This window comes from Methylobacterium aquaticum, assembly GCF_001043915.1.
In the GTDB taxonomy this organism is placed as follows: domain Bacteria; phylum Pseudomonadota; class Alphaproteobacteria; order Rhizobiales; family Beijerinckiaceae; genus Methylobacterium; species Methylobacterium aquaticum.
The window spans coordinates 1-40659 of record NZ_LABX01000201.1 but is presented as its reverse complement, the minus strand read 5'-3'; the positions used below and the strand labels follow the sequence as shown (position 1 = coordinate 40659).

General features: G+C 71.0%; 29 protein-coding genes and 2 pseudogenes. 16 read left to right on the top strand and 15 right to left on the bottom strand.

Going from position 1 to position 40659, the window contains the following annotated elements:
• Both VP06_RS24285 and VP06_RS24280 read right to left on the bottom strand, forming a co-directional pair.
• Positions 1-338, bottom strand: a pseudogene (locus VP06_RS24285) (IS4-like element ISMmg3 family transposase); the annotation flags it as partial.
• 415 nt (positions 339-753) lie between these two features.
• Complete coding sequence (locus VP06_RS24280) at positions 754-1233, bottom strand: MarR family winged helix-turn-helix transcriptional regulator (protein ID WP_048466371.1); 480 nt, start codon at positions 1231-1233, stop codon at positions 754-756.
• A gap of 181 nt (positions 1234-1414) precedes the next feature.
• Between VP06_RS24280 and VP06_RS24275 the strand changes: the two genes are divergently transcribed.
• Positions 1415-3850: a hybrid sensor histidine kinase/response regulator gene (locus VP06_RS24275; protein ID WP_048466370.1), complete on the top strand. Its 2436-nt coding sequence runs from the start codon at positions 1415-1417 to the stop codon at positions 3848-3850.
• 65 nt (positions 3851-3915) lie between these two features.
• On the opposite strand, the pseudogene ftrA reads toward VP06_RS24275, so the two are convergent.
• Positions 3916-4890: pseudogene (gene ftrA / locus VP06_RS24270) on the bottom strand (transcriptional regulator FtrA); the annotation flags it as partial.
• A gap of 140 nt (positions 4891-5030) precedes the next feature.
• Here ftrA and VP06_RS24265 point away from each other — a divergent pair.
• Positions 5031-5444 (top strand): rhodanese-like domain-containing protein, encoded by a 414-nt coding sequence (locus VP06_RS24265; protein ID WP_048466368.1) that lies wholly within the window; start codon positions 5031-5033, stop codon positions 5442-5444.
• Positions 5445-5483: 39 nt separating this feature from the next.
• Here the strand turns inward: VP06_RS24265 and VP06_RS24260 are convergent, their stop codons facing one another.
• Entirely contained in the window at positions 5484-6569 is a 1086-nt protein-coding gene (locus VP06_RS24260; protein WP_048466367.1) for a tartrate dehydrogenase, read from the bottom strand.
• 14 nt (positions 6570-6583) lie between these two features.
• Positions 6584-7963: an aspartate aminotransferase family protein gene (locus VP06_RS24255; RefSeq protein ID WP_048466366.1), complete on the bottom strand. Its 1380-nt coding sequence runs from the start codon at positions 7961-7963 to the stop codon at positions 6584-6586.
• A 331-nt stretch (positions 7964-8294) separates the two neighbouring features.
• Here VP06_RS24255 and argE point away from each other — a divergent pair, with 331 nt between their 5' ends.
• The 6 genes from argE (at position 8295) to VP06_RS24225 (ending at position 16639) form a co-directional block, all read left to right on the top strand.
• Positions 8295-9434, top strand: coding sequence for an acetylornithine deacetylase (argE, locus tag VP06_RS24250; protein WP_048466365.1), 1140 nt, complete (start codon positions 8295-8297; stop codon positions 9432-9434).
• Positions 9435-9512: 78 nt separating this feature from the next.
• A complete protein-coding gene (locus VP06_RS24245; RefSeq protein WP_048466364.1) occupies positions 9513-9812 on the top strand; it encodes a hypothetical protein in 300 nt (99 codons plus the stop codon).
• Positions 9813-10253: 441 nt separating this feature from the next.
• Positions 10254-12128 carry a hypothetical protein gene (locus VP06_RS24240; RefSeq protein ID WP_048466363.1) on the top strand — a complete coding sequence of 625 codons (1875 nt, stop codon included), beginning with the start codon at positions 10254-10256 and terminating at the stop codon, positions 12126-12128.
• Positions 12129-12280: 152 nt separating this feature from the next.
• Positions 12281-13717, top strand: a complete 1437-nt coding sequence (locus VP06_RS24235; protein WP_048466362.1) for an aldehyde dehydrogenase family protein — start codon at positions 12281-12283, stop codon at positions 13715-13717.
• A 4-nt stretch (positions 13718-13721) separates the two neighbouring features.
• Complete coding sequence (locus VP06_RS24230) at positions 13722-14861, top strand: CaiB/BaiF CoA transferase family protein (protein ID WP_048466361.1); 1140 nt, start codon at positions 13722-13724, stop codon at positions 14859-14861.
• A gap of 266 nt (positions 14862-15127) precedes the next feature.
• Positions 15128-16639 (top strand): fumarate hydratase, encoded by a 1512-nt coding sequence (locus tag VP06_RS24225; protein ID WP_048466360.1) that lies wholly within the window; start codon positions 15128-15130, stop codon positions 16637-16639.
• Positions 16640-16783: 144 nt separating this feature from the next.
• On the opposite strand, the gene VP06_RS24220 is transcribed toward VP06_RS24225, so the two are convergent.
• From VP06_RS24220 to VP06_RS24210, 3 genes are read right to left on the bottom strand one after another with little or no spacing between them, the layout of a single operon-like run.
• The gene (locus tag VP06_RS24220; protein WP_048466359.1) at positions 16784-17935 is read right to left on the bottom strand and encodes a glycosyltransferase family 4 protein; all 1152 of its coding nucleotides are present in this window, start codon (positions 17933-17935) and stop codon (positions 16784-16786) included.
• A gap of 5 nt (positions 17936-17940) precedes the next feature.
• Entirely contained in the window at positions 17941-18957 is a 1017-nt protein-coding gene (locus VP06_RS24215) for a glycoside hydrolase family 5 protein (protein ID WP_048466358.1), read from the bottom strand.
• A 1-nt stretch (position 18958) separates the two neighbouring features.
• Positions 18959-20317 (bottom strand): lipopolysaccharide biosynthesis protein, encoded by a 1359-nt coding sequence (locus tag VP06_RS24210; protein WP_053082018.1) that lies wholly within the window; start codon positions 20315-20317, stop codon positions 18959-18961.
• Positions 20318-20670: 353 nt separating this feature from the next.
• Here VP06_RS24210 and VP06_RS24205 point away from each other — a divergent pair, with 353 nt between their 5' ends.
• From VP06_RS24205 to VP06_RS24195, 3 genes are all read left to right on the top strand, one after another.
• Positions 20671-21477 (top strand): WecB/TagA/CpsF family glycosyltransferase, encoded by an 807-nt coding sequence (locus tag VP06_RS24205; protein WP_053082017.1) that lies wholly within the window; start codon positions 20671-20673, stop codon positions 21475-21477.
• 244 nt (positions 21478-21721) lie between these two features.
• Positions 21722-23542, top strand: a complete 1821-nt coding sequence (locus tag VP06_RS24200) for an alpha/beta hydrolase (RefSeq protein WP_245291294.1) — start codon at positions 21722-21724, stop codon at positions 23540-23542.
• A 14-nt stretch (positions 23543-23556) separates the two neighbouring features.
• The gene (locus VP06_RS24195) at positions 23557-24474 is read left to right on the top strand and encodes a glycosyltransferase family 2 protein (protein ID WP_053082016.1); all 918 of its coding nucleotides are present in this window, start codon (positions 23557-23559) and stop codon (positions 24472-24474) included.
• On the opposite strand, the gene VP06_RS24190 is transcribed toward VP06_RS24195, so the two are convergent.
• The 3 genes from VP06_RS24190 to VP06_RS24180 all read right to left on the bottom strand — a co-directional run bounded on the left by VP06_RS24190 (position 24468) and on the right by VP06_RS24180 (position 27045).
• Positions 24468-24764: a hypothetical protein gene (locus tag VP06_RS24190; RefSeq protein WP_048466357.1), complete on the bottom strand. Its 297-nt coding sequence runs from the start codon at positions 24762-24764 to the stop codon at positions 24468-24470. The genes VP06_RS24195 and VP06_RS24190 overlap by 7 nt on opposite strands.
• Before the next feature lie 36 nt (positions 24765-24800).
• A complete protein-coding gene (locus VP06_RS24185; protein ID WP_048466356.1) occupies positions 24801-25940 on the bottom strand; it encodes an HD domain-containing phosphohydrolase in 1140 nt (379 codons plus the stop codon).
• Between the two features lie 769 nt (positions 25941-26709).
• A complete protein-coding gene (locus VP06_RS24180; protein WP_245291293.1) occupies positions 26710-27045 on the bottom strand; it encodes a hypothetical protein in 336 nt (111 codons plus the stop codon).
• 412 nt (positions 27046-27457) lie between these two features.
• On the opposite strand from VP06_RS24180, the gene VP06_RS24175 reads away from it, so the two are divergent.
• Complete coding sequence (locus VP06_RS24175) at positions 27458-28321, top strand: S49 family peptidase (RefSeq protein ID WP_048466355.1); 864 nt, start codon at positions 27458-27460, stop codon at positions 28319-28321.
• Between the two features lie 47 nt (positions 28322-28368).
• Here the strand turns inward: VP06_RS24175 and VP06_RS24170 are convergent, their stop codons facing one another.
• The 3 genes from VP06_RS24170 to VP06_RS24160 all read right to left on the bottom strand — a co-directional run bounded on the left by VP06_RS24170 (position 28369) and on the right by VP06_RS24160 (position 31832).
• Positions 28369-28746 (bottom strand): hypothetical protein, encoded by a 378-nt coding sequence (locus VP06_RS24170; RefSeq protein WP_048466354.1) that lies wholly within the window; start codon positions 28744-28746, stop codon positions 28369-28371.
• 259 nt (positions 28747-29005) lie between these two features.
• Positions 29006-29635 carry a L,D-transpeptidase gene (locus tag VP06_RS24165; RefSeq protein WP_048466353.1) on the bottom strand — a complete coding sequence of 210 codons (630 nt, stop codon included), beginning with the start codon at positions 29633-29635 and terminating at the stop codon, positions 29006-29008.
• 109 nt (positions 29636-29744) lie between these two features.
• Positions 29745-31832, bottom strand: a complete 2088-nt coding sequence (locus VP06_RS24160; RefSeq protein WP_048466352.1) for a prolyl oligopeptidase family serine peptidase — start codon at positions 31830-31832, stop codon at positions 29745-29747.
• 176 nt (positions 31833-32008) lie between these two features.
• On the opposite strand from VP06_RS24160, the gene VP06_RS24155 reads away from it, so the two are divergent.
• Entirely contained in the window at positions 32009-33160 is a 1152-nt protein-coding gene (locus VP06_RS24155) for a ceramide glucosyltransferase (RefSeq protein WP_048466351.1), read from the top strand.
• Between the two features lie 324 nt (positions 33161-33484).
• On the opposite strand, the gene VP06_RS24150 is transcribed toward VP06_RS24155, so the two are convergent.
• Complete coding sequence (locus tag VP06_RS24150) at positions 33485-33820, bottom strand: PilZ domain-containing protein (RefSeq protein ID WP_197093277.1); 336 nt, start codon at positions 33818-33820, stop codon at positions 33485-33487.
• Positions 33821-34272: 452 nt separating this feature from the next.
• Here VP06_RS24150 and VP06_RS24145 point away from each other — a divergent pair, with 452 nt between their 5' ends.
• From VP06_RS24145 to bcsA, 3 genes are all read left to right on the top strand, one after another.
• Positions 34273-36906 (top strand): PAS domain-containing hybrid sensor histidine kinase/response regulator, encoded by a 2634-nt coding sequence (locus VP06_RS24145; protein ID WP_053082015.1) that lies wholly within the window; start codon positions 34273-34275, stop codon positions 36904-36906.
• 499 nt (positions 36907-37405) lie between these two features.
• Positions 37406-38164, top strand: coding sequence for a cellulose biosynthesis protein BcsS (bcsS, locus tag VP06_RS24140; protein ID WP_048466349.1), 759 nt, complete (start codon positions 37406-37408; stop codon positions 38162-38164).
• A gap of 2 nt (positions 38165-38166) precedes the next feature.
• On the top strand, positions 38167-40659 hold a 2493-nt coding region (gene bcsA / locus VP06_RS24135), incomplete at its 3' end, for a UDP-forming cellulose synthase catalytic subunit (protein ID WP_053082014.1).

Here is a 40659-nt window from a genome sequence, read left to right as displayed (position 1 = left end):
TGGTGGCGCTGGTTGATCTTGATTTGATCCAGGATCAGAACCAGCGGCTCGCCCTGCTCGACCATCAAAGCCATGCGTTCCGTCGCAAACGGTGCGATGACGTCGTCAGGCTTGATCAGCGGGTTCATCACAACCCGCCAGATCCACTGAAAGCGCATGTCGATGCGCTCGACGGGCCGGGGCAATCTGGCGGCCAGATCCATCAAGTTGGCGCTGCGCACGTCGAGCATGGTGGCGACCAACAGGGCGAGATTGACGCGCTGGGTCTTGGGCTGGGTCGGGAGGAGACGCTGGAGTTCTCGGCCGACGCTGTCGGCCAGGACGAGGAGACCGGACACCGGACGAGACCTTGGCAGCTACAGGATGATCCCGCGAATCACGCCCGCAATCGCCCGTCAACCCCGCCCCAAAAACTGATGGATAGTGAGGAAAGTGGCGCAATTATTGTTTATCCGTTCGTTAATCTGTATGAATTTATTGCGCTAACAGACGATTTTTGGCATAAATCCGACAGGCTACTAGTGTCCTGGTGCTGAACTCCGACGACGAACCCGCCTGCTGGGCAGTTGCGGCCCCGCTCGTCTGTGCGCTCACCGATGCGAGCGATGGTTCATGGGCGAACTTCGCTACCGGGACACTAAAGCGCTTCACGATTGCGTTGCCATCGCGAAGCTTCTGTAGCTCTTTGATCTTGCCGCATTTTCTATGACGAACCGGTATCGACTTCGTCGGAAAATGCTCCAAGGCGGACGATCAGCGGGCCGGAAGCGTCGTCCCGTCGTCCGGCGCAGGGATTGCCAGGGCGGTGCGGAACTCCGGCAAGGTCAGCCGGTGCAGGAGGTCGCGCAGCAGGTCGGATTGCTCGAGTCCGAAGACATCCTCGAACCGGTCCTGGGCCGCCCGCCACAGCGGCGTCGCCGCCGCGACCCTGGCGGCGCCGGCCGGCGTCAGGGCGATGCGCCGGGCCCGGCGGTCCCGCGGGTCGGGCACCACGCTGACATACCCGTCGCGGGCCAGGGGCTTGAGGGTGTGGGCGAGCCCCGACAGGTCCATCACCATTGCCTCGGCCAGTTCGCCCATGGTCGGGCTGCCGAGACGCCGGATCATGGCGAGCAGGCCGTACTGCGTCGCGCGCAGGCCGCTCGGCGCCAGGGCGTCGTCGTAGAGCTGCCCGACGCTGCGCGTCGCCCGGCGCAGGGCCGCGTAGCTGCAACGGGTCGGTGGGATCGTCACGCCGGCCTCCGTGCCCCGCCGTCGCGGAGCCGCGCCCAACTATGCGGCCTTCCCCGCCCTGCCGCAATCCGGGCCGTCCGTGGCGGGAGGGTACAGACGGGCTGCCCGCCTCCGCTATATGGCGGTGGGGACGAGGCGGATGCGCGCGGCGACGCGGCGCTACCAGGCGGGTGGGAGAGGTATGGCGGATCCCGGACACGTCCCGGACCTCCTCGCGGAGAACGAGCGGTTGCGCGCCGCCCTGGCGGAGGCCGCGCGCCCCTTGGAGCGCCCCTTGGAGCGGCCCTTCGGCGAGGGGGGCGGCGTCCTGGTCGATCCGCGCCTGCGCGCCGTGCTCGACATCGAGACCGTCGGGGCGATCGTCTTCGACATGGCCGGCCGGGTGCGCGAGGCGAACGACACCTTCCTGGCGATGAGCGGCTACAGCCGCCAGGATCTGACCCATGGCCTTCTCACGGCCGCCACCCTGGTGCCGCCGGAATGGCAGGCGACGTCCCGGCGCGTCATCGCCGACCTCCAGGCGCAGGGCCGCTCGAACTCGACCGAGCGCGAATACCTGCGCCGGGACGGCTCGCGGTTCTGGGCCTTGTGCGCGGCGACGCGCCTTGAGGACGGCACCGGCTTCGAGTTCATCATCGACATCACCGGCCGGCGGCAGGCCGAGGAGGCGTTGCGGTGCAGCGAGGCGCGCTACCGCACCCTGTTCGCGGCGATCGATGCCGGCTTCTGCGTCATCGCCCTGCGCTTTGCCGAGGACGGCCGGGCCGAGGATTACCGCTTCCTCGAGGTGAACCCCGCCTTCGCGCGCCATACCGGCCTCGAGGGCGCGGCTGGCCGCTGGATGCGCGACATCGCTCCCGGCCACGAGCAGCACTGGTACGATCTCTACGGCCGGGTGGCGCGCACGGGCGAGCCGATCCGCTTCATCCAGCCGGCCCATGCCCTCGGCGAGCGCTGGTACGAGGTCCACGCCTTCCGGGTCGATGCGCCGGAGGCCCACCACGTCGCGGTCCTGTTCAACGACGTCACTGCCCAGCGCCGGCTGGAGGAGGCATTGCGTGGCCTCAACGAGACCCTGGAGCGCCAGGTCGCGGCCCGCACCGCCGAGCGCGACCGGATCTGGCAGGTGAGCCGCGACATGCTGGGCGTCGCCGATGCCGATGGCGTCTGGCGCAGCGTCAACCCGGCCTGGACCGCGACCCTCGGCTGGCGGCCCGACGAGGTGGTCGGGCGCAGCTCCGCCTGGCTCGAACACCCGGACGACCACGACCGGACCCGCGAGGAGATCCGGCGCCTCGGCTCCGGCGAGCCAACCCTGTCGTTCGAGAACCGGTTCCGCACCCGCGACGGCGGCTACCGCACCCTGTCGTGGCGGGCGGTGCCGTTCGAAGGCAACCTGTACTGCGTCGCCCGCGACGTCACCGAGCAGCGCGAGCGGGCCCAGCGCCTCGTCCAGGCCGAGGAGGCGCTGCGGCAATCGCAGAAGATGGAGGCGGTGGGCCAGCTCACCGGCGGCGTCGCCCACGACTTCAACAACCTGCTGACCATTATCCGTTCCTCGGTCGATTTCCTGCGCCGGCCCGACCTGCCGGAGGCCCGCAAGGCGCGCTATCTCGACGCGGTCTCCGACACGGTCGACCGGGCCGCCAAGCTCACCGGCCAGCTCCTCGCCTTCGCCCGCCGCCAGGCCCTCGCGCCGGAGGTGTTCGACGTCGTCGCCCGCCTCCAGGGCGTGGCCGACATGCTCGACACGGTGACGGGCGCGCGCATCCGCGTGGTGACGGAAGGACCTGGCTGGCCCTGCTTCGTGCGGGCCGATCTCAGCCAGTTCGAGACGGCGCTCATCAACATGGCGGTCAATGCCCGTGACGCCATGGAGGGGGAGGGCACGCTGACCCTGCGCATCGCCTGCGGGGCGCAGAAGCCCGAGATCCGGGGCCATGCCGCCGCCAGGGGCCCGTTCGCGGCGATCTCGCTCACCGATACCGGCATCGGCATGACGCCGGCGGTGATCGACAAGATCTTCGAGCCGTTCTTCACCACCAAGGAGGTCGGCAAGGGCACCGGCCTGGGGCTCAGCCAGGTCTTCGGCTTCGCCAAGCAATCGGGCGGCGACGTCGACGTGACGAGCCGGGTGGGGCAGGGCTCCACCTTCATCCTCTACCTGCCCGAGGTGCCGGCCCCCGACGAGCCGGGCCGGCCGGTGCCGGCGGAGGAGGGCCTGGCCCCGGCCCGGGCCGGGCAGCGGGTGCTTCTCGTCGAGGACAATGTCGGGGTCGGCCGCTTCGCCGCGCAGATCCTCAACGATCTCGGCTACGTCGCCACCTGGGTCACCCATGCCGAGGCGGCCCTCGACGTGCTGGGGCAGGATGCGGCTTACGACGCGGTGTTCTCCGACGTGGTGATGCCCGGCATGGGCGGCATCGAGCTCGGCAAGATCGTGCGCCAGCGCCATCCCGGCCTGCCGGTGCTGCTCACCTCGGGCTACAGCCACGTGCTGGCGCAGGAAGGGTCCCACGGTTTCCCGTTGCTGCACAAGCCGTACTCGGCCGAGCAGCTCTCGCAGCAGCTGGCGAGCGCGATCGGGCCGCGGCGGGCCCCTGGTTCATCGGCTTAGATCTAGACTCTCGGTCGACCGTCGATTTTCGCCGCCGAACCGGCGGCCGCCGTTGCGAGATCGGCTCAGGGCCGGCGCCCGGAAAAGCTCCGCCGATAGGCGGCCGGACTGGTGCCGAGGCGGCTGCGGAAATGGTGGCGCAGGCCGGCCGGATTGCGAAAGCCGCACGCCGCGGCGATCTCGGCGAGCGGGACGGTGGCCGGCCGCTCCAGCATCTCCCGGGCGAGGCGCAGCCGCTCGGCGACGACCCATTCGCCTGGCGGCAGGCCGGTCGCCGCGGTGAAGCGGCGCTGGAAGGTGCGCAGGCTCATCCCGGCGAGGCGGGCCATCGCGGCGAGCGGCCGGTCCTCGTGGAGCCCCGCCCGCATCGCGTCGATCACCGGCCCGAGGCGTGCCGCCTCGTGGGCGCGCAGGACCGGCGCCTCGATGAACTGGGCCTGGCCGCCCTCCCGATGCGGCGGCACGACGAGGCGGCGCGCCACCGCGTTGGCGAGATCCGGCCCGAAATCGCCCCGCACGACATGCAGGCACAGGTCGATGCCGGCGGCGCTGCCGGCGGCGGTGAGGATCCGGCCCTCGTCGACGTAGAGCACGCCCGGATCGAGGGCGATGGCGGGATGGCGCGCCGCGATCGCCGCCGCGTAGCGCCAGTGGGTCGTCGCCGTATGTCCGTCGAGGAGCCCGGTCGCCGCCAGGACCGCGAGCCCTGAGCACAGCGACATCAGCCGGGCGCCGCCGGCATGGGCATCGCGCAGGGCCAGGACGAGATCCGGCGGGACCGGCGCGTCGATCGCCCGCCAGCCCGGCACGACGATCAGGTCGGCCTCCGCCAGGACCTCCAGCCCGCCCTCGACCGCGACCGTGAGGCCGCCCCCGGCCCTGAGCGGCCCGGGCTCCGCCGCGCAGACCGCATAGCGGTACCAGAGCGGGCCGGCTTCCGGCCGCGGCAGCCCGAACACCTCATAGGCGACACCGAACTCGAAGGTGCACAGGCCGTCATAGGCCAGCACCGCGACGCGGGGGCCGGACGGGGTGCTCGGGAAGGCGGAGGCTTTTTTGGCACGATCTCGACGCGGAACGGCAGGCGGCCCGGTCTCGGGCGGAGGGGGGAGGGCGCAGGATAGGCCGGCTCGACCCGCCGCTCAAAGCGCGGGGTCGACGCAAGGAGAACCAAGCCGTCATGCCGAACCCCGTCACCGCCGTCCCGCCCGCCCCCGCCGCCGAGGTCGCGGCGCATTACGCGCGGCGCCTCGCCTTCGAGACCGATTGCGCCGACGTGCACGCCGCCTTCGGGCCGGCGGATGGGACGACAGGAGACCCTGGCTTCGTGCTTCTCGACGTGCGCGGGCCGGCCCTCTACGCGCGGAGCCACGTCCCCGGCGCCCTCAACCTGCCGCGGGGCAAGATGACGCCCCGCCGCATGGCCGAGTGGCCCGCAGGCACCCTGTTCGTGGTCTATTGCGCCGGCCCGCATTGCAACGGCGCCGACAAAGCCGCGCTGCACCTCGCCGAACTCGGGCTGCCGGTGAAGGTGATGATCGGCGGGATGACCGGATGGATGGACGAGGGGTTCGCGCTGGCAGAGGACGCCTGAGGGGCACGGCCGGACACCCTCGAGCGTCCGGCCCAAACGTCACGCCGCTGCGAAGGCCCGCAGCACCGCCTCCGCCGCCTCGCGGGTCGTCGCCGTTCCCTTGAGGTCGCGGGTGCGGGAGGCAGGCTCGCGGAGCGCCGTCTCGATCGCCGCCACGATGGCGTTGGCCGCCTCCACCTCGCCGAGATGCTCCAGCATCATGGCGGCGGTCCAGATCTGGCCGACCGGGTTGGCGATGCCCTTCCCCGCAATGTCCGGGGCCGAGCCGTGGACGGGCTCGAACAGCGAGGGGAAGCGCCCCTCCGGGTTGATGTTGGCGGACGGCGCGATGCCGATCGTGCCGGTGCAGGCCGGGCCGAGATCCGACAGGATGTCGCCGAACAGGTTCGAGCCCACCACCACGTCGAACCGGTCCGGGTTCAGCACGAAATGCGCGGTCAGGATGTCGATGTGGTACTTGTCGCGGCGCACGTCCCGATAGTGCTCGCCCATCGCCTCGACCCGCTGGTCCCAGTACGGCATCGTGATGGCGATGCCGTTCGACTTGGTGGCCGAGGTCAGGTGCTTCTTCGGCCGCGATTGCGCGAGGTCGAAGGCGAATTTGAGGATCCGGTCGACGCCGTGACGGCTCATCACCGTCTCCTGGATCACGATCTCCCGCTCGGTGCCCGGATACATCGTGCCGCCGACCGACGAATACTCGCCCTCGGTGTTCTCCCGCACGACGTAGAAGTCGATGTCGCCGGGCTCGCGGCCGGCGAGCGGGCAGGGCACGCCCGGCATCAGCCGGACGGGACGCAGGTTGACGTATTGGTCGAACTCGCGCCGGAATTGCAGCAGTGAGCCCCAGAGCGAGATGTGGTCCGGCACGGTGGCCGGCCAGCCGACCGCGCCGAAGAAGATCGCGTCGGTCGGGGTCAAAAGCTCCTTCCAGTTCGCCGGCAGCATCGTCCCGTGCTCGGCGTAGTAGTCGCAGGAGCCGAAGGCGTGGTGCTGCAAGTCGAGGCGGAAGCCGAACTTATCCGCGGCGGCTTCGAGGATGCGGACGCCCTCCGGCACCACTTCCTTGCCGATACCGTCGCCGGGGATGACGGCGATGCGGTAGCGGCGGTTCTTGGTCGTCATGGTGAAACGCCTTCTCATGCCAGCGCGGCGCGCACGTCGGCAAGGTCGAGCACATCGTTCAGCGTCTGCTCGAAGCGGGCGAGCAGGGTGTCGATGTCCTCGTCGGTGCAGCAGAGCGGCGGCGCGAAGCCGACGATGTCGTCGGCGAAGGCGCGGAAGATCACGCCGTTCTTGTAGCCGAAGCGCGCGAGATGGCCGGAAATGCCGAGATCCGGCGAGGGCTTGGTCCGCTTCGCCTTGTCGGTGACCAGCTCGACCCCCGCGAGCAGGCCGCGCACCCGCACGTCGCCGACGAGAGGATGGTCGGCCAGGCGCTCGAGGCCCGCGGTGAAGCGCGCGCCGGCCCGGCGGCCGTTCTCCAGGATGCCGCCCTCGGTGTAGAGCCGCAGCACTTCGAGGCCGACCGCGGCGCTGACCGGATGCGCCGAGTAGGTGAAGCCGTGGCCGATCGGCTTGCCGGCCGGGGCGTGATCGGCGATGGCGCGGTAGATCCGGTCCGACATCAGCACCGCGCCCATCGGGCTGTAGCCCGAGGTCAGGCCTTTGGCGGTGGTCATCAGGTCCGGCACCACGCCGTCATGCTCGCAGCCGAAGAGCGGGCCGGTGCGGCCGAAGCCGGTGATGACCTCGTCGGCGACGAACAGGATGTCGAGGTCGCGCGCCGCCTCCCGCATCGCCGTCAGCCAGCCGTCCGGCGGCACGATCACGCCGCCCGAGCCCTGGATCGGCTCGGCGAAGAACGCTGCGACGTTGTCCGCGCCCAGTTCCTCGACCTTGGCCTTCAGCGCCGCCACCGAGGCGGCGATCACCACCGCGTCGTCGTCCCCGGCCGGGTTGCGGTAGGGGTAGGGCGAGGGGATGTGGTGCTGGAGGGGGGTCGGCGCGTCGAAGCCGTCGTGGAAGGCGGGAATCGCGGTCAGCCCGGCGCCGACGGTCGAGGAGCCGTGATAGCCCCGCTCCAGGGCGATCATGTGCTTCTTCGTCGGCCGGCCGGTGACGTTGTAGTAGTAGCGGATGAACCGCACCGCCGAATCGACCGCATCCGAGCCGCCCAGGGTGAAGTAGACGTGATTGAGGTCGCCGGGTGCCAGCTCGGCGAGACGGGCGGCCAGCCGGATCGCCGGCTCGCTGGAGAAGTGGAAATAGCCGGTGGCGTAGGGCAGGCGCCGCATCTGCTCGGCCGCCGCCTCGACGATCGACTCGTGGCCGTAGCCGACATTGACGCACCACAGGCCCGAGAACCCGTCGAGCAGGGTGTGGCCCTCGGCATCGGTGAGGGTGGCGCCCTGCGCCGATTGCAGCACCGTGGCGCCGCGCGCCTCGTGTCCCTTCCACGAGATCACCGGGTGGATGAGGTGGTCGCGGTCGAGCTCGATCAGGGAATTGGGGCGCATGGCTCAAGGCTCCGGGGCGGCAACGCCCGGACAATGCGCGGGTCCCCGCGGGATTTTTCGCCGATCTGGCCCCGCCGCGCCGCGCGCGGTGCGTCTTTGAAGGGGGTGGGACGGCAGATATGATGGTGGGCCTGCCCGGCGCGTCGCCGGAATCCTCGCCCGGCAACTCGCTGAGGCTCCCGCGCGCCAGAATCCCGCTCCCGAAGAGGCGCCTCATTCCTGCCGTGCCGCATGCCGCCGGCCGCAGCTTGTGCCGCGGCAGGCGGCTTTCCGCCCGAGAGCACCGGTCGTCCCGGGCTATGATTCCGGGACAATCAGCCCGAGAGTCCCGATGACCGCTGCCGCCCTCCTCTCCGACCTCGTCGCGATTCCGTCCGTCTGCCGCACGCCGAACGGCGCGATCGTGGACCTGGTGCGCGCCCATCTCGCCCGTCACGGGGTCGAGGCGCAGGTCCTGCCGGGCCCGGAAGGCGACCGCGCCAACCTGTTCGCCACGATCGGCCCGCGCGACGTGCCGGGCCTCGTCCTGTCGGGCCATCTCGACGTCGTGCCGGCCGGCGAGGGCTGGAGCGGCGACCCCTTCTCCTTGCGCCGGATGGGGGACCGGCTGATCGGGCGCGGCGCCGTCGACATGAAGGGCTTTGTCGCCTGCCTGCTGGCGCTCGTGCCCGAGATGGTGCGGGCCCCGCTCACCCGGCCGATCCACCTCGCCCTGTCCTACGACGAGGAGGTCGGCTGCGTGGGCGTGCGCCACATGATCGCGCGGCTGCCCGAACTCTGCGCCCCGCCCGTGGGGTGCCTCGTCGGCGAGCCCTCGGAGATGCGGCCGGTCCTGCGCCACAAGGGCAAGGTGGCGGGGCGCCTGACGGTGCGCGGCCGGGCCGGCCATTCCTCGCGGCCGGACCTCGCCGAGAACGCCGTGCATCTCGCCGCCGACATCGTCGGGCTGGTGCGCCGCCTGCACGAAGGCTTTTCCCGCCAGGGGCCGTTCCACCCGCTGTTCGAGCCGGCCTCCTCGACGCTCCAGGTCGGGGTGATCGCCGGTGGCACCGGCGTCAACGTCGTGCCCGATACCTGCCGGGTCGAGTGGGAGGCCCGCGCGGTGCCGGGCACCGATCCAATGACGATCCACGACGTGCTCCAGGCCGGCATCGCCGATCTCGTGGCGCCCCTGCGGCAGGCCGGGCGCGCGGTCGCGGTCGAGAGCGAGATCCTGTCGCTCTATCCGGCCCTCGACCTGCCGGACGATGCCCCCTTGCGCGGCCTCGCCGAGGCGTGGTCCGGCCGGCCGGCCCTCGGCGCGGTGAGCTACGGCACCGAGGCCGGGCTGTTCCAGGCCGCCGGCATCCCGTCGCTCATCTGCGGGCCCGGCCGCATCGCCGAGGCGCACCGGCCCGACGAGTCGATCGGCCTGTCCGATCTGGAACAATGCTGCGCGATGCTGCGCCGCGTCATCGCCCATCACAAATAAATAAAGTCGAACCGGACCAGCTCGCGCACGTTGTCGGGTCCAGGATCTCACAAACCCAGGATCCGACAGGAGAGCAGCATGCGTTCGATTTTCGCGGGACTCGCCGCCGGTCTTCTCGTCGCCGGCGCGGCCTCGGCCCAGACCGCCGCCCCCTCGGCCGCCCCCGGCAGCATGGGCAACGGAACCATGGGCACGGGCCCGGCGGCCACCGGCACCGTCGCGCCGATGCCGAACAACACCGGCGGCAGCGCCGGCGGCGTTGTGGCGCCCGGACCGACCGGAGCCTCGACCATCACCGGCAACTCGGCCGCCGGCGGCAATGCCGGCCAGCCGTCCCGGGCGGTGCCGCAGGGCAGCAGCGGCAGCGGCAGCCAGTAATATCAACGGCCGAAGAGGCTGACGCATCGATTCGATCTCGGGCAGGTCCGAGATCGACGCGGCCGTTGACTCCATCTCGCATTGTCGATGCCAAGCGCAGATGTCCGGGACCTAGAGCGCTTCACGATCGCGTTGCCATCGCGAAGCTTCTCTAGATCTTTGATTTTTCCGCATTTTCTATGACGAACCGGTATCCACTTCGTCGGAAAATGCTCTTGGGCTTGGCGAGAATGCCAGACCGGCACCAACGGCCGTTTTCAATGACCGTTGGTATCACGCGGAGCCGAAGAAACAGAGCCAGGAGACGGTTGCGAGGAAATGAAATGGTGAACGGAGCGCGCCGCGCCCCGTCCGCGTCTTGGCAACCGGCTGCGGCCTCGGCAGTTTGAAGGCGACGATCCCCGGAGAGGTCCGGGGGCCTTCCAACGCCGAGGTCGTCCCATGGCCAGGACTGTCAGCAAGTCGGCCGGCAAACCGGCCAGCCCCAAGACCAGCTCCAAGACCAGCTCCAAGACCGCCGCCGATACCGGTTCCAAGACCGGCAAGGCAAAGACCGGCAAGGCGAAGGCTGACGCGCCGACCAAGACCAAGGCATCGGCCACCAAGGCCGTCGCGCCGAAGAAGGCCGGGCAATCGTCCGGGAAGCGCTTTCCCGCGGGGGTGATCATCGCCCGTCAGGCCGTGTCCGCCGTCGTCGACCAGGTCGCGGCCGACATACGGGCCGGCGAGACCCCCCACACCATCCCGGATCTGGGCCTTCGGCTGATCAGCCTTCCGCATTCCGTCGAGTTCCTGTTCGAACTTCTGGTGACCGAGGGGCAGGCGACGCCGCGGGACGACGACCGCTGCTCCGCCCTCCTGCTGATCCTCGGCGCCGCTCTCGGCCAGCTCCGGATGGCCATGGAATCCCAGGTCGGAGGCGCGGCGGAGATCGCCATGGCCCTGCTCGGGAACCTCCTCACCGCGGCCGAGGAGGGCGACCTGCCGCCCGACCTGATCTTCGGGCTTGCCCAGCAATTCACCGCGGCGCGGCTGCCGATCCCCGACGAGGTGCGCGACCTGATCGTCTCGGCGACCCGGGAGCCGATGGAGGGACAGCCGATTCCCGGCCCCGACGAGATGGCGACCCGCTTTGCGGAAGCGGCGGAGTCACTGGATCACGACCCGTTCCTGATCCACGAGCAGCTGGCCGAGCAATTCGCGATCCTCCCCAACGAGGCCCGCATCGTCGCGGTCGGCGTCATGGCGGAGGCGACCGTGCCGGCGATCCGCGAGGCCGCCCTCGGCTGGCTCCTCGATCCGAACCCCGATGTGGCCCGCGCGGTGGCGGAGCGCCTCGCCGCCGCGGCCGAGCGCGGCCTCGTCTCGGCCGAGACGGCGCAACGCCTGATCTGGATGCGGCCCTGGCTGCCCGGCCCGGTCGAGGCGGCGGTTGGATCGGCCATCGCGGCCTGCCGGGCGCGGGGGATTGTCCTGCCCCCCGTGGAGGCCGCTGCGCCGGCCCGCTCCGTCCGGTTCGTCGCCTCGGGCATCGACGGCAGTGGCGCCCAGAGCGTGTTTGCGATGATCGACGAGATGGGCCGGCACAGCCTCGTGGCGCTGCTGATGAAGCACGGGCACGGCCTGCGCGAGACCGTGTTGCAGGAGGATATCGCCCCGGCGGAGAGCGACCTCTTCCTCCAGGCAATGGCGCAGGGCATGGATTGCTTCGCCGCCTCGCCCGGATTCGTGCAGGAGCTGATCGCCCACGGCCTCGCGACCGGGCTGGCGTCGGGCGAGCCGCCGCCCTTCGAACTCCTGCGCTTCCTCGACCTGTCCGGCCTGCCGGCGGTCGCGCCGGCCCGCCTCGCGCCGGCGGCGATCGTGGCGCAACTCCTGGAGGGGCTGCCGGAGGAGCGCCGGTCGCAGGCCGCGACGGCGGCGGCGCTCGCCGCCTCGAAGACCTGGCCCAAGACCTATCGCTTCCCGGATGGCTGGTTCGAGGCCGACGAGGCGAGCGCCGAACTGGTGCAGTCCCTGTCCGGCGCGAAGGTGCGGGATGCGGCGGTGCTGGAGCAGATCATCGCGCCACGGCGGGCGCAGTGGGGGGAGAAGCTCGCCTGGATCGCCAAGGCTGCCCAGGGTGGGAGGGCCGCCCTTGGTCGAGCCCCGGCTCGCAACGGCCGCAAGGCCGCCGCCGCGGCGTCATCGGCGGACGAGACCTGGATCGACCTTGCTCTCGTCGCCCGCGCCTTCCTGGACGAGACGCCGATCGCCGAGATCCCGCTGGCGGCGTGGATCGCGCAGCGGACCGTCGTTGTCCATCGCGGCCGGTGACGCGGGCGTCGCCCCGATTCTGCGCCATATCGCGATTCTATCGCGCGCGCCCGTCGATCGTATTGGAATGCGGCCTCCCGGCGCGATAACACCGCGCCCAACAGCAGGCCGGCCGCCGTCAGGGCGGCCAGCCCCCCACGGGAGGTAGACGCATGAACGCCCACCAGCACTTCATCGGTGGCGCCTGGACCGGCAGCGAGGCGACCCTGCCGGTCATCAACCCGTCGCATGGCCAGGAGATGGCCCGCATCGCCCGCGGCGGCGCCAAGGAGATCGACGCCGCCGTAAAGGCCGGCCACGCCGCCATGGATGGCGAGTGGGGCCGCCTCGACGCCGCCTCCCGCGGCCGGCTGATGCTGAAGCTCGCCGATCTGATCCGCCGCGACGCCGAGATCCTGGCGAAGATGGAGAGCGAGGATGTCGGCAAGCCGCTGACTCTCGCCCGCAACGACGCCCAGGTCTGCGCCCGCTACTTCGAGTATTACGGCGGCGCCGCCGACAAGGTGCACGGCGACACGATTCCGTTCCAGAACGGCTTCACCGTCATGACCGTCTACGAGCCGCACGGCGTCGTCGGCGTGATCGTGCCGTGGAACTATCCGCTCCAGATGACCGGCCGCTCGGTCGCCCCGGCGCTCGCCATGGGCAACGCCGTGGTGCTCAAGCCCGCCGAGGACACCTCGCTCTCGGCGCTCCATCTCGCCAAGCTCGCGGCGGAAGCCGGCTTCCCGGCCGGCAGCCTCAACGTCGTCACCGGCCTCGGCGAGGAGGCGGGCGCGGCGCTCGCGGCGCATCAGGGCATCCACCACATCAGCTTCACCGGCTCGCGCGAGGTCGGCACGCTGATCCAGACGGCGGCGGCCAAGAACACCATTCCGGTCACCCTCGAACTCGGCGGCAAGTCGCCCCAGGTGGTGTTCGCCGATGCCGATCTGGCGGAGGCCGGCACCGTCATCGTCAAGGCGATCACCCAGAATGCCGGCCAGACCTGCTCGGCCGGCTCGCGGGTGGTGATCGAGGACACGATCTACGACAGCTTCACCGCCGACCTCGCCCGGCGCTTCAAGGATCTGCGCGTCGGCGCGGGCGAGCAGGACCTCGATCTCGGTCCCGTGGTGAACGCCAAGCAGTGCGAGCGGGTGCAGGGCTATATCGACCTCGCCCGCCGCGACGGCCTGACCATTCTGGCCGAGGGCGAACTCGGCACCAACGTGCCGGGCGAAGGCTACTATGTCCGTCCGACCTTGATCGGCGACGTGCCGCCGGATCACCGCCTCGCCCAGGAAGAGATTTTTGGGCCGGTCCTGGTGGCGATCCGGGTGCGCGACGAGGCCGAGGCCCTGAAGGTGGCTAACGGCACCGAGTATGGTCTCGCCGCCGGCATCTGGACCTCGGATCTCGGCCGGGCGCTGCGCCTGTCGAAGGGCATCAAGTCGGGCCAGGTCTTCGTCAACAACTACGGCGCGGGCGGCGGCGTCGAACTGCCCTTCGGCGGCGTGAAGGGCTCGGGCCATGGCCGCGAGAAGGGCTTCGAGGCCCTCTACGGCTTCGGCTCGATGAAGATGATCGCGATCAAGCACGGGGTCTGACGTCATGGCGGCGGGGAGTGGGGTCCGGCCCCTCACGGGTCTGACCGTGGTGGCGCTCGAGCAGGCGGTGGCAGCCCCCTACTGCTCCTCGCGCCTGGCCGACGCGGGCGCCCGCGTCATCAAGATCGAGCGGCCGGAGGGCGATTTCGCCCGCGGCTACGACGCGGCGGTGAACGGCCTGGCGAGCTACTTCGTCTGGCTCAACCGCGGCAAGGAGAGCCTGGTCGCCGACATCAAGGACCCGGCCGACGCACGCCTCCTCCACGCCGTCCTCGCCAGGGCCGACGTGTTCATCCAGAACCTCGCGCCGGGCGCCGCGGCGCGCGCGGGCTTCGGCTCCGAGGACTTGCGGGCGCGCTATCCGCGGCTCATCACCGTGGACGTCACCGGCTACGGCGCCGGCCATTCCTACTCGGACATGAAAGCCTATGACCTGCTGGTCCAGGCCGAGAGCGGGCTGGCCGAGATCACCGGCCATCCGGCCGGCCCGGGCCGGGTCGGTGTGTCGGTCTGCGACATCGCCTGCGGCATGGCGGCCCATGCGGCGGTGCTGGAGGCGCTGATCGCCCGGGGCATCACCGGCGAGGGGGCGCGGCTCGAGGTCAGCCTGTTCGACGGCATGGCCGACTGGATGAACGTGCCTTTGCTCTACTTCGAGGGTACCGGCCGGGCGCCGCAGCGGGTCGGCCTCGCGCACCCGTCGATCTGTCCCTACGGCGCCTTCCCGACCCTGGACGGGGCCCTGGTGCTGCTCTCGATCCAGAACGAGCGCGAATGGGTCAAGTTCTGCGCCGCATTCCTGCGCCAGCCCGACTTGCCGTCCCGTCCCGGCTTCGAGAGCAACAACGCCCGGGTGGCGAACCGCCCCGAGGTCGATGCCGAGGTGGCCAAGGTGTTTTCGGAGCTGAGCCGCGACGAGGCGGCGGCGCGGCTGCGCGAAGCCGGCACCGCCTACGGCTTCGTCAACGGCCTGTCCGATCTCGTCTCGCACCCGGCCCTGCGGCGGGTGACCGTCGAGACCCATGCCGGCCCGGCCTCGATCGTCGCGCCGCCGGCGCTCCGTAACGGCCAGGCCCCGGTGCTGGGTCGCGTGCCGGCGATCGGCGAGCACAGCGCGGCGATCCGGCGGGAATTCGCGGCGTAGGTTTCTCCCGAGCTGCGAATATGGGTTGAGCACCCCCTCTCCCACATGGGAGAGGGGATCCCGCGATTCAGTAATTCCAACGGCCGACGATGCTGGCGCATCGATTCGATCTCGGGCAGGCCCGAGATCGACGCGGCCGTTGCTCCAATTCGAATTGTCGATGCCAAGCCCAGGTGTCAGGGATTTTGGGCTTGGCGACAATTCGCGAACGGCACCAAAGGTCGTTTCCAACGACCGTTGGTATATAAAAACCCGGGAGGACCACCATGGCCATCATCCGCGAAGACGACCTGGTCGCCTCCATCGCCGATGCGCTGCAATTCATCTCGTACTACCACCCGGCGGACTACATCGAGAACCTCGCCGATGCCTGGCGGCGCGAGGAGAGTCCGGCGGCCAAGGACGCGATGGCGCAGATCCTGGTCAATTCGCGCATGGCCGCCTTCGGCCGGCGGCCGATCTGCCAGGATACCGGCACGGCGCAAGTGTTCATGAAGGTCGGGCTCGGCGCGCAGATCGTGTCGAACCGCTCGCTCCAGGAGATCGTCGACGAGGGCGTCCGCCGGGCCTGGCGCGAGGAGCGCAACCCGTTGCGGGCCTCCGTGGTCTCCGAGCCGCTCTTCGGCCGCCGCAACACCGGCGACAACGCCCCCGCCATGCTCCATGTCGAGATGGTGGCGGGCGACCATGTCGAGGTCCATGTCGCCGCGAAGGGTGGCGGCTCGGAGAACAAGGCGAAGTTCGTCGCCCTCAACCCGAGCGATTCCGTCGCCGATTGGGTGGTGCGTACCGTCGAGACCTTGGGCGCCGGGTGGTGCCCGCCCGGCATGCTCGGCATCGGCGTCGGCGGCTCGCCCGAGAAGGCGATGACGCTCGCCAAGCTCTCGCTCCTCGATCCGATCGACCTGCCGCAGATCCGTGCCCGCGGGCCCTCGTCCCAGGAGGAGGAACTGCGCCTCGAGATCTTCGAGCGGGTCAACGCGCTCGGCATCGGCGCGCAGGGCCTCGGCGGCCTCACCACCGTGCTCGACGTGAAGCTGAAGACCTTCCCGGTCCATGCCGCGTCGCTCCCCGTCGGCCTGATCCCGCAATGCGCCGCCGACCGGCACGCCCATTTCACCCTCGACGGCAGCGGCCCGGCGGTGTTCACCCCGCCCTCCCTCGACCTCTGGCCGCAGGACATCAGCCTCGCCACGGCCGCCGGGCGGCGGGTCGATCTCGACCGGCTGACCCGCGAGGAGGTGGCGACCTGGCGCGCCGGCGAGACGCTGCTGCTCTCGGGCCGCCTGCTCACCGGGCGCGACGCGGCGCACCTGCGCCTGACCCGGATGCTGGAGGCGGGCGAGCCCCTGCCGGTCGATCTGCGCGACCGGGCGATCTATTATGTCGGGCCGGTCGATGCGGTCGGCGCCGAGGCGGTGGGCCCGGCCGGCCCCACCACGGCGACCCGGATGGACAAGTTCCTGGAGCCGATCCTGTCGCAGACCGGCCTTCTGGTGATGGTCGGCAAGGCCGAGCGGGGACCGGCCGCCGTCGAGACCATCGCCCGCCACGGCGCCGCCTCCCTGATCGCGGTCGGGGGCGCGGCCTACCTCGTCTCGAAGGCGATCAAGTCGGCGCGGGTGCTGGCCTTCGCCGATCTCGGCATGGAGGCGATCCACGAATTCATCGTCGAGGACATGCCGGTCACGGTGGCGGTGGATGCCGCCGGCACCTCGGTCCATCGCGATGGCCCGGCCCGCTGGCGCCGCCCGGTGCGGGCGATGGCGCCCGCCTGACGGCGTGAGTCCCGTCGGCGCGGGGCCGTCCGGGAGAGGAAGCGCGCGACTGTCAGACCGGGAGAACGATCAGACCCGAGATGTGTGACGGCAACAGCCCCGCACGGGGGAGGGGAGGCGCGCCACCCGTTCGCGCGACATCTCTCACGCTGCCGTGGCGGCCACCACCGGCCCGGTCCCGGCGAGCGCCGCCTCGTAGACCGCGACATACTGTGCCGCGACATGCGACCAGCGGTACTCCGACAGGTCCTCCGACCCGCGCATGATTGCGCCGCTCGCCAGGCGATCAGAGGCGCCGCGGATCGCCGCGGCGGCCCCTTGCGCGTCGGCGAAGTCTGTCAGCGTGATCGCCGGGTGGCGTCGTGCGAGCCACGCGAAGGCGTCGTTCGGATGGGCAACCGGGACGAGGCCGGCACTCAGCGCCTCGATCAGCGCGATCCCGAAGCCCTCGTATTGCGAGGCCGACACGAACAGGCTCGACTGCCCGATCAGGTCGCGCACCGCCGGGGCGTCGAGGCCGGTATGCACGGTGACCGCGCCGGTCAGCCCGAGCCGGTCGATCTCGGCGGTGAGCGCGTCTTCCGTGACGTCGGACGGGACCCCGACGATCCGCAGCCGCCAGCCGGCGCCCCCGGCATTGAGCACCTGCATCGCGGCGAGCAGGCGGTCGAGGCGCTTGTTGTGGGCAAAGCGGCCGAGGGTCAGGAGCGCCCTGCGGGGCTCGGGGGAGGCGGCATCGGCGAACTTGTCGAGGTCGACGCCGTTCTGGATCACCGTGACGCCGCCGGGCGTGATGGGGGTGAACAGCCGCGCGTCGCTCTCGCTACAGGCGACGATCGCCTCGTAGGCGCGCACGCTCATCCGGGTCGGACCCTGAAACCAGAGCTTCTTCAGCCGCGAATGCGCGGTGGTGTGGAAGAAGCCGCCATGGGTCGTCGCCACCATCGGCCGGCGATGCACGGGCTTGGCGAGCGCGAAGGCGTCGAAGAAGAAGTCGATGGCGTGGACATGAACGAGGTCTGCATCCCCGAGATGCCGGAACACCGAGGGCGCGACGGGATAGCGGTGCGAGCCGAAAAACGGGATCCGCGCGATGTCGATCCCCTCCAGCCGCTCCCGTGCCAGCAGCCGCGTCTCGGGCCGCGAGAACAGCCGGTCGAGGGTCAGCACCCGGACCCGGTGGCCGAGGCGGATCTGCTCGCGGGCGAGGTTGGCGACCACGTCCTCGAGCCCACCGCGATTGGGCAGGAACTGGCGGACCACGTGCAGGATCGACAGGGGGGCGGAGTTCGGCATGGCGCTCACGGTTCGCAGGACGGCTTCGCCCGGGCGGCGGCCTGGATCGCGGCCACGACCGGGGCGGTCGCGCCGGCGGGATCGAGCCTCAGGGGATAATCCGGCGCCCATAGCTCGCCGGCCGACCAGGCGGTCCAGCCGACCCAGGCGTGCGGATTCGCGTTGAGATGGGCCAGCACCGCCGCCAGCTTCTCCGGGCAGCCGCGGTTGCCGGAGGCGCCGATCTCGCCCATGAAGGCACGGCGCTTGTTCTGCGCCAGCCAGCCGGTCAGGCGTTCCACCGCCTTGAGGGCATCGGCGCCGCGGCTGCACTCGGCATGGGTGCCGGAGAAGTCGGCATCGAGGTACTGGTGCACCTCGTAGGCGAAGTTCTGTCCCGGATCGACCGTGCCGAGCATGATCGCGGCGTTGTTGCCGGTCGGCAGGTCGGCGGTCCAGCTATGCGCGCCGGTCCAGCCCGAGCCCGGCACCAGGACGAGCTGCCTGGCCCCCGCCTCCCGGATCGCCGCGATGGCGGCATTGGCTGCCAGGAGCCAGCGGTCGACCGGGATGTCGTGCGGCTCGTTCATCAGCCCGAACACCACCGATGCCTCGCCCCGGAAGTGCCGCGCCAAGCGCCGCCAGACATCCGCGAAGGCATCCGGCGTCACCATCTCGGTGCCGATCCGCGCCTTGCCGTGATAGGCGTAGTTGTGCAGGTCGATCACCGTGCGCAGGCCCGCCCGGGTCGCAACCGAGACCGTGGCGTCGAGGCGGGACAGTTCGTCCGGGTCGAGGGGCTGGTGCAGGTTCGGCTGAAGCCGCTCCCAGCGGATCGGCAGCCGCATCGCGCTGAGCCCCAGGCCCGCGAAGCGGTTGATCGTCGAGGCGGACGGGTAGAGGTAGTCGAACCCGTAGCGCCCCGGCACGGTGCCGAACTCGGCCCCGCTGATGTTGACGCCGCGCAGGCAGGCGGACGTGGCGGCGGCGGGAGCGGGCGGGAGCGCCAGGAACAGGCAGGCGAGGGCGAGAAAGCGGCGCATGTCACTCGGCCGCCTGGGCGGCGGGTTGAAGGGAAGCCGGCGCAGGCGGCCGGCGGCGGGTGAAGAAGGCGGTCGCCCGGCTGTCGACGTTCCAGTTCGCCCGCACCCAGCGGGCGAGCACCAGGTTGATGACGATCGTCCAGCCCACATTCGCCACCGCGACGCCGAGGATGCCGAACGGCACCGCCACGAGGCAGAGCAGGACCGCGTAAGCTGAGAACATCACCGCGTTGCTGACCAGGATGTAGCGCTCGCCGCCGCCGATCGTCAGCAGCGAGGCGCCCGGCCCGAAGAACGCCGTGACGACCGAGGACAGGCTGAGCACCATCAGCACGTCGGTATGGGCGGCGAAGTCCGGCTTGAACAAGGTCAGCGCCAAGGGCGCGCCGATCGCCATCACCACCGCGCCCGCCGACGAGATCGCGAAGCTCGCCAGCGACAGCCGGCCGACGAGGCGCTGCGCGCCCTCGCGGTCGCCGGCCTGGAAATGGCTCGCGATCATCGGCATGCTGACCGTGTCGATCGCCGCGCTCGGCAGGTTGACCAGGGTGGCATAGCGCAGGGCGACGAAGTAGAAGGCCGCCTGCTCCATGCCGAGCACCGCGCCGACGATCACGGTCTCGAGATAGGCCGTCACCGCCACCATCACGTTGTTGGCGGTGAAGATCAGGCTCTCGCCGCGCCAGGCCGGCGCCTTCTGCGGGTGGCGGAACCCGCCGCGCCAGCAATCCCAGCCGTGCAAGGCGGCGAGGTGGCCGATCTGGTAGAGCGTCATCACGAGGAGCAGCCCGAGCACGATCTCCATCGCGGCGGTGGCGCCGGTGAGCAGGCCGGCGAGCGAGGCGCCCCAGAGCAGGACCGAGCAGGCGCCGCGCCACACCACCTCGCGGGGCAGCAGCGCGAGCCAGATCCGGCCGTGGACGCGGAAGTAGCTCTGAAGGTACTCGGCCAGTGCGAACACGCCCGCGAAGGCACAGGCGAGATGGAGCCGGTGATAGGGGTCGGGCAGGGATCCCTCGGCAACGAAGACCACCGCGCTCAAACCCACCATTACGGCGAGCGCGACGGTGAGCCAGCCGAGATTGTAGCGCACCAGCCCGTCATTGTGCGGCGTGACGCCGTCCTGCGCGCGGTAATGCTTCAGCACCAGGTTCTGCTGGCCGAAGGCCGCGATCAGCCCCAGTCCGCTGCCGAGGGTGAACAGGAAGACGTAGACGCCGTACTCGTAGGTGGTGAGGAGGCGGCTTGCGACGAGCAGCATCACGAAGCCGAGCACGGCGCTGGCGATCCGCGCCACGAAGGCCGAGGCGAATTGCTGCGAGCGGCCCGATCGGCGCAGCCGCGCGACGAGTGTCAGCATCGTGTCCGTCGCCTCTCGATGAGCGCAGGGGCCCGCGCCCGCCACTCCCGCCTCCCAGGTAGCAGCGATCCCCTATCGGGACTTTAACGCCATCCCGCGCGCCGGCCGGAGCCACCGCCGACGCGCTCCGATGTCGCAACAAGACGTCAAGCTTAGCCTGTCGAGGGGCTCGGAGGCGGACTTGTCGCAATCCACCCAACGCCCTGTTAACCCTGCGCTGAATTAAGGCTGCATCCCGGAAGGGGCGGGCTGCATTCACTTTGCGCGGAGTGAGGCCCGCCGATAATTCTTCACCGATCCTCGCGATGGTCTTGCCGCGACACGGATCACCCACCTCCAATCGGGAACGTCCCATGCCTGACCGCGCCCTCGACATGGCGTCCGGAGCTGCGAGCGTCGATCGGCTCGAACTCGAAGGCGTCACCGTCAGCGACTTGACCCGCGACGAGCTTCTCGGCCGCCTGCGTGACGCCCTCGACCGGCGCATGCAGGTCTGCCTCGGCTTCTGCAACGCCAACATGCTGCTGAAGGCGCTCTGCACGCCGGCCTATGCAGCGTCCCTGCGCGGCTTCCTGCTCGTCAGCGACGGGCTCGGCATCGACCTGTGCTCCGCGTTGTTCCGCGGCCGCTTCTTCCGCCAGAATCTCAACGGCACCGACCTGGTCCCGGCCTTCCTGGCCGCCGAGACGGCGCCGCGCACGCTGTTCCTGCTCGGGGCCAAGCCCGGCATCGCCGAGGCGGCGGCGCGCATCCTGGCGCGCCGGTATCCCCAGCACCGGGTCGTCGGCGTGCGCGACGGTTATTTCTCGGCCGACGAGACCAGCGCGGTGATCGCCGCGATCAACGCCGCCTCGCCGGACGTCCTGCTCGTCGCCCTCGGCAATCCGGCCCAGGAGATGTTCATCGCCGAGCACGCGCACCGGATCGATGCGCGCCTGCTGATGGGGGTGGGCGCCCTCCTCGACTACACCGCCGGTGCGTCGGTGCGCGCGCCCACGGCCTTCCGCCTCGTGCGGCTCGAATGGCTGTTCCGTCTCCTGCGCGAGCCGCGCCGCCTCGGACGGCGCTACACCGTCGACATCGTGGTCTTCCTGGCCATGATCCTCCGGTTGCGCCTGGCGATGATGCGCAGCCGCCCGGTCCGGGTCGCCCGCTCGTGAGACCGTTGCCTCGTCCGGCGAGGCGGTAAACCCTTTCGCCACCGACCCTGAGGCATGATCGGCCACGGGGAGCCGCGTTGGAGCGTCGTCCCCGCACGGCGAGGCCGGGCTCGCCCCGATGCCCGGTTCGATCCGGGCGAAACCTGCCCGTCGTCGACGGAGCGGCAAAGTCCGAACGTTAAACCAGTCCATGGCGGCCATGCGATCGGAGGCGGCTCCGATCGAGGAAGAGGGAAGTGTGCAGATGCTGACCGACGGCATGGGCTTTTCGCCCGAGGCGGGCGCGGGGCTCGCCGCGACGGAGCCGGTTCCGGTCGCGCTCGGCGACGCATTCGGCTGGTACAGCCCCGGCGCGAGCCGGCGCGGCGTGCTGCTCTGCGGCACCTTCGGGTTCGAGCAATGGTGCGCCTACCGCTCCTGGCGCGAACTCGCCGGCATGATCGCCGCGGCCGGTTGCCCGACCCTGCGCTTCGACTATCCGGGCCAGGGCGATTCCCGGGATCCGCAAGGGCCGGAGATTCCGGCGGCCCTCGACGCGATCCGGGCCGGCATCGCCTTCCTGCGCGAGCGGGGGGCGGAGGAGATCGCCGTGGTGGGCCTGCGGCTCGGCGCCACCCTGGCGGCGCTCACCGGAGACGGGGTCGACCGGCTGGTGATGCTGAGCCCGTTCCCGAGCGGCAAAGCCTATCGGCGCGAGATGGCGATGCAGGCCCGGCTGATCGACGTGATGCCCGACCGCACGCCGATGCCGCAGGAGCCCGATTCGCTGATGATCGGCAGCTTCCTCCTCGGACCGCAAACCCTCGCCGACCTCGCGCGGCTCGACCTCGCGGCGGCGGAGCGCGCCCCGGCGTCCCGGATCCTGATGCTGGGACCGAAGGTCGACACCCTCGCCGAGCGCTACCGGGCCCTCGGGAGCACGGTGGAGACCGGGCCGTTCCCCGACCTGACGCAACTCGTCTCCGACCCGCTCTTCTCCCGCACTCCCGACCAGACCTTCGCGCTGGTGCGCGACTTCGCGGTGGCGGAGGCGCCCGCCGCCATCTCGGGCGCGCCCGCCGTCACGCCGGCACTGCCGCCCTGCCGGCTCGAGGACGAGACCTGGCGCGAGGAGGTGACGCGCTTCGGACCCGGCCTCGTCGGCATCCTGTGCCGGCCGGCGGGACACTGGAGCGGCGACACCGTGCTGGTGGTCAATTCCGGGCGCAATCCCCGGGCCGGGCACGGGCGGCAGACGACGCGGCTCGCCCGGCGCCTGGCGGCGTCCGGCATCGCCTCGTTCCGCTTCGACCTGCGCGGCATCGGCGACAGCCCGGACCGGCCGGACGGCTCGCTGCCGCTCTACGCCGCCGATTCGGTCGCCGACGTGACGGCGGCCGTCGATCACCTGGCGGCGTCGGGCCACACGCCCGGCGTGGTCCTGGGCAATTGCAGCGGCGCCTACCAGGCGTTCCAGGCCCTCAGCCTCGATCCGCGCCTGCGCGCGGCGGTGCTGGTCAACCTGTATTGCTTCGACCTGAAGCCAGGCACCGATGTCGAGACCATGGTGCGGGACACGTTTCGCCATAGCCAGGGCTACATGGCGCGGGCGCGCCAGGGCCGGTTTTGGCGCCGGATCGTCTCCGGCGAGATCGGCCTGACGCGGATCGCCCGCGCGCTCCTGCGCGACGGCGCGGCCCGTCTCGACCGCTGGACCGCCCGGATGCCGTGGCGGACATGGCGCGGCACGAGCGTCGCCGGCCGGGTGGCCCGCCTGCGCCGGCGCGGCGCCCGGATCTGCATGGTCTACAGCGCCGACGATCTCGGCATCCCGACCGTGCGGGCGCATTTCGGCGAGTCGGAGGCGCGGATCGCCCGCCGCCTCGGCTACCCGGTCGAGATCCTCGAAGGAACCGACCACAACCTCAGCCGCGCGCCCGACCAGGACCGCATCTTCGCCATCCTTGAACGGGTGGTGCGCGACACGCGTCCCGAGATCCGGGCGGGATCCGCCTCCGAGCCGGCCGCGCCGCGGCCGGCGAGGGCGCCGGGCGACCTGTCCCTGCAACTGTCGCGCAGCGGCTGACGAGGGAGTTCTCGATGTCGTCCACACCGTCCTCCGCACCGTCGATCGCCCTGCCTCCGCCGCTGGTCTCCCTGCTGGTCTGCACCAAGGGCCGCTCGGCGCAGCTCGAACGGCTGTTCGACTCGCTGCTGGTCCAGACCTGCCCCGCTTTCGAGGTGGTGCTGGTCGACCAGAACGAGCCCGGCACCCTGGAGCCGATCGTGGCGCGCTACCGCGACCGGCTCGCCATCGACCATGTCCGCTCGGCGCCGGGCCTGTCGCGGGCCCGCAATGTCGGGCTCGCCCGCTGCCGTGGCGATCTGATCGCCTTCCCGGACGACGATTGCTGGTATCCGGCCGGCCTCGTCGCCGAGGTGGTGCGGCTCTTCGCCGAGCACCCGCAGGCCGATGCCGTCACCGGGCGCACCCTCGATGCGACGGGCCGCGAATCGCTGGGCGCGTTCCTGGCCGTCGACCAGCCGGTCGACCGGCGCAACGTCTGGGTCGCCGGCAATTCCAACGGCCTGTTCGTGCGCCGTGCCGCCGCCCGCGCGGTCGGCGGCTTCGACGAGACCTTGGGCGTCGGCGCCCCGACCCCGTTCCGTTCCGGCGAGGAGACCGACTTCCTGCTGCGTCTTCTCGGGCAGGGGAGGGGAGTAACGTTCCGCCACGGCCTCGTCGTCCACCACGATCAGGTTGGCGAGGCCGGCCGCCACAAGCGCGCCGCCGATTACGCCCGCGGCTTCGGCCGGGTGCTGCGGCTCCACCGCTACGGCCTGTTCTATCTCGGATTCCGCCTCGCCCGCTTCACCGCCAGCGGCGGCCGCGCGCTCCTGCGCCGGGACACCGGCACGGCCCTCGACAAGGCGCTGTGGGCGATCGGAACGGTGTCGGGCTACTGCGCCGCGCGGCGAGGGGCGGTCGCGGGCAAGCAGGGGGCCCTCGGTCACTGACCCGGCCTGCCGGCGGGACCGGTCTCCCGGTCGATCCCTGGCCTGACATGTCCGGGCGATAGCGGATGCCAGCGGTCCGTAAATAACACTGTCTCCACGAGCTTGATTGCGCACACACATCCGAGGCGCTCGATCTGTCTCACGAGCGCCTTGGCGTGGGTGGTCGGTGCAGCCTTGCGGCCGTGATCGGGCCCGGGATCAATGGAAGCCGTGCCGGTCTTCTGGATGCGCTCGATGTGGCTGGCCTGTTCGCGCACGAACTGCTCGCGGGTGCGCAGCAGGTCGCGCATCGCCTGGGTCGGGGCCTCGCACGAAGCTGGCGCGGATCAGGCCGCCTCGTCCTCGCGCGGTCCGCCCACCGGCTCCACCGGCACTTCCCGGGGCAGGAACGGGACCCGGGCCCAGGGCTCGATCCGGAACGGAATGTCGCGCTGGCGCGCCGAGGCATCGGTGCGGACCGTCACGATATCCTCCCAGCGCGACAGGAACGCGGCGACACAGGCCGGGTCGAAGTGGCGGCCGCTCTCCGCCGCGATACAGGCCCGCGCCTCGTCGAAGGGCATTGCCGCCTTGTAGGGCCGCTGGGTGGTGAGGGCATCGAACACGTCGGCCACGGCGACGATGCGGGCCGCGAGCGGGATGTCCTCGCCCGACAGGCCTTGGGGATAGCCGCCGCCGTCCCAGCGCTCGTGATGGGATTCGGCGATCTCTGCCGCGAGGCCGATCAGCTCGCAATTGCTGCCGCCCAGGATGTGCTTGCCGATCGCCGCATGGGTGCGGATCAGGGCGAATTCCTCTGGGTCGAGCCGGCCGGGCTTGAGCAGAATGCCGTCCGGGATCGCCACCTTGCCGACATCATGGAGCGGGGCGGCCAGGTAGACGCGGCGGCACAGATCGGCATCGAGCCCCAGGGCCTCGGCCATGATATGGCTGTAGCGGGCGACGCGCCAGGTGTGGTCGCCGGTGTCGTTATCCCGGTATTCCACCGCTAGCGACAGCCGGAAGATGATCTCGGACTCGCGCTCGCGCAGGGTCCGCACCGCCTTCTCGACCTCTCCGGCGAGCCACGACGCCTGGTCGTCGAGGCGGCGCACCGCTGTCGCCAGCCGGACCAGGTTGCGCAGCCGGACCTCGAGTTCGACCCGGCCGATGCGCTTGTCGAGGAAGTCGGTCGCGCCGGCGTCGAGTGCCGCGAGGCGCACCGCGTCGCTCATCTCGCTGGTGATCATCACGATCGGCACCTGGGCGTAGTGCTCGATCCCCCGCAGGTGGCGGATCACGGCGGCGCCATCCATCTCGGGCATATGGTAATCGACCAGCACGAGGTCGAAGGCACGCATCCGCGCTTCGTCGAGCGCCAGGAGCGGATTCCGGAAAATGGAGGTGACCGCCTGCTGATCCCGCTCCAGCAGCCACTTCATCTGAGCCAGTACCGCTTGGCTGTCGTCGATGACGAGTACGTCCATCTGCCCCTCTCCCGCGGCGCACGACGTCGGCCATCGGCCGGGTCCCGCGGCATGGGAAGCCGGACGGCTCCCCGATTTCGAGAACCAGCCTGCGGTCTCTTCATCGTGTGATGATGGCTTTCAGGGCTTAACCGTGAGTAAACACACGTTCGGGAATCGATGATGTGGTGCCGAACTCGCGGTTATAGGGCTTTTGAATCCTGTGGATCAGGTCTCGACGTGACGGATGTGCCGATCAGGGCGACAATGATTCGCTCTGTTAATCGACAAGGCCGACAGAAATCATCCCGGTTTCCGCTTCGGATCGTTGGAGTACTCCCGGTTGAATTGAGTGACTTGTGACCGCGTGCGCGGATGTCACTGAGCTTAGTCCCGCCGAGCCTATGGCGGATCTGCCCCGTCTGCGACAGGCGCGGTCAGATCTGTCGGGTCGGGCGCTCGTTGCCGCGCCGTGAGGGTGCTCCGCGGGCACGCGGGAGGACGCACCGGCCCGTTCGTGCCGAACTCTCCGGTGACCTGGGCGAGCAGGGATCCGCACGCGGCTCGGGATGATCCGCGACCGGTAGGGAGAGGGCCGATCCATGGCCGGGTCAGCCTCTCCCATGGCGAGGAAAGCGGCACCCGATCGTGGAGCGATCGGGTGCCGCTTTCTGCCTTCGGGCCGCATCGTCCGACGCCGTGGATACCGGTTCGTCGCGGACCATGCAGCAACATCAAAGATCGAGGGCGCGACCCGATTGCAGCGTGATCGGGCCGTGCTCTGGTCTGACTAGAAGTAGAAGCGCGGGCCGTAGATCCGACGATAGTAGGGGCGGTAATAAGGCCGGTAGTACCGGCGGTAATACGGACGATAGGCGCGCCGATAGTACGGGCGATAGTAATATCGACGATAGGGCCGGTAGGCGTAATACCGGCGATACGGGCGATAGCGGTAGTAGCGCCGGTAATAATAGACCTTGTCGACCAGGGGCGCGGCGGCGCTGGCTTCGGCCGCGAGGGCGCCGGCGCTCGGCAGGACGGCGGCGGTGCTGCGGCTGGTGCCGAGCCCGAGCCCGGCGACCAGCAGGGTCAGGACCAGGCTGATCCATCGAAGGGCACGCATCATGTCGGTCTCCCTCGGGCGGCGCGGCGCGCGGCGCCGGCGTCCCGGCTGTCAAGTGGAAACGAGGCTCGTCCCCGCCGGTGACGGACCGGCGGGACGCCCGCCGGACGACCGAGGGGCGCTCCTCGATCATCTAGACGTGCAAGGCTTCGCTTCAATCGACGCGGGTGAAAAACATGCGGTTGACTTGGATGCCATCCCGGCTCGAACCGCTTCCACAGGTCCCGTTCACCGGTCTCCTTGCCAGAGGTGCCCTTGCGCGGCCCTCGGCCGCGCGAGGGCCATGGCCGGGCCTGCATCCCAGGCGCGAAAGGGGGCAAGGGGAGCTTGTCCAAGGTCGCTGGCTCCGGCTCGCTTGCCCGAGCCCCGTGCTCCGCCTACCTGTCGGGTCCCGTCTCGGAGACTCCGCCCCGTCATGCCGTTCCGGCCCCTCGCCGCCCTGCGCGCGCTCCTGCCCGACGTCCTCGCCCGTCGCCATCCAGTGGTGCCGGTGGTGCGCCTGAGCGGAGCCATCGGGGCGGTCACGCCCCTGCGGGCCGGCCTGTCGCTCGGCGCCTGTGCCCCGGCGCTGGAGCGCGCCTTCGGCATGCCGGGGATCCGGGCGGTGGCCCTCGTCATCAACTCGCCCGGCGGCTCGGCGGCGCAGTCGCACCTGATCTTCAGCCGCATCCGGGCCCTCGCCGCCGAGGCCGGGGTGCCGGTCCTCGCTTTCGTCGAGGATGTCGCGGCTTCCGGCGGCTACATGATTGCTTGCGCGGCCGACGAGATCTTCTGCGATCCATCCTCCCTCGTCGGCTCGATCGGGGTGGTCTCGGCAGGGTTCGGCTTCACCGGCCTGATCGAGCGCCTCGGTGTCGAGCGCCGGATCCACACCGCCGGCAAGGCCAAGGCGATGCTGGACCCGTTCCGGCCCGAGAACCCGGACGATGTCGCCCGCCTCAAGACCATCCAGGCCGACGTGCAGGCGATGTTCACGGAACTTGTCCGGAGCCGCCGTCCTCAGCTCAAGGGCGATCCCGACGAGCTGTTTTCCGGCGCTGTCTGGACCGGCCGTCAGGGCTTGGCGCTCGGCCTCGTCGATGGCCACGGCGATGTCCGCTCGGTCCTGCGCGCCCGCTTCGGCGATACGGTGACGCTTCGCGTGATCGAGCAGGCCCGGGGCGGCCTTCTCGCCCGGCTGCTGCGCCGGCGCGAGCCGGGGGCAGTCGGCCTCGCGGCGATCGAGGGCGCGCTTGCCGTCCTCGACGAGCGCGCGGCCTTCGGCCGCTACGGGCTGTAACACCAACAGCCGAAGATGCTGACGCATCCGGCCGTTGCTCCAAGCCCTCACGGCGTGGCCTGCTCGCGCAGGCTCGCAGGCAGTTGTGCCAGGCACAGGATCTGGTCCTGGCGCTCGTAGGTTTCGCGCTCGCGGATCGCCCGCTCGACCTCCTCGGTGCTGGCGCTCGTATAGCGCAGGCCGAACGGCACCGAGCCGTCCTTCGGATAGGTGGAGAGCTTGCGCCGCGTCTCGGCCCGGCAATAGGCGGTCCAGTCCTGCGACAGGCCGAGCCGGTGGGCGTACTCCGCCACCGCGACCCCGACCCGCCTCTGCGCCTCGCGCTCGCTCCGGGCCAGCGCCCGGTCGTCGAGGCCGTTGACGAGCCCACTGACCACGAAGCCGAGGGCGACCGCGATCGACATCAGGACGAACAGGCTGCGCATCCGAAAGCCTGCTCCCTGGCGGTGGCGCGACATCCCTTAGCTGTCGCGCGCCGGCTGGTTCGGCAAGGCGGAGAGCCTGCCTGATGGATCCGGAATGCGACGCGAAGGACGGGCTCATCCCACCCGCGACCTCATCCTTCGAGCCTTCCTGCGGTCGCATCTTAGGATGATGTCGGGTGTGGGAGAGAAGAGACCCGTGTGGTTCTCTTCTCGCAAGTCAGGCGTTTCTCGGGTCGATCTGCGAGAACCGAACGTCTCTTCAGTAAGAGGGACCGTAGGAATAGTACGTCGCCCCGTAGCGCGACGGATAGGTCGCCCCGACCGGCTGCCAGCGGTCGTCGCCCCACGGATCGACGGCGCGGCGGCGCGAGACCCGGGGAGCCTGCGCAAAGCCGTCCTCGTCGAGGCGCTCCCGGCGCATCCGGGCCTCCCGCTGGGACGATGCCCGTCCGGCGATCGCGGTCTCGTCGCCGCCGATCACCACCCGGGTGTTGCCCATGCCCTCGGCCTTGACGAGGGCATAGAGCGTCGCGGCCTTGCCCGGGGCGAGGCGCACGCAGCCATGGGACGCCGGGGTGCCGAGGCGGCGCGTGTGGTTGCTGCCATGGATGGCGTGGCCGCGGCCGGTGAAGAAGATCGCGTGCGGCATCGGCGCGTCGTCCCACTCGCGCGAGTGGTAATCGGCCACCATCCGCGAGGGCGAGAAGGCGCCCCGCGGCGTGCTGTAGCCGGCCATGCCGGTGGAGACCGGCCAGTCGTAGAGCGTCTGCCCGTCCCGGCTCACGGTCATCCGCTGGGTGGTCTTGTCGACCTGGATCAGGATCCCGGCCCGCGCCTCACCGGTCCAGGCCACGCCGAGGGTGACGAGGAGGATCGCTGCGGCGCGCATCGTGGAGAATCCCTGTTCCGGCTGGAGGCGACGGCATGATGCCACGCTTGTCCGCCGGAATGACGTGCGCGCCGCGCCCGAGTTCCCGAGTTTGACTGCGCAGACACCGTTATGTGCCGGCCACCTCCGGCTCCCAGCCGATCGCCCGGCGCAGGAAGGCGGCGCCCAGGGCCGCGAAGGCGGCGGTCTCGGCGCTGGTCTTGCCGTGGGAATGGCCGCCGGCCTCGGGCTCGTAGAAGCGGGCGGCGTAGCCGAGGGACTGGAGCTTCGCCGCCATCTTGCGGGCATGGCCCGGATGCACCCGGTCGTCGCGCCGGGTCGTGGCGATCAGGATCGGCGGGTAGGGCTTGCCGGCTGCCGCGACATGGTAGGCCGAGATCGTTTGCAGGAAGGCCCAATCCGCCGGGTCGTCCGGGTCGCCGTACTCGGCGATCCAGCTCGCCCCGGCCAGAAGCTTGGTGTAGCGGCGCATGTCGATCAGCGGCACCGTGCAGAACAGCGCGCCGAAGCGCTCGGGGTAGCGCGTCAGCATGTTGGCGATGAGGAGCCCGCCATTCGAGCCGCCCTCCGCGGCGATGCGGCCGGGCCGCGTCACGCCGCGGCGCACCAGGTCGGCGGCCACCGCCGCGAAATCGTCATGGGTGAGCGCCTTGCCCTCGCGCCGCCCGGCCTCGTGCCAGCGGGTGCCGAACTCGCCGCCGCCGCGAATGTTGGCCACCACCCTTGTGCCGCCCTTGGCGAGCCAGAGCCGGCCGAGCACCGCCGAGTAGCCGGCGAGGTTCGTCACCTGGAAGCCGCCATAGCCGGAGAGATGCACCGGCGCCTCGCCGGTTTCCCCGGGCGGGCCGGCCTGGACGTAAGGGATGCGCTCGCCGTCGCTCGACACCGCCTCGTGCCGTGTCACCACCAGGCCGTCGGCCTCGAACAGGGCGGGGGCCTGCTTGAGGACGGTGGGTGCGGCGAGGTCGGGCCTCGTCGTCAGCAGGGTCGAGGGCGTGACGGGGTCGTTGGCGGCCGCCAGGAGGTCGCCGTTCGATTCCTCCTCCTCGCCGTCCATCGACCAGACGCTGACGACGCCGAGTTCCGGCAGTCCGCCGACCCGGCTCTCGGTCCAGCCGCCCGAAGCGGGGGTGAAGACCGGAAACACCGCCTTCAGGTCGTCGAGGATCGACAGGACCAGCTGCCCGCCGGTCCAGAAGAAGCCCTGCAACGCCCGGCGCGGGCCGGGGGTGAACAGAACCTGGAAACCTCTGTCCCCTTCCAAAAAGGCGTCGAGGCGGATGCCGAGCACGCTGTCGGCCGGATGGGTCGTGCCGCCCACCGCCCAGGGCGTGCGGGTGCGGACGGCCAGGAAGCCGCGGTGCCAATGGGCATCGGCATCGGTCGGGATGTCGAGGCGGGTCTTCGGGCCGGTGCGGTCGCCGAGGCTGATCGTGCCGTCGAAGAAGCCGGTGCGCTCGGCGAAGACCAGGCGTTCGGGCGTCGCCTCCCGGTCGGGATAGCCGTAGGCGACCATGCTGGTGGGGGCGGCGGAGAAGATCACCGGGGCGTCGAGCGGGTCGGTGCCGCGCCGCCACAGCCGCACGGTGCGGGCGTACCCTGAGGGCGTCGCGTGCTCCGGCCCGCCGAGGGGGCTTGCGAGCAGCAGCGTGTCGGGATCGAGCCAGACCGGGATGCTCTTGGCTTCCGGCAGCGTGAAGCCGTCTGCCACGAAGGTGCGGGTGTCGAGATCGAACTCGCGCATCACCGTCGCGTCGCCGCCGCCGCGGGAGAGCTGGACCAGCGCCCGGGCGTGGCGAGGCGGCAGGCTGGCGGCGCCGCTCCACACCCAGTCCTCGCCCTCGTCGCGGGCCAGCGCGTCGAGGTCGAGGAGCACGTCCCAGGCCGGCTCCGCCTTGCGGTACTCGTCCTGCGTGGTGCGCCGCCACAGGCCGCGGGGATGCTCGGCATCCTGCCACAGGTTGTAGAGGAGGCCGCCGCGCCGGGTCACGCCCGGGATCTTGTCCGGCCGGTCGAGGGCGGCCTTCAGGCCGTCGCGGTCGGCGGAATAGCGGCCGTCGGCATAGGCGGCGAGCGTGTCGGCGTTCTGCGCCTCGACCCAGGCGAGGGCCCGCACGCCGTCGATCTCCTCGAGCCAGAGATGCGGATCGTCGTCGGGGGCCTGGAGGGTCGGGCGGGGATCGGGGGTCAGCGGCATGCCGGGCTCATCGGTTCGCGGTTTCTCGAAGATCTAGCTGGGCCGGGGGCTTGGTCCAGGTGATGCCGGACGGGGCGATCGGTGCCGGAGCGGGCGGCACCGTCATACGGTTGCAACAACCCGCCTGTTTGAGGGGACGACAGGGCGCAGGTCGGCACTGGCCCGGGAGGACCCGCATGACCGGTACCGGCATCGCTGCCATCATCTGCCTCGCCCTCACGGTGATCAACCTCGCGAGCCTCGCCATCGCCCGGCAGCGCCTCGGCCGGCGGGATCTGCTCCCGGCCGGGTGTGAGGAGGCGCCGGTCACGGTGGTGCGGCCGGTCTGCGGCCTGGAGACCTACAGCGAGGACACGCTGGGCTCCGGCTTCCGCCTCGCCTATCCGCGCTACGAACTGATCTTCTGCGTCGCCCGCGCCACGGACCCGATCGTGCCCCTGGTCGAGCGGCTGATCGCCGCGCACCCCTCGGTGCCGGCGCGGCTGATCGTCGGCGACGAGCGGGTGAGCGACAACCCGAAGCTCAACAACTGCATCCGCGGCTGGGAGGCGGCCCGGCACGACTGGGTGATCCTGGCCGATTCGAACGTGCTGATGCCGCCGGACTATATCCAGCGCCTGCGCGCCGCCTGGCGGCCGACGACGGGTGTGGTCTGCTCGACCCCGGTCGGCACGCGGCCCGGGAACGTCTGGGCCGAGGTCGAGTGCGCCTTCCTCAACACCTTGCAGGCGCGCTGGCAATATGTCGGCGAGGCCCTGGGCCTCGGCTTCGCCCAGGGCAAGAGCATGCTGTGGTACCGCCCGCTGCTCGAATCGCAGGGCGGCATCCGGGCGCTCGGCGCCGAGATCGCCGAGGATGCCGCGGCGACCAAGCTGGTCCGGGCGATGGGCCGCAAGGTCCATCTCGTCGCCTCGCCCTTCGCCCAGCCGCTCGGGCCGCGCCGCGCCGCGGAGGTGTGGTCGCGCCAGTTGCGCTGGGCGCGCCTGCGCCGCGTCACCTTCCCGCTGTTCTTCGCCCCCGAGATCGGCACCGGTGCGGTGATCCCGATGCTCGCCGCCTATCCGGCCGCGGGCGGGGGCCTGGCCGGCCTCGCCGCGACGCTCGGCACGGCCGCCGTCTGGTATGGCGCCGAATGGGGGCTCGCCGCCCGCAACGGCTGGCCGCATTCCTGGCGCTGGCCGTTCGCCTGCCTCGTGCGCGATCTCCTGTTCATCCCGATCTGGTTCGCCGCCTGGGTCGCCCGCGACATCGTCTGGCGCGGCAACCCGATGGACATCCGCACCAAGCCCGCCCGTCTCGGCGCCGACGCTCCCGCCACGGTGCCCTGATCGCCCGCCCGGGATCGCGCCACGGGGCTTGCGCGTCGCGGCATCCTGCCGAATGACTCATCGGCCCAAGATGCTGACGCATCGGGCCGATGAACCATCTCAAATTTTCGGTACTCAGCCAAAGGCTGAGCGAACATTGGCGAACGGCACCAAAGGTCGTTTTCAACGACCTTTGGTATGACGCGGGGCGGCCTCGTCCGCGGTGCCGCCGCTCGTCTTGCGCGGCGTGCCGTGGTCGAGGAGCCCCGGCTTGGGGGCGGCTCCCGGTCTGTCGCCGTCAGCGTGCGGCGTGAAGCCGGCCGGCCGGCCGTCGACGACCGTCCGTCACATCTCCGGCGCCGTCCAGATCCGGGTCAGCCGCGCCAGCCGCACCAGGGCGTTCTGGAAGCGCTCCGTCGGATCCTCGACCCGCGCATGAATCCCGAGCGCGCTCAAGCTCACGACATAGGCTTCGACCTCGCCGATGGTGGCGGCCTCGACCCGGATCCGGCTGCCCGGATTGAGCGGAGCCAGCATCACCGGCGCCAGCAGCAGGCCGCCGCGGCTCAGGTTCAGGATCTCGGTGCGGTAGCTCCGGCCGCCCTGATGAAGGCGGGCCGACAGGGTGACGGGGAAGCGCGTGTCGCGCCGCCGTTCTCTGCCGAGCCGGGCCTCGGCCATGACGGCCGCCGATGCCGAGGAAACCGTACCGATCTGGGGCGTATGGGGCGTCGCGTTCATACCCATGCTGGTCGCAGCGAGAGGTTAAGTCTCGTTTAATGAATTGATGGTTAACCAATATCTGACAAGTTTCCGTTCTTTCCGCGAGACCGCTGCCGCCATGACGAAGGGTCGCGATGCAAGCCCGGGCCCGGTGGTTCTCCGGGCATGGAAGAAGGCCGCCCGCGGCGCAGGGCCGGGCGCGCAACCGGGGCCTCGTCATGGCCGATGAGACCTTCGCAGGGATGACCGTCGCAGGCGAAACGTTGGGGCAGGGCGCCCTCAGGCACGACACCTTTCGGCAAGATATCCTCCGGCAAGACATCCTCCGGCAAGAGCACGGGCGCCGTGGGGCGTGGTCCGGTTGGCGCGGCGCCCTCGCGCGCCTGTTCGGGGGCAGGTCGGCGGAGCGGATGCTCGCCGGCTGCCCGGACCTCGTCGCCGAGATCGACGGCGCGGGCCGGGTCGTCTGCGCCTCCCCGGCGAGCCGGACGCTGACGGGACGCGCGCCCGAGACCCTGGCCGGCCTCGCCCTGGCGGATCTGGTCCATCCCGAGGACCGCGCCGGCGTGGTGACCGTGCTCGCCGGCGGCGGCGCGGTGATGCATCGCCTGTCCCACGCGGATGGGCGCTGGATCTGGGTCGAGACCCGGCTGTCCGCACAGGGGACGCCGCGCATCGTGGCGATCCGCGATGCCTCCGCGCGCCACGACGCGGAAGCGTCGCTCCGCGCGAGCCGGGCGCATTATCGCGCGCTCGCCGACACGCTGCCCCAGCTCGTCTGGATGGAGCGCACCGATACCGGCGACACGGTCTACGCCAATCCGGCTTTCGAGCGCTATTTCGGCGCCATCGGCCCGGGGAGGAGCGGCCGTCTGGAGCGCTACCACCCGGACGACCGGCCGCGGATCGCGGCGGCCCTGACCCAGGGCGGATGCGGCGAGGCGCAGGGGCGCCTGCGCGACCGCAACGGCGCGTATCGCTGGCACCAGCTGTCCTTCCAGCCCCTGCGCAAGGACGACGCGCTCCTCGGCTGGCTCGGCTCGGCCCTCGACATCGACGAGATCCTGGCGGCCCGCACGGCGCTGGAGGAGACCGGGGACCTGCTGCGTCTCGCCCAGGAGGCCGCGGGGGCGGGCCTGTTCGACCTCGATCTCGTCACCCGCGAGGTCACCCTGTCGCCGGAGAGCGCGCGGCTGCACGGCCTGCCCGGCGATCGCCCGGCGGTGATCGCCCTCGGCGCCTGGCTGCGGCGGCTCACGCCGGGGGACCGCAAGCCGGCGCTCGCGGCCCTGCGCGGGGCGATCGCCGGCGGGGGCAAGTTCGACATCGCCTTCCGGGTCCAGCTGCCCGGCGGCCAGCGCTGGATCCAGGCGATCGGCCGGCTCTGCCGCGACCGGGACGGCCGGACCCTGCGGGTGACCGGCCTCAACCTCGACATCTCGGCCCGCAAGGATGCCGAGGCCGGGCTCGTCGCCGCCAAGGCGGCGGCGGAAGCCGCGAAGGCCGCCGCCGAGCGGGCCAATGCCGCCAAGACCGATTTCCTCTCGGCGATGAGCCACGAGATCCGCACGCCGCTGAACGCGGTGATCGGCTTCACCGGCCTCCTGGCGCAGGCGGAGGATCTGGAGCCGGAGCTGCGGCGCTATGCCGGCCTCGCCCGCGCCTCGGCCGGGGGGCTCCTCACCCTCGTCAACGACATCCTCGACTTCTCCTCCGTCGAGGCCGGGGCGGTGTCCCTGCGGCGGGAGCCATTCGCGATCGAGGCCCTGGCGGAGGGCTGCCTCGGCGTGGTCGGGGCGGCGGCGGCCGAGAAGAGTCTCGCGGTGACGAGCGCCATCGACGCCAGCCTGCCGCGCCGCCTCGTCGGCGACGAGGCGCGCCTGCGCCAGATCCTCCTCAACCTGCTCAACAACGCGGTGAAGTTCACCCCCCGCGGCAGCGTCGCCCTGTCCCTGCGCCACGAGGGCAGCGGCCGGGCCGGCGAGCGGATCCGCTTCTCCGTCGCCGATACCGGCATCGGCATCCCGGCCGAGAAGCAGGGTCGCCTGTTCGAGCGCTTCTCGCAGGTCGATAGCTCGATCCGCCGCGACTACGGTGGCACCGGCCTCGGCCTCGCCATCAGCCGCCGCCTCGTCGAGGCGATGGGCGGCGAGATCGGGGTGATCTCGTCGGCCGGGCGCGGCGCGACCTTCTGGTTCACCCTGACGCTGCCCCGGGCCGAGGAGCAGGCGCCGCCGCAGGCCCGCCCCGCGGCCGTGCCGGGGCGCGCGGGCCGCATCCTCCTCGTCGAGGACATCGAGGTGAACCGCGAACTCGCCTGTCTGATGCTGCGCAAGGCCGGCCATGCCGTCGACGTCGTCACCGACGGGTTCCAGGCGGTGCGGGCGGCCGAGGCCGGGAGCTACGACCTCGTCCTGATGGACGTGCAGATGCCGGGCCTCGACGGCCCCATGGCGACCCGGCTGATCCGCTGCCTGCCGGGTGCGGCCGGGCGGGTGCCGGTGATCGCGATGACGGCCAACGTGCTGCCGGACCAGGTGCAGTCGTTTCGCGACGCCGGGATGGACGACCACCTCGGCAAGCCCTTCGCGCCGGCCGAGCTGACCGCCCTGCTCACCCGCTGGCTCGATCGCGGTCCGGTATCCGAGGACGAGCCCGCGGTGCTCGACCAGTCGCTCTATGACGGCGTGCGCGCCTTCCTGCCGCCCGAGGCGGTGCGGCGCCTCCTCGGCCACCTCGCCGAGCAGGTCACCGGGGCGCTCGCCGGGGAGGGGAGTGAGGCCGCCGAGCGGGCGTGGCTGCGCTTCGAGGCGCACGGCCTCGTCTCGGCGGCCGGCATGCTCGGCTTCGCCCCGCTCTCCCGGGCCTGCGCCGAGCTGGAAGCCTGCGGCGAGGACGAGGTCGCCCGCGACCCCAGCGCGTTCGGGATGGCACTCGCCCGGGCCCGGGCCCGCTGCATCGCTGCGGCATTCGAGACCCGCCGCCTGATCGCCGGCCTGGAGGAAGCCCCCGCCTCGCCGGGTGGCCTCGACCGGATGGGTTAGGGCGGGGGCGTCCCGCAGCACTCCCTGAGCCGCAAGCATGCGATCGGGCCCCAGTCCGCTTCCGCGTCGAACGATGGATCGCTTCAAAGTCGAGCGATCTCCCCTCTCCCGTGTGGGAGAGGGGTCGGGGGCGAGGGTGACACGCTTCAGCAATACAGTGTGAACCGTCGTGCTCGCAGCGGAGCGGCGGGAGCTTGCGCCGGCACCGTCGCCACCCTCGCCCCTACCCTCTCCTACGCGGGAGAGGGGATCCCACGACTTCCCGGACAAGGTGCACGGCTGGGGGAGCTGTGCCGATCGCCATCCCCCGCCTATCCCGGCACGGCTGTGGATGCGGGGCCCGGCCAGGCTTGACGCCCCCTTCCGGCGCCCCGTCCCGCCGCCATCATCCTGAAGGACGTAAGACTTCATCGCGCGGGATGCCGCCCGTCCCGGCAAGGTCTGCTTAAGGATGTGCGTCCGATCCTGCCCGTGTTGCAGGGTCTCGTGGCGTATCGACATGCACCCCACTCTCGCCCGCGTCGTCGTCCGGCGCGGCCCGTTTCCGCGCGTCCTCACCGGATGCGTTCTCGCCCTGACGGCCGCCTCCGGCCGGCCGGCGCTCGCGGCTGACTGGTATACCGGCGCCGAGACCGCCGGGGCCCAGGACTCCTGGATCGTCTCGGTCGATACCTCGACGACCGTCAGCTCGCAGGGCTCGCAATTCGCCGGCGCGACCGCGACCGCGGCGCCGGCCGGCACCCTCCTCACCAGCGGCCTGCGCCTGCGGGCGGACGCGACGATCGGCTCGTACCGGGCCGGCACCGGGCTCGGCCAGCAGGCGGAGGTCGCCGCGATGGTCGGCTATGGCTGGGTCTGGCCGGAGGCGGTGCTGTCGGCTTTCGTCGGCCTCAACGTGCGCCGCAACGAGATGCCGGGGCTGGAGGCGAGCCTGCGCAATGCCGGCGGCCTCAAGGCGGCCCTCGACCTCTATGCCCGGCCGACCCCCGGCACGATGGTGCACGCGACCGGCACGTATTCGAGCACCTTCAACGCCTATTACGGCCGCCTGCGCGGCGGCGTTGCCGTGATGGGCGGATTCCTGGGGCCCGAGGTCGCCCTGCTGGGCGACGATTATTACCGGCAATGGCGGATCGGCGCCCATTGGAGCGGGTTCCAGGTCGGCGCGCTGCAATTCGGCGTCGCGGCGGGCTATCTCCACGACCAGACGCGCAAGGGCGGCCTCTACACCACCGTCGACATGCGGGCGGGCTTCTAGCGATGGCCGCCGCCCTTCGCTGGATCGCCTGGGGGCTCTCGGCTCTCCTCACGGTCGGGTTCCTCGTCCAGCCGGTCGGCCCGGAGGCGCAGACCTGGCTTTGCGCCGCCGCCTGCGCCGGCATGGCCGCCCTGTGGCTGCTCGCCCCGCGGCGCGGCCTGCCCCGGCTCGCCTTCCTGGCCCTCGGCAGCCTGGTGGTGATCCGCTACGTCTATTGGCGCCTCACCGGCACGCTGCCCTCCCTCGACGATCCGGTCGGCCTCGGCTTCGGCCTGATGCTGCTCGGCGCCGAACTCTACTGCGTGCTGATCCTGGCGGTCAGCCTCGTGGTCAATGCCGATCCGCTGGTGCGTGGGCCCGTCGCCCTGCCGCCGGCCGCGGCGCTGCCCGCCGTCGACGTCCTGATCCCGAGCTACAACGAGCCGACGGAGCTGCTTGCCGTGACCCTCGCGGCGGCGCTCAACCTCGACTATCCGGCCGACAAGCTCACCGTCTGGCTCCTCGACGACGGCGGCACCGACCAGAAATGCGCCGATCCGAACCCCGTCAAGGCGCAAGCCGCGAAGGACCGCCGGGCCGCGTTGCAGGCGCTCTGCCGCGCGCTCGGCGCCCGCTACCTGACGCGCGCCCGCAACGAGCACGCCAAGGCCGGCAACCTCAATAACGGGCTCGCCGCCTCGCGCGCCGAGATCGTGCTGGTGCTCGACGCCGATCACGCGCCGTTCCGCTCGTTCCTCGCCGAGACGGTCGGGCTGTTTGCGCAGGACCCGAACCTGTTCCTGGTCCAGACTCCGCACGTCTTTCTGAATCCCGATCCGATCGAGCGGAATCTCCGCACCTTCGCCCGCATGCCGTCCGAGAACGAGATGTTCTACGGAGTGACCCAGACCGGGCTCGACAAGTGGAACGGCTCGTTCTTCTGCGGCTCGGCGGCGCTGCTGCGACGGCGGGCCCTCGACACCGTCGGCGGGTTCTCGGGCATCACCATCACGGAGGATTGCGAGACCGCCCTCGACCTGCACGGCAAGGGCTGGACCAGCGCCTATGTCGGGCAGCCCCTGATCGCCGGCCTTCAGCCCGAGAGCCTGGCCGACTTCATCGTCCAGCGCGGCCGCTGGTGCCAGGGCATGATCCAGATCCTGATGCTCAAGAACCCGCTGATGAAGCGGGGCTTGGCGCCGATCCAGAAGCTCGCCTACCTGTCGAGCATGACGTACTGGTTCTTCCCGCTGCCGCGTCTGATCTTCATGCTCGCGCCGCTCCTGCACATCTTCTTCGACGTGAAGATCTTCGTCTCGTCGGTGGACGAGGCCCTGGCCTATACGGCGACCTACATCGTCGCCAACCTGATGATCCAGAACTACCTGTACGGCCACGTGCGCTGGCCGTTCGTCTCCGAGCTGTACGAGTATGTCCAGGGCGTGTTCCTGGTCCGCTCGATCGCCGCGGTGATCCTGTCGCCCCGGCGCCCGAGCTTCTCGGTCACCGCCAAGGGCGCGGGCCTCGACCACGACCACCTCTCCGCCCTGGCCTGGCCGTTCTTCGCGATCTTCGCGGCTCTCGCCGGCGGCTGCGGCATGGCGGCGTGGCGCTACCTCTACGAGCCCGGCGTCACCAGCCTGATGCTGGTCGTCGGCCTGTGGTGCGGGTTCAACCTGGTGATCGCCGGGGTGGCGCTGGGCGTCGTCGCCGAGCGGCGCCAGGAGGAGCGCAGCCCGAGCCTGCCGGTCGGCCGCCCGGCCCTGGTGACGATCGGATCCGAGCAGGGGACTGTCCAAATGTCCGTCCAGGTGCCCGTCCAGGTGCCCGTGATCGTCGACCGGATGAGCGCCGAGGCCGCGACCCTGCGCCGGAGCGATGGCGGGGCCTGGCCGGCCATGCCGGAGGGCGGCGTGCTTCACGCCGCCGCCGGTCCCGCCTTGCGCTTCACGCTCCAGGCGGCGCCGGAGCCGGAGCTGCGGGTCGTCGCCTTTGCGCCCCTCGCGCCGGCCCAGTATCGCACGGTGGCCGGCCTGATGTACGGCGATGCCGCTGCCCTGCGCGCCTTCCTGAAGGGCCGCCGGCGCCACCGCGACCTCCTCACCGGCAGCCTGCGCTTCCTCGCCTGGGGCGTCGTCGAGCCGGTGCGGGCTCTGTCCTATCTGGGCAGGTCCGAGTCCCGCTCCGCGCCGCCGTCGGTTGCCGCTCCTGCGCCGGACGTGACGCCGGGTCCTGCCGGGACCGTGGCCGATCGTCTGCCCGAGATCTTGCCCGAGATCTTGCCCGACACCTTGGCCGCGGCCCCGGCGGTCGCCGCGTTGCCGCTTCCGCTCGCCCCCGAGCCGGCGCCGCACCGGATCCTGGCTGACGAGATCGCCCGCGAGCGCGAGGCGGGCGTGGCGCGTGTCGCCGCGGTGCCCGTGCCGCCGATCCCGGCCGCGCCGCCGGTGATGGGAGCCCACGTGCACGTCCCCTTACACGTCCCGTTGGAACTCCCCTTCGAACGTCCCTTCGAA

Excerpts from the sequence above, each read along its gene's own strand:
- VP06_RS24185 (WP_048466356.1), bottom strand. The coding sequence starts at position 25,940 with ATGGACGTACTCGTCATCGACGACAGCCAAGCGGTACTGGCTCAGATG.
- VP06_RS24195 (WP_053082016.1), top strand. The coding sequence starts at position 23,557 with ATGTCGTCCACACCGTCCTCCGCACCGTCGATCGCCCTGCCTCCGCCG.
- VP06_RS24240 (WP_048466363.1), top strand. The coding sequence starts at position 10,254 with ATGGCCAGGACTGTCAGCAAGTCGGCCGGCAAACCGGCCAGCCCCAAG.
- VP06_RS24230 (WP_048466361.1), top strand. The coding sequence starts at position 13,722 with ATGGCGGCGGGGAGTGGGGTCCGGCCCCTCACGGGTCTGACCGTGGTG.
- VP06_RS24220 (WP_048466359.1), bottom strand. The coding sequence starts at position 17,935 with ATGCCGAACTCCGCCCCCCTGTCGATCCTGCACGTGGTCCGCCAGTTC.
- VP06_RS24245 (WP_048466364.1), top strand. The coding sequence starts at position 9,513 with ATGCGTTCGATTTTCGCGGGACTCGCCGCCGGTCTTCTCGTCGCCGGC.
- VP06_RS24265 (WP_048466368.1), top strand. The coding sequence starts at position 5,031 with ATGCCGAACCCCGTCACCGCCGTCCCGCCCGCCCCCGCCGCCGAGGTC.
- argE (WP_048466365.1), top strand. The coding sequence starts at position 8,295 with ATGACCGCTGCCGCCCTCCTCTCCGACCTCGTCGCGATTCCGTCCGTC.
- VP06_RS24155 (WP_048466351.1), top strand. The coding sequence starts at position 32,009 with ATGACCGGTACCGGCATCGCTGCCATCATCTGCCTCGCCCTCACGGTG.
- VP06_RS24225 (WP_048466360.1), top strand. The coding sequence starts at position 15,128 with ATGGCCATCATCCGCGAAGACGACCTGGTCGCCTCCATCGCCGATGCG.
- VP06_RS24180 (WP_245291293.1), bottom strand. The coding sequence starts at position 27,045 with ATGATGCGTGCCCTTCGATGGATCAGCCTGGTCCTGACCCTGCTGGTC.
- VP06_RS24150 (WP_197093277.1), bottom strand. The coding sequence starts at position 33,820 with ATGGCCGAGGCCCGGCTCGGCAGAGAACGGCGGCGCGACACGCGCTTC.
- VP06_RS24145 (WP_053082015.1), top strand. The coding sequence starts at position 34,273 with ATGCTCGCCGGCTGCCCGGACCTCGTCGCCGAGATCGACGGCGCGGGC.
- VP06_RS24200 (WP_245291294.1), top strand. The coding sequence starts at position 21,722 with ATGCTGACCGACGGCATGGGCTTTTCGCCCGAGGCGGGCGCGGGGCTC.
- VP06_RS24255 (WP_048466366.1), bottom strand. The coding sequence starts at position 7,963 with ATGCGCCCCAATTCCCTGATCGAGCTCGACCGCGACCACCTCATCCAC.
- bcsS (WP_048466349.1), top strand. The coding sequence starts at position 37,406 with ATGCACCCCACTCTCGCCCGCGTCGTCGTCCGGCGCGGCCCGTTTCCG.
- VP06_RS24260 (WP_048466367.1), bottom strand. The coding sequence starts at position 6,569 with ATGACGACCAAGAACCGCCGCTACCGCATCGCCGTCATCCCCGGCGAC.
- VP06_RS24205 (WP_053082017.1), top strand. The coding sequence starts at position 20,671 with ATGCCTGACCGCGCCCTCGACATGGCGTCCGGAGCTGCGAGCGTCGAT.
- VP06_RS24160 (WP_048466352.1), bottom strand. The coding sequence starts at position 31,832 with ATGCCGCTGACCCCCGATCCCCGCCCGACCCTCCAGGCCCCCGACGAC.
- VP06_RS24235 (WP_048466362.1), top strand. The coding sequence starts at position 12,281 with ATGAACGCCCACCAGCACTTCATCGGTGGCGCCTGGACCGGCAGCGAG.
- VP06_RS24210 (WP_053082018.1), bottom strand. The coding sequence starts at position 20,317 with ATGCTGACACTCGTCGCGCGGCTGCGCCGATCGGGCCGCTCGCAGCAA.
- VP06_RS24175 (WP_048466355.1), top strand. The coding sequence starts at position 27,458 with ATGCCGTTCCGGCCCCTCGCCGCCCTGCGCGCGCTCCTGCCCGACGTC.
- VP06_RS24165 (WP_048466353.1), bottom strand. The coding sequence starts at position 29,635 with ATGCGCGCCGCAGCGATCCTCCTCGTCACCCTCGGCGTGGCCTGGACC.
- VP06_RS24170 (WP_048466354.1), bottom strand. The coding sequence starts at position 28,746 with ATGCGCAGCCTGTTCGTCCTGATGTCGATCGCGGTCGCCCTCGGCTTC.
- VP06_RS24215 (WP_048466358.1), bottom strand. The coding sequence starts at position 18,957 with ATGCGCCGCTTTCTCGCCCTCGCCTGCCTGTTCCTGGCGCTCCCGCCC.
- VP06_RS24190 (WP_048466357.1), bottom strand. The coding sequence starts at position 24,764 with ATGCGCGACCTGCTGCGCACCCGCGAGCAGTTCGTGCGCGAACAGGCC.
- VP06_RS24275 (WP_048466370.1), top strand. The coding sequence starts at position 1,415 with ATGGCGGATCCCGGACACGTCCCGGACCTCCTCGCGGAGAACGAGCGG.